General features: G+C 30.8%; 34 protein-coding genes and 1 riboswitch. Of the genes, 30 read left to right on the top strand and 4 right to left on the bottom strand.

Translation table 11 applies throughout. The features are described 5' to 3' along the window. Positions 1-348: 348 nt before the first annotated feature. The 5 genes from N4A55_RS02910 (at position 349) to N4A55_RS02890 (ending at position 5,255) form a co-directional block, all read left to right on the top strand. The gene (locus N4A55_RS02910) at positions 349-522 is read left to right on the top strand and encodes a DeoR family transcriptional regulator (RefSeq protein ID WP_293753991.1); all 174 of its coding nucleotides are present in this window, start codon (positions 349-351) and stop codon (positions 520-522) included. Between the two features lie 138 nt (positions 523-660). Then, positions 661-1,308 carry an L-fuculose-phosphate aldolase gene (locus N4A55_RS02905; RefSeq protein ID WP_293753989.1) on the top strand — a complete coding sequence of 216 codons (648 nt, stop codon included), beginning with the start codon at positions 661-663 and terminating at the stop codon, positions 1,306-1,308. Between the two features lie 65 nt (positions 1,309-1,373). Further along, the gene (locus N4A55_RS02900; protein ID WP_293753988.1) at positions 1,374-2,420 is read left to right on the top strand and encodes an S-methyl-5-thioribose-1-phosphate isomerase; all 1,047 of its coding nucleotides are present in this window, start codon (positions 1,374-1,376) and stop codon (positions 2,418-2,420) included. 19 nt (positions 2,421-2,439) lie between these two features. Further along, entirely contained in the window at positions 2,440-3,642 is a 1,203-nt protein-coding gene (gene mtnK / locus N4A55_RS02895; protein WP_293753986.1) for an S-methyl-5-thioribose kinase, read from the top strand. Between the two features lie 227 nt (positions 3,643-3,869). Then, positions 3,870-5,255 carry an MATE family efflux transporter gene (locus tag N4A55_RS02890; RefSeq protein ID WP_293753985.1) on the top strand — a complete coding sequence of 462 codons (1,386 nt, stop codon included), beginning with the start codon at positions 3,870-3,872 and terminating at the stop codon, positions 5,253-5,255. Positions 5,256-5,306: 51 nt separating this feature from the next. Here the strand turns inward: N4A55_RS02890 and N4A55_RS02885 are convergent, their stop codons facing one another. Next, positions 5,307-6,197, bottom strand: a complete 891-nt coding sequence (locus N4A55_RS02885; RefSeq protein ID WP_330666290.1) for an AraC family transcriptional regulator — start codon at positions 6,195-6,197, stop codon at positions 5,307-5,309. A 301-nt stretch (positions 6,198-6,498) separates the two neighbouring features. Between N4A55_RS02885 and N4A55_RS02880 the strand changes: the two genes are divergently transcribed. The 17 genes from N4A55_RS02880 (at position 6,499) to N4A55_RS02800 (ending at position 34,133) form a co-directional block, all read left to right on the top strand. After that, positions 6,499-7,110 (top strand): MptD family putative ECF transporter S component, encoded by a 612-nt coding sequence (locus N4A55_RS02880; RefSeq protein WP_293753984.1) that lies wholly within the window; start codon positions 6,499-6,501, stop codon positions 7,108-7,110. Beyond that, complete coding sequence (locus tag N4A55_RS02875) at positions 7,107-7,829, top strand: energy-coupling factor transporter transmembrane component T (RefSeq protein ID WP_293753982.1); 723 nt, start codon at positions 7,107-7,109, stop codon at positions 7,827-7,829. The genes N4A55_RS02880 and N4A55_RS02875 overlap by 4 nt, the downstream gene beginning before the upstream one ends. A gap of 12 nt (positions 7,830-7,841) precedes the next feature. Then, positions 7,842-9,296 carry an ABC transporter ATP-binding protein gene (locus tag N4A55_RS02870; protein ID WP_293753981.1) on the top strand — a complete coding sequence of 485 codons (1,455 nt, stop codon included), beginning with the start codon at positions 7,842-7,844 and terminating at the stop codon, positions 9,294-9,296. A 37-nt stretch (positions 9,297-9,333) separates the two neighbouring features. Continuing rightward, on the top strand, positions 9,334-10,305 hold the full coding sequence (locus tag N4A55_RS02865; RefSeq protein ID WP_293753979.1) for a helix-turn-helix domain-containing protein: 972 nt from the start codon (positions 9,334-9,336) through the stop codon (positions 10,303-10,305). Positions 10,306-10,417: 112 nt separating this feature from the next. After that, the gene (locus tag N4A55_RS02860) at positions 10,418-12,187 is read left to right on the top strand and encodes an ABC transporter ATP-binding protein (RefSeq protein WP_293753977.1); all 1,770 of its coding nucleotides are present in this window, start codon (positions 10,418-10,420) and stop codon (positions 12,185-12,187) included. Then, the gene (locus tag N4A55_RS02855) at positions 12,174-13,895 is read left to right on the top strand and encodes an ABC transporter ATP-binding protein (RefSeq protein ID WP_293753992.1); all 1,722 of its coding nucleotides are present in this window, start codon (positions 12,174-12,176) and stop codon (positions 13,893-13,895) included. Before N4A55_RS02860 ends, N4A55_RS02855 begins: the two co-directional genes overlap by 14 nt. 539 nt (positions 13,896-14,434) lie before the next feature. Further along, positions 14,435-15,796, top strand: coding sequence for a peptidoglycan DD-metalloendopeptidase family protein (locus tag N4A55_RS02850; protein WP_293753975.1), 1,362 nt, complete (start codon positions 14,435-14,437; stop codon positions 15,794-15,796). A gap of 244 nt (positions 15,797-16,040) precedes the next feature. Further along, complete coding sequence (locus tag N4A55_RS02845; protein WP_293753974.1) at positions 16,041-16,568, top strand: hypothetical protein; 528 nt, start codon at positions 16,041-16,043, stop codon at positions 16,566-16,568. 473 nt (positions 16,569-17,041) lie between these two features. Then, a riboswitch (cobalamin riboswitch) is annotated at positions 17,042-17,190 on the top strand. 240 nt (positions 17,191-17,430) lie between these two features. Beyond that, entirely contained in the window at positions 17,431-19,782 is a 2,352-nt protein-coding gene (locus N4A55_RS02840; protein ID WP_293753973.1) for a hypothetical protein, read from the top strand. 71 nt (positions 19,783-19,853) lie between these two features. Next, positions 19,854-25,334 carry an S-layer homology domain-containing protein gene (locus tag N4A55_RS02835; protein ID WP_293753971.1) on the top strand — a complete coding sequence of 1,827 codons (5,481 nt, stop codon included), beginning with the start codon at positions 19,854-19,856 and terminating at the stop codon, positions 25,332-25,334. Between the two features lie 94 nt (positions 25,335-25,428). After that, positions 25,429-27,084, top strand: a complete 1,656-nt coding sequence (locus tag N4A55_RS02830; protein ID WP_293753970.1) for an S-layer homology domain-containing protein — start codon at positions 25,429-25,431, stop codon at positions 27,082-27,084. Between the two features lie 14 nt (positions 27,085-27,098). Then, positions 27,099-27,884 (top strand): DUF4430 domain-containing protein, encoded by a 786-nt coding sequence (locus N4A55_RS02825; protein ID WP_293753969.1) that lies wholly within the window; start codon positions 27,099-27,101, stop codon positions 27,882-27,884. Next, positions 27,881-28,771 (top strand): energy-coupling factor transporter transmembrane component T, encoded by an 891-nt coding sequence (locus tag N4A55_RS02820; protein ID WP_293753967.1) that lies wholly within the window; start codon positions 27,881-27,883, stop codon positions 28,769-28,771. Before N4A55_RS02825 ends, N4A55_RS02820 begins: the two co-directional genes overlap by 4 nt. Next, a complete protein-coding gene (locus N4A55_RS02815) occupies positions 28,744-31,464 on the top strand; it encodes an energy-coupling factor transporter ATPase (protein ID WP_293753965.1) in 2,721 nt (906 codons plus the stop codon). Before N4A55_RS02820 ends, N4A55_RS02815 begins: the two co-directional genes overlap by 28 nt. Positions 31,465-31,682: 218 nt before the next feature. Continuing rightward, on the top strand, positions 31,683-32,837 hold the full coding sequence (locus N4A55_RS02810; protein WP_293753964.1) for a YibE/F family protein: 1,155 nt from the start codon (positions 31,683-31,685) through the stop codon (positions 32,835-32,837). Positions 32,838-32,840: 3 nt separating this feature from the next. Continuing rightward, complete coding sequence (locus tag N4A55_RS02805; RefSeq protein WP_293753961.1) at positions 32,841-33,593, top strand: YibE/F family protein; 753 nt, start codon at positions 32,841-32,843, stop codon at positions 33,591-33,593. A 132-nt stretch (positions 33,594-33,725) separates the two neighbouring features. Further along, complete coding sequence (locus tag N4A55_RS02800; RefSeq protein WP_293753960.1) at positions 33,726-34,133, top strand: arsenate reductase ArsC; 408 nt, start codon at positions 33,726-33,728, stop codon at positions 34,131-34,133. A gap of 64 nt (positions 34,134-34,197) precedes the next feature. On the opposite strand, the gene N4A55_RS02795 is transcribed toward N4A55_RS02800, so the two are convergent. After that, positions 34,198-34,539, bottom strand: coding sequence for a helix-turn-helix domain-containing protein (locus N4A55_RS02795; protein ID WP_293753957.1), 342 nt, complete (start codon positions 34,537-34,539; stop codon positions 34,198-34,200). Between the two features lie 345 nt (positions 34,540-34,884). On the opposite strand from N4A55_RS02795, the gene N4A55_RS02790 reads away from it, so the two are divergent. The 4 genes from N4A55_RS02790 (at position 34,885) to N4A55_RS02775 (ending at position 39,627) form a co-directional block, all read left to right on the top strand. Next, entirely contained in the window at positions 34,885-36,867 is a 1,983-nt protein-coding gene (locus tag N4A55_RS02790; RefSeq protein WP_293753956.1) for a methyl-accepting chemotaxis protein, read from the top strand. A gap of 299 nt (positions 36,868-37,166) precedes the next feature. Beyond that, positions 37,167-38,174: an ABC transporter substrate-binding protein gene (locus N4A55_RS02785; protein ID WP_293753955.1), complete on the top strand. Its 1,008-nt coding sequence runs from the start codon at positions 37,167-37,169 to the stop codon at positions 38,172-38,174. After that, positions 38,149-38,928: an ABC transporter permease gene (locus tag N4A55_RS02780; RefSeq protein ID WP_293753953.1), complete on the top strand. Its 780-nt coding sequence runs from the start codon at positions 38,149-38,151 to the stop codon at positions 38,926-38,928. Before N4A55_RS02785 ends, N4A55_RS02780 begins: the two co-directional genes overlap by 26 nt. Next, on the top strand, positions 38,929-39,627 hold the full coding sequence (locus N4A55_RS02775) for an ABC transporter ATP-binding protein (protein ID WP_293753951.1): 699 nt from the start codon (positions 38,929-38,931) through the stop codon (positions 39,625-39,627). A 92-nt stretch (positions 39,628-39,719) separates the two neighbouring features. Here the strand turns inward: N4A55_RS02775 and N4A55_RS02770 are convergent, their stop codons facing one another. After that, positions 39,720-40,400 carry a Crp/Fnr family transcriptional regulator gene (locus N4A55_RS02770; protein WP_293753950.1) on the bottom strand — a complete coding sequence of 227 codons (681 nt, stop codon included), beginning with the start codon at positions 40,398-40,400 and terminating at the stop codon, positions 39,720-39,722. A gap of 235 nt (positions 40,401-40,635) precedes the next feature. Between N4A55_RS02770 and N4A55_RS02765 the strand changes: the two genes are divergently transcribed. The 3 genes from N4A55_RS02765 to N4A55_RS02755 all read left to right on the top strand — a co-directional run bounded on the left by N4A55_RS02765 (position 40,636) and on the right by N4A55_RS02755 (position 44,371). Next, a complete protein-coding gene (locus tag N4A55_RS02765; protein WP_293753949.1) occupies positions 40,636-40,875 on the top strand; it encodes a hypothetical protein in 240 nt (79 codons plus the stop codon). A gap of 540 nt (positions 40,876-41,415) precedes the next feature. Then, positions 41,416-41,880, top strand: a complete 465-nt coding sequence (locus tag N4A55_RS02760; protein WP_193774364.1) for a helix-turn-helix domain-containing protein — start codon at positions 41,416-41,418, stop codon at positions 41,878-41,880. A 34-nt stretch (positions 41,881-41,914) separates the two neighbouring features. Next, positions 41,915-44,371 (top strand): heavy metal translocating P-type ATPase, encoded by a 2,457-nt coding sequence (locus N4A55_RS02755; RefSeq protein WP_293753946.1) that lies wholly within the window; start codon positions 41,915-41,917, stop codon positions 44,369-44,371. 124 nt (positions 44,372-44,495) lie between these two features. On the opposite strand, the gene N4A55_RS02750 is transcribed toward N4A55_RS02755, so the two are convergent. Further along, complete coding sequence (locus tag N4A55_RS02750; protein ID WP_293753945.1) at positions 44,496-45,686, bottom strand: cation:proton antiporter domain-containing protein; 1,191 nt, start codon at positions 45,684-45,686, stop codon at positions 44,496-44,498. 275 nt (positions 45,687-45,961) lie between these two features. On the opposite strand from N4A55_RS02750, the gene N4A55_RS02745 reads away from it, so the two are divergent. Then, positions 45,962-46,411, top strand: a complete 450-nt coding sequence (locus tag N4A55_RS02745) for a MarR family winged helix-turn-helix transcriptional regulator (RefSeq protein ID WP_293753944.1) — start codon at positions 45,962-45,964, stop codon at positions 46,409-46,411. Positions 46,412-46,606: the final 195 nt, after the last annotated feature.

Below are 46,606 nucleotides of genomic sequence, written 5' to 3'. Positions count from 1 at the left end.
GGAGGATTGAGTTTACTCAACATATTAATTAAGCTTCTAGCTTAGAACTTTAGTGGGCTTTAGCCCAGGACCAATTAGGACTTTCAGTCCTCGGCATTTATGCCATAAATCCACCTGCTTTAGCAGGTGGGTAGTTTAAGATGTGTAAATATAATATTTTTCAACATTATAGATGCTTTATTACTAAAATACTAAAGATATATATATGTTGATTTGATGTTGGATAATGTGATAAAATATATATAATAATTTAACAGATGTGGTTAAATGTGACTTGTATTTATTGCTAAAAGTATTGTTCTAATATGAAAAAGTTGTTTGTTATAACATATCAAGAGGAGATGCTAAATGTTAGCTATAGATAGATTAAAAAAAATTGAAGAACTACTAAAAGAAAATAGAAGTATTGTCATAAGTCAACTAAGTGATATGTTGGATGTATCAGAAGAAACCATAAGAAGAGATCTGAAAAAATTAAGTAAAACTATGAAATTCAAACGTGTTCGTGGAGGAGCCTATTGATATCCTTAAGAAACATAAAATAGAAGTTGTATGTTGTGAAGAATAGGAATAAATCACATGTAAAATTTCGAATGTAAACTAGGAACAAGAATCGTTTTTGGTAAAACTATATTAATATGTGAAAGGGGTTATTAAAAGATGAAGTTTGAAGAAGAAAGAAAATTATTAGTAGAATATGGAAAGAAAATGGTTGATAGAGATTTGACCAAAGGGTCAGGTGGAAATCTTAGTATTTTCATTAGAGAAGAAGGATTAATGGCAATTACTCCAAGTGGAATTGATTATTATGAAATGAAGCCTGAAGATATTGTCATAATGGATTTGGAAGATAATGTTGTTGATGGTGACAAAAGACCTTCATCAGAATACTCAATGCATAGAATTTTCTATAAAGAAAGAAAGGATATAGATTCAGTTGTTCATCTTCATTCAGTATATTCAACAATACTTGCTTGTCTTCGACAGGAACTGCCAGCAACTCACTATTTAATAGGAGTAGCAGGAGGTGAGAATGTAAGATGTGCTAAATATGCTACATATAGTACTGAAGAACTTGCAAGGAATGCATTTGAAGCCATGAAAGACAGAAATGCTGTGTTCTTAGCTAATCATGGATTATTGGTAGGTGGTAAAAGCTTATCTAGTGCATTTGGAAAAGCAGAAGAGATTGAGTTATGTGCAGAAGTTTATTATAGAGCAAAATCTATAGGTGAACCTGTAATACTCGATACGCAAGAAGTTAATAAAATGTTAAAAATGTTTCAAGGATATGGACAAAGAGCTTAAAAGATTATATTGGTACATTTATAAGAAATCTTTACAGGGTAAATGAACACAGGAGGTAAGAGGTAATGGAAAGAGTAGATAAAGGTCTTGCATTTATGCTAAGATATGAAAATGTTGCTTGGTATGAAGATGGAAAAGTAAAAATATTAGATCGTAGAATTTATCCAACAGAAGTTAAATATGTTACTTGCGAGTCCCATCAGGAAGTAGCCCAATCTATAGCTGATATGGTAACCCAGAGTGCAGGGCCTTATACAGCAGCAGGAATGGGTATGGCACTTGCAGCTTTTGAGTGTAAAGACTTAAAAGAAGAAGAACAGATGAATTATCTACAAGATGCCGCATATACATTATCACATGCAAGACCTACAACAGTTCCTAGAATGACTCTAGTTGTTAATGGATGTATGGAAGTAGTAAAAAAAGCTTTTGCAAATTCACAGAGAGTTGACGAAGAGATATTCAAACATACAGTTAATTCTATGAATAGAAGATATTCCAAGATAGGGGAAGTAGCTAATTATCTAGTAGATATGTTTCCGCAAAATGGTAACGTCATGACTCAATGTTTTGGAGAAACCATAATAGGTATGATGCTAAAAGAGGCTAAAAAACGAAACAAGGCTGTTAAGTTCTTCTGCCCAGAAACAAGACCTTTCCTTCAAGGGGCAAGACTTACAGCAAGTGTAATAAAAGATCAAGGATTTGAAGTAACTGTTATTACAGATAATATGCCAGCTATTACTATGCAGACTAAAAATATAGATTTGTTTACATCAGCTGCTGATTCCATATGTATAGACGGACATATCGTCAATAAAGTAGGAACAATGCAGATTGCAATTGTTGCAAAATATTTTGGTATTCCATATTTTGTTACAGGAATTCCAGATAGAGATATAATTGAAAAGGTTAAGATAGAAGAAAGAAATCAGCAAGAAGTATTAGAGTTCAGAGGTATTAAAAATACATTGGACGGTGTTAAGGCTTATTATCCAGCTTTTGATATAACACCACCTCATTTAGTAAGTGGAGTAGTAACAGATAAAGGAATATATAGTCCATATGACTTAAAAAGATATTTTGCAACTAAAGTAGATAATTACTGGTAGAATAATTGGAGATGATTAGATGTCTAGATTTGATAAACATTTTAAGATGAACGAGCAAGATGCTATTGATTATACATTTGAAAAACTTGATTATTTTGATGATAATGCTAGGGTAAGTGCAAAAGAGATAGGCGATGGTAATATTAATTATGTATTCAAAGTTTGGGATGAGAATACTAATAGATCAATTATCATTAAACATGCTGATACAGTACTTAGATCATCTGGAAGAGCATTGGATGTTAATAGAAACAAAATAGAAGCTATGGTACTGATGCAGCAAGGGAAATTAGCTCCTAACTTAGTTCCTAAAATATATAAATATGATCCTGTCATGTGTGTATTAGTAATGGAAGATGTATCAGCATATCACAATCTTAGAACGGAGTTATTACAAAGAAAAACTTTTCCAACATTAGCTGAAGACATTACAACTTTCTTAGTAAATACTCTATTACCTACTACAGATTTGGTTATGGATTCAGGAGAGAAAAAAGACCAAGTAAAAGCATATATAAATAAAGATTTATGTAAGATATCAGAAGACCTTGTTTTTACAGAACCTTATATTGACTATAAAGGTAGAAATATTATTATAGATGAAAATCTAAAATTTGTTGAAGAAGTATTATATAATGACAATGATTTAATTCTTGAAGTGGGTAAGTTGAAAAATAACTTTATGAATAATGCTCAAGCCCTAGTTCATGGAGATCTACACTCAGGTTCAATATTTGCTAATGAAAATGGAATCAAAGTATTAGATCCTGAATTCGCTTTCTATGGACCCATAGGTTATGATGTGGGAAATGTAATAGGTAATCTGTTTTTTGCTTGGATACATGCATATGTAAATAATACAGATGATAATGATTTCTTAGATTGGTTATCTAATATAATAGAGGAAATAGTAGATAAATTCATTGTTAAATTCAATAAACTATATAAAGAAATTGTAACTGATGAAATGGCTAAAAAAGATTACTATAAAAAATGGTATCTAGAATCAGTGTTAGCTGACTCGGCTGGTTGTGCAGGACTTGAAATAATAAGAAGAGTTGTTGGGGATTCAAAAGTTGCAGATATAACTACTATTAAAGACAACAATAAACGTGTTAGAGCAGAAAGATTATTAATTAATATTGGAAAAGAATTGATTATGAATCGTGAAAACATCAAAAATGGTAAATGTTTTATAGATATATTAAAAAATATACTTTAATACTTTAATTTTTCGATACTATATATTGACATTATATAGTAATAGAAATATAATATAATTGATAATAACTATCATTATCATTATGATATAATGTATTTTCAATATAATTTACTGAAAACAATATATTTTTGAGTATTTATGATAATGATACTATAGATGTAGACTGGAAGGAGACTTGTCTAAAATATATATTATTTAATAAAAAAATTATAGAAAGGAACTAAAAAATGAATAGTAGAAAAGAATTATTAGAAATGAGTATGGGTAAACTTTTTATAAAACTTGCTATACCAGCTATGGTTGGAATGTTAGCAGTTGGCTTGTATAATATGGTTGATGCTATTTTTGTTGGGCAATTTGTGTCAGGGGAAGGTGTTGGAGCAATAGTTCTAGCATATAATGTGGTGCTTTTGAATACTGCTGTAGCAATGCTGCTTGCTATGGGAGCAATGTCTGTTTTATCTAGGGCAATTGGTGAAAAGGATCAGAAAACTATAGATAAACTCTTTGGTAATGTTCTAATAGGAGTTTCAGTATTATCAATATTGTTGACTATAATAGTTTATAATTTTGCTAATCCTATGCTAAAATTTCTTGGAGCCACAGATGACATATTAGTTTTAGGAACCAGATATTTAAGGATTATATCTCTAGGATTTATATTTTCAGCCTTAGGACCAGCACTTAATTTCCTGATTCGTGGTGAAGGACAAATGAAGATTGCCATGAAGATTATTATTTCAGGTACGTTGATAAATATTATATTAGACCCTATTCTTATTAAATTCTTTGGTATGGGAATTGAGGGGGCTGCATTAGCAACTGTTATTGCACAGATTTGTGTAGCAATCGGAGATATCATATACTTCAAATCAGGCAAGAGCGTAATAAAAATAACTAAACAAAGTTTTAAGATGTCATTTGATATTATGCCTAAGATGTTGAATGTTGGAGTTTCAGGTATGGTAATGCAAATAATGCCTGCAATCCAGATGTCTGTTATGTTTAAAGTACTTTCTGATATAGGTGGTAATGATAGTATCATTATTATGGGTGCATCTTATAGAGTCATGATGTTTGCATTTATAACATTATGGGGCATTGCCCAAGGGGTACAGCCAATAATAGGTGCCAATTATGGAGCCGAGCAATATGGACGTGTAAAAGAAGCGATGTTGACATTTACCAAAATTTCTACTTGTCTTGCAGGTGCATTATGGCTTTGTTTCATGTTGTTCCCAAAAACTATATTAAGTTGGTTTATAACAGATGCATCTTTAGCTCAGATTGGTATTGACAGGTTCAGAATATTTTTAGGTATTTTCATCTTATATGGTATCATGTCAATGTCCATCATATTCTTTCAAGGAATTGGAAAAGGGAGCAAAGCAGCTATTTTGGTTATGGGAAGACAGATATTATTCTTCATACCTATTGTATTGATTTTACCTAGGATTATTGGTGAAACAGGAGCTTGGATAGCTATGCCTCTAGGAGATTTACTTACTGTTATATTGAGCATTTTTCTCATTATAAAAGAATTCTCAATCCTTAATCATAAGATTAAAGAGCATCCTGAGAATAACAAATTAAAAGAGCAATATAATTATTAAATAAACAGCCTCAGTCTGATACACTTCAGATTGAGGCTGCCTTATATTCAGCTATCTTACATTCTCTCCTAATGATAATTCTCGATATTTACTAGGAAGTAATCCTGTACTTTTTCTGAATAATTCTGAAAATCGGCTGGCACTTTGATATCCTACAATACCAGCGATCTGACCTATATTAAGGTCTGTATTTCCCAACAAATGTTCTGCTTGACTCATACGTCTATGTTGTATATATTCCGTAATAGTACATTTATAAATCTCTTTAAAATTAGATTTTAGTTTAGTAGTTCCCATACATGCTATTTGTGATAGCTTTTCCAGGTGAAGGTCATAGGCGTAATGGTCATTTATATAGGAAGTAACAGTTTCAAGATTTTCAAGGTCTTGTTTAGTAATCCTTTTAGGAGTTTTGGGTTTCATCCGTTTTGATCTCTCAATAAGAAGAGATATAGCCTCAGTTACTTTGCTTTCAAAGAATAATCTTGCTGCCATTCCTGTGCTTTTGTAATTTCTGATTTGATGTAATAACAAAACCATTTCAGGAAAGATTGTATCTTCATCTATACTTAGGACAGCTGAACGAGGACTTATATATTCTCCTGAGTATTTGGATTTTAGATAATCCTCATAATACTCTGGCGTAATTTCAATACCAATTGAGCGAATTGGAATATTCTTATGAAATAATGATTTATATATTTCACCGTTGCTCCAATATCCTTTTACGCAGCCTGCATTCAATCGTTTATATGGATTCAATTCTTCTCCTGAAAGAGAATCATAATAAGTGATACTTAGATATTCTGGTAATCTACATTCTAATAAATAATCTTCATAGAAGTAAAAGTCATGAATAGCAATAGCAAATAGATTGCTATGAGCGTATATCCAGTAATGACCTTTTCCAATCTTAGGATCGATCTTATAGCATTGACCCATTGTATTAAATTGTTTATTAGTATTATCTAATGTGAATCCCTTTTCTAATAAATAAGGTTCATGTATATCTTTAATTATACTTTTGATTTTTAATTCCTCCCCCTAATGCCATGATTAGACGATTTTTTACTAGGATTAGGCGAATGTATTTGAGAATCATTGTCATTTTCTCTAGAGCATTGTATACTTATTGACAGCAATATAGCAATAAATCAGTCTATTGCTATTTTAATTAATCATAATTGCTTTGTCAATAAGGTGATATGAAATAAAGAGATTACTAAAATAGGAGGATTAATATATGTCTAATTTATCAACTGTTTCAAAACAAAAACTTAGTATTAAAGATTTAGTGGTAACAGGAATTTTTTCAGCACTTTTTTTTGTAATGACGATGATTGGGGGAATATTCTTTGCACCTAATCCAGTGTTGACATTTCTATTACCACCTGCTGTAGCACTTCTTACAGGTCCTGTATACCTTCTACTAATAGCTAAAGTTCCTAAACATGGTCCAATACTTATACTTGGTATTTTAATGGGACTACTGATGTTTGTTACAGGAATGTATTGGTTATGGTCTGTTGCATATATAGTGCTTGCAATTGTAGCAGAACTGATTTCAGGAGCAGGGAAATTCAATAATATGAAACTTAATATTATGGGGTTTATGATTTTTTCTCTCAATCCAATAGGGTCTTATATGATGTTATGGATTAATCAAAACAAGTACATAGATTATCTAGTTGGAAAAGGGACAGAACAAAGTTATATGAATATCATGGTTGAAACAGCTAAAGATTGGATGTTGCCAGCAATGATTATTGGAACATTACTATTAGCATTCATTAGTGCGTTATTAGGAAAGAGATTATTAAAGAAACAATTTGAAAAAGCAGGAATAGTAGCATGAACATGATATTTGGAACAAGTACAAAAAAACAAGGACTTGTACATATAGATCCAAGAACAAAATTATTTATACTATTAGTTGGTAATTTATCCATTTTTTTTGCAGGTTCCATAAAATTGGAAGTAATCCTTGCATGTTTTATCATTTTGCTTGGATTAGTTAGTGGTGCTTACCGATTAACTTTTAAAATGTCAGCAATTTATTTTATGATATTGATAATACAAATGTTAGGTTCCATATATATTGGCGGAACCTTTAAGGTGATTATAGTTAGTTTTTGTATGTTCATAAGAAAGATATTTCCATGTGGTATGCTTGGAGGAATAATCATCTCAACAACCAGAGTCAACGAATTCATGGCAGCAATGAATCGTATACATATGCCCAAAACTGTAGTTATCCCCTTAACGGTTATGCTGAGATATTTTCCTATGGTAGGAGAGGATTGGAGTTTTATAAAAGATGCTATGAAAATGAGAAATGTCACACCATCATTTAGAGGATTGATAACTAGACCTCTTCAAACTATAGAATGTGCATATGTTCCACTTATGATGTCTGCATCCAAAGTTGCAGATGAACTTTCAGCTGCAGCGGTAACAAGAGGAATTGAGAATCCTAAAATCCGTACATGTGTACAGACAATCCGTTTCTCATATACAGATGTTATTTGTACTATTTGTTTTTCAGGGTTGTTGACAATAGCGATTATGACATAAGGAGGCAATAGTTTGATTGAAATAAAGAATACTTCTTTTACTTATCAAGGTAAAGAAGAGAATGGAATTAAAAATGTTAATATCACTATAAAAAACGGTGAGTGTATTCTTCTATGTGGGAAAAGCGGTTGTGGTAAAACTACAATAACAAGGTTGATCAATGGGTTAATTCCTCATTTTTATTCTGGAGAATTAAAAGGTAGTATAAAAATAGATAATAGAAATATTCTGGAAATGAATATGTATGAGATTGCAGAAAAAGTAGGATCAGTGTTTCAAAATCCCCGTACACAATTTTTTAATGTGGATACAGATAGTGAAATAGCCTTTGGTATAGAAAACCTTTCATATCCACATGAAAAATTGAAGAGATGTGTAAGGAAAACAGAAAAAGATTTAAAATTGACGGAATTAATGGGAAGAAGTATTTTTGAGTTATCTGGAGGAGAAAAACAAAAAATCGCATTTGCTTCCATATATGCCATGTCTCCAGATATATACGTTCTTGATGAACCTTCTTCCAATCTGGATGTAGATGCCATATCCCAGTTACGTGATATTCTTAAAATGTTAAAAGAACAAGGTAAAACAATCATCATAGCAGAACATAGATTGTATTACCTTAGGGATATCATTGACAGGGTTATTCATGTTGAAGAAGGTGAAATCAAAAAAATATATGATAAAGATAAATTTATAAATATTCCTTTCAATGAAAGAAGAAAATTAGGGTTTAGAACTACTGATTTATCAACCATTGTACCAATCAGTAAAACCAAAAAAGTTAATGAGGATGTTCTGGATATTAATGAGATGGCAGTAGCATACAAGAAAAAAGTGGTTATGAAAGATATTGCTATAAGTGCAAAACATGGAGAGATTATAGGAATCATTGGACATAATGGAGCAGGAAAATCTACTTTTCTAAGAAGTGTATGCGGTTTACACAAAGGGTGTAAAGGCAACTTTTGCTGGAAAGGTAAGAAAGTGAGTAATAAACAGCGATTAAAGCTATCCTATATGGTTATGCAAGATGTAAATTACCAGCTTTTCAGTGAAAATGTAGAGAATGAATGTCATTTTGGCATTAAAAATCCTGATACGGAACTTATACAACAGGTAATGAAAGATCTGAAAATTTATCAATACAAAGATAGGCATCCCAATACATTGTCAGGAGGTCAAAAACAAAGGACGGCTGTGGCAGTAAGTATGATATGTAAAAAAGACATTCTAGTATTTGATGAGCCAACAAGTGGTCTTGACTACGACAGCATGCTGCAAGTTGTAGCTTTAATTAAAAAATTGGCTTGCAAGGGCAAGATAATATTCATTGTAACCCATGATTATGAATTTATATCTTTAGCTTGCAATCGTATTATACATTTTGATGATGGTATGTTAAAAGATGATTTTACTCTTAATGAAAAAAACATAGAAAAACTTCAAGAGTTTTTTATAGTATAAGTGATTTATGAAGGTTATATAAAAGAAGGAGTTAAAGATGAGAAGAGTAGAGGAAAATCAATCATACTATAGATCCATTATTGATAAACAGATTTCTCAGAAAAACTCGGTATTATATAAGGTAGCTTCCTATGCGGGGAAAGGTACCATGCGTAGTTATAATGTTATGCCAGGAGTTGAAGTTATTTATAATGATATACAACTTTTCAAGCCATTGAATAAAACAATGAAGATTGATGTGGATTCCATAGAGATAAACTATTGTCTAAAAGGACATGTTGAAATTAAGTTCAAAAATCAAAGATATGCTTATATGTCAGATGGAGATATATCTTTATTTAACTGCCAAACAGATGCTCTGTACTGCGATTTTACTACAAAACCATATGTAGGAATAACTGTAATGCTTTATTTGCCTGATATTATTAAAAGTCTTAATAATATGTTAGGCACCAATGAATTTAGAGAAGAGACTTTTTTTCAAAAAGTATTTAAAACTGATTCGTGCATTATAAGTAATGCCAATGAAAGTGTTGAACATATTTTCAAAGAATTATGGGTTCTTCCTGATAAGTTTAAGACTCATCTTATGAAAATCAAGATAACTGAACTTTTATTATACTTGTTGTCCGATTCAGATTATAAAGATAACAGGGTGATTTATTTTTCAAAGACATCAGTTGATAAAATTAAAGAAGCTAGACGTATTATAGTTACTAGACTTGATGAATGGATTACTGTTCAGACACTTTCTGAGATGGTTGGAATGAATGCAACTGACCTAGAAAAAGGTTTTAAGAGCATATACGATTATCCTGTTTTTTCTTATAGTAGAATACGCAAGATGCAGAGAGCAAAAGAGCTTCTTATTGATTCAAATATGTCAATAATGGACATTTCACTTGCTTGTGGATATTCCAATGGAGGAAAATTCGCAAAAGCATTCAAAAATGAATTTAATTTGACGCCATCAAAATATAGAATAAGTGGTGTAATAAGTAAACCATAGGATTCGCTGAAGCGTATGCTGTGGTTTATTTTTAAGTGGGCTATTTACAATCAATTGGAGTAGATAAGAATTAATAAATTATTTATTATTAGTCATGAAAGGAGTGTTATACATGAAGAAAAGTAAAAAAGAATTAGTTTTACAATTATTGAAATGGGCTGGTAAGGATAGATATTATCTATATTTATCAGTTATATTATCATTAATCAGTGGGTTGAGTACAGCTGTTCCATATTATGCTGTATATAAGATTCTAGAAAATATTTATGCCCGTACATGTACAGAAAATGTTATTATTCACTATTGCTTAGTACTTTTTCTTGGGATTATTTTTAGATTTCTATTGTTTGGTACATCAGGTATATTGTCTCATAAAGGAGCCTATAATACTCTATTTAAAGTGCGTTGTATGGTCATAGACCATATGGCTAAAGCGCCTCTTGGGAATCTAAGCGAGCGTAACACTGGTGAAATAAAAACAGTTCTAAATGAGGAAATAGAAAAACTGGAATTATTTTTGGCTCATCATTTACCAGAGCTCATATTTTACATAAGTGGTCCTATAGCCATATTCATATATCTATGTACAGTGAATTGGAAATTGGCTCTTATTTCTATAATTCCCTTAGTGTTTGCTTTTATAGTTATGGGAATGATGTTTAGAGGAACAGACGAAATGATGGATAATGCTTCAAGATCAATTGCTGACCTTAATTCAACAATGATTGAGTACATTAGTGGGATGAAGCTGATTAAGGCTTATAATATGGGAAGCAGGTCATTTACAAAATATTCTAATGCAGTGGAAGACGAATGTTCGGTTTGGAAAAAGATATCTCGTAAAATGGGACCACCTTATGCCATGTATATAGTGATTGTAGAATGTGGGCTGTTACTTATTGTACCTATAGGTGGTTATTGGTTCATGAAAGGGACATTGACGGCTAGTGCTTTTATATTATTTGCTTTTGTAGGCTCGCTATATTTAACGGAATTACGACCATTACAAGAGCTGGGAACTAACTTTGCACAAGTATTGATAGGAATAAGAAAAGCAGAAGAAATTCTTAATATACCTGCTTATGTAGGTGGTAGTAAATTTCCTGATAGCCATTCAATTAAACTGAAAGATGTAAAATTCAGTTATGATGGTGACACTAATATATTAAAGGATTGTAATATCAATATAAAAGATGGAGAAAAAATAGCTTTAGTTGGACGTTCTGGTGCCGGTAAGAGTACAGTAGTCCAATTGATGGCTAGGTTTTACGATGTTAATCGTGGAAATGTAATGATTGGTGACAAGAATGTAAAAGACATAAATTATGAACAATTATTAGAAAATGTATCAATAGTTTTCCAAAAAACATTTTTGACCAGAGGTAGCGTTTTAGAGAACATTAGGATGGGAAGTAATGCTTCATTAAAACAGGTTAGAGAAGCTGCACGACAAGCACAAATTGATGATTTCATAATGACATTGCCTAATGGATATGATACTCTTGTTGGAAGTTATGGTTCTCGTTTTTCAGGAGGAGAAAAACAGCGTATTGCTATTGCTAGAGCGATTCTTAAGAATGCCCCAATACTAATACTGGATGAAGCTACTTCAGCGGCAGACCCAGAAAATCAACTAGAGATAGACAAAGGGATTCAGAATCTTTGTAAAGGGAAAACGGTTATTATAGTTGCCCATCGTCTAAGTGTAGTTCTACAGTGTGATAGAATAGCAGTAGTAGAAAATAATACAATATCATGTGTAGGTACTCATGAACAAGTAAAACAGAAAAACGAATATTACAGAAATGCTTGGCGTGATTATGAAGAAGCCAGAAAAACTTCTTATAGCTTGGGAGGAGGCAATAATGATGAGACAAAATAATATCATGAAAAAGAATAGACATTATTATTTATCTATGGTGTTAAATATCATTGAAGGTATGCTATCAGGTTGTAATTTTATAGTACTTCTAAATTGTATAAAGGCATTATGGAATAATAATATGACTTCAAATTTATTACTTACTTCAACTGGTGCACTTACACTTGTTTTCGTAGTGCGTATTATAATATACAGTATTGGTTATACACAAGGACAAATTGGTGGAGCTGATATAAGTAAACAAATTCGTTTGTTTTTAGGAGATAAGATCAAGAAAATCCCACTATTCAGGTTTACTAAAGGACAAACAGGTGAATATATCAATGTTGCAACAAATGATGTAAACAACTATGAAAAAATTCTTACACATAAAGCTGGTGATATTGCTAAAAATATCTCTCTTTCAACAATGTTGATTATTTTCATATTTACTATCTATGTTCCAGCTGGTTTGGCAATATTAATAGGATATCTGTTATTAATACCTACTTTATGGTTTTCATTTCGTTCGGTTAAGAGATATGGTAATGAGAAAAACAGGATAATGGCAGATAATGTGAGTAATATAGTTGAATATATAACAGGAATCCAAACCTTCCGTGCTTATGGTATTGGTGGTACTAAAAATAAGACTGTGACTGATTCTATGTATTCATATAGTAATATTAGTTATGTATATGAAAAAAATGTTATACCTATTGGTATGGTATTCAGTGTTTTATCATGGTGTACTTTACCTATAATGATATTGATTGCTTGGCATGGTCTTAATACTAATGCTTTTGATGCACCTACATTATTTATGTTAAGCATATTACCGATATTCTCGTCTAAGCTTGCAGGGGTTATCTTCGTAGATTTGACTTCTTATAAAAACTTAATGATATCTAAAAGGCATATTAATAATGTTGTCCATGAAAAAGAAGAGGTAGAAAGAGATATAGCTTTTAGTCCTAGATTTCATAATATTGAATTTGATAATGTAACTTTTTCTTATGATAAAGATAAACCTGTGTTAGCAGGAGTAGATTTCTTAGTTGAAAATCAAAAATTAACTGCTATTGTAGGTGATTCAGGTTCAGGTAAATCAACTATTCTTAATCTTATTTCCAAATATTATGAACCTGATTCAGGTGAAATAAAAATAGGAGGAATTTCAATTAAGGATATTGATGCAGCTAAAGTGCTTAGTCAGATTTCAATGGTTGATCAAGATGTCTTTTTGTTTAATGATACTATAAGGAATAATATAAGATATGCTCGTTCTTCTGCTACAGATGAAGAGATAGAAGAAGCTTGCAGACTTGCTAATTGTGAAGAATTTATTGAAAAGTTGGAATTGGGATATGATACACCAGTTGGGGAAAATGGTAATCAATTCTCTGGTGGAGAAAGACAAAGATTATCCATTGCACGTGCTATCCTTAAAAACAGTCCTATTCTTCTATTGGATGAAGCTACGGCATCATTAGATATTGAGAATGAATTAGCTGTAAAAAACGCTATTACTAACTTATTAAAAAATAAAAAGACTGTTATTATGATAGCGCATACACTTTCTATTATTAAAAATGCTGATCAGATACTTGTTGTGTCAGATGGTAAAATAAAAGAAAAGGGGAATCATGATATACTTCTCAAGAGAAAAGGAAAATATTATGATATGTGGAATGCAGAAGAAAAATTGAATATTAATATAACTGATTAAATTAAAATATTTGTAATGAGTCAGAAAAATTATTGTACTATAACGTTTATATAAAATGTATTGTTGAAGTATCTAAGCAATACATTTTTTCTTGTAACTAATTTTTGACATGAAAGTATAAAAATGTTACCACACATAAATAGATTAACGTTAAACTATCTCCTTCATAAATTATATAATTATTAGTATCATCATATCTTGCCCATCCATCTTCTCGTCAATAATATTTTTTAAAATATTACAATTAAATTACAAATAAATGTTACAAAAGTTTGACGTGCGGAATAATAAATGTTATAATTATGTAATATATGAACAGAGACTCATGCGAATGTAGAATTGGACAGATTATCGTAAAAATATGACGTTTTGAAGAGAAATAGAAAAGAGGTGTTGAAAGAGACATAGAAAATAATAAAACAAATATAAAAAAAGATAATAACTAATAATTAAAGATAATTTTAAAAAGATAATAATGAAATAAATTATAATAAATTACAAATTAATTTTACAAATGAATTACATACGGAGGATAAAACATGAGCCCCATAAATATGAAAACTGTTGGAAAAAATACGATTGTATTAATTGTTATGTTTTTTTCATTGATATTTGCTACAGTGTTCATACAAGCAAATATGAATGTTCAATCTGAAATAATATATAAAGTTACTTATAAAAATAGTGAAATAGGATTTGTACAAGATACAGAAAACATCGGTCAAATAATGAAAGATGTAACAACTCGTTTACAAAATGAATTAGAGACAGTGATATTAGTAGATGATTTAGTTAGTACTTTTCCAGTTAAGAAAGAAAAACAAGTTCTTATGACCGACGAAGAGTTAGCCAATGGGTTATTTAATACATTAATATATAATAAGAATGATTTTTTTGTAAAAGCTAATGTATTATCCATAGATAAACAAACCAAGATTGTTGTAAAAGATGAACAAACAGCTGAATCTGTTTTAGAAGATGTTAAAAGTGATTATTTATTACAAGGTAATCAAGGAAGTGTTGAAGCTGTTGCATTTGTAGAATCAGTACAGGAAGACACGCTTTATGTTAGCCAAGAGAGTATTATACAAAGAGACGAAGCAGTTAGTAAACTTAAATCAAGTAAAGAAGAGAAAGTTACATATACAATAAAATCTGGAGATACATTATCAGAGGTAGCTAATGATAATGGAATGGGATTATCAGAATTATTGAAGATAAATCCACAATTCAAACGAGATAGTGTAATACAGATTGGACAAGAAGTTAATTTAATGGTGCCAAAACCACTATTGTCTGTAAAAGTAAAAGAAAAACTTACATATGAAGAAAGTATAGCATGTCCTATTGAATATCAAAAAGACAGCAGTAAGTATAAGACATACAAGAAGACAATTCAACAAGGAGAGCCAGGTATAAGAGAATTAACAACCAATGTTACTTGCATTAATGGTTTAGAATCAGAAAGAGAAATTGTATCTGAGAAAGTTATTAAAGAACCGACTAAAACAATTATTGTTGTTGGAACAAGATCTTTACCAACTTTTTCAAGACCAGTTTACGGTAGAATTACATCTCCATTTGGTAGAAGATGGGGATCATTCCATACAGGAATTGATATAGGTGTTCCTAGAGGAACCAAAGTAAAAGCTGCAGAATCAGGAACAGTCATTTTTGCTGGATGGAGTGGAGGATATGGTTATTTAGTTAAGATAGATCATGGAGAAGGATATACAACTTATTATGCACATAATAGTAAGTTGTACGTTAAAAAGGGACAAAAGGTTACAAAAGGTCAATCTATCGCTGCTTCAGGTAGTACAGGAAATAGTACAGGACCACACGTACACTTTGAAGTTCGTAAAAATGGAACTCCACAAAATCCTTCTAATTATTTATAGTGAAGTAGATTATGTATATAATGAACCGAGTAAAGTTAATAATTTACTCGGTTTTTCATATTATTAGTAATTACTATTATATACAAAATTAGCTTAGTAACTTCAGTTAACCTAAGTCAGTAAATCTGACTTTACATTTAATACATAATAGAATATAATATTAATAATGATAATTATTATCAATATCTGTCAATACAATAAACAGCAGTTATTGGCGCTAACTATTTTGAAAGAGGTGCTTACTTTGAATGATAATCTCATTGTTAGTAATGCAAATGATTTTTACAAATTTTTTGTTGAGGAATGTAAATTCCAAAGTGAAAAAGCAGGTATGTACATAAGATATTATGTAAGTCCACAGTATGGAGAAGGTTATATAGAACAGATAAAATTTCCTAATGGACTAGAGTTATGTATAACTGATGTGTATCTAAAAAAATCTATAGGATTTGAATACAATTTGATAAATCCACCATATGAAATTAACTACATGATTGAAGGTAATCTCTTCCACAATGAAATGGAAGCTAAAGATATGAATATAAGCAGTGGTAATCTAAGTGTATATTTTAGAAAAAAAATGAGTGGATTATTTAAAATAATAAAAGATAGAAGAGTAAGATACATAACGATAATAGCTGATGAAAGATTCATTGAAGAGAGTCTGCTTAATGAAGAGTATCATAAAGGTCTTAGTAAATTTAAACGTTCAAATATGGCAATTGAACTTACTAAACCAAGATCAGAATTAAAAGCTATTCTCTATAAATGATAAAAAAGAGATTAAGGATTGTTATAATAATATTTTAAAACAATTACATGAAAGTGCAATATACATACCAATATCATATCAAAAACAAATAGCATTATATAACAAAGATGTTATATCAACTGTAGAATTTCCTAGTATACCTGGTCAATTAGATATGATGTTAATAAATTAATGTTAGCTGATAAGTAGAGAATATAAATAATGTGATATAAAATAAGATGCATTAAAAAATAAGTTTTTAATACATCTTATTTTGATTACAGACTAAGTATAGTTTATAAAAATATGTTAGAATTATATATAAATTAATATTTATTTGTTATTTTTAAATAATTAAAATATATTATAATAACTATTTACATTAAACAAACAAAATGTTACAATGTAGCTGTTAAGAAAGAGAAAATAATTTAATAAAGGCAGTTTGAGAGGAAGGTCACAATAATTAGTTGTGAGTGAATAGTTACATATTCTTCGGTGAAAATCCGACACTGTCTCAGCAACCGTAATGTCAACGAAAGGACAATATACCACTGAGAAATTCAATTTAGTTATGGAATAATCGGGAAGGTGTCTTGGTAGGAAAACCACAGTGTAAGTGGCAAATGGCTAAGTCGGGATATTCTCACTCTGTTTGTTAAAATGTAATGCAAATCCCTGAGGTTGGAAGGCATAAATAGGTGTAATCTTTATGTTCTAAACCAAGTATGTCAGGGCGCTCTTAGGAGTGTCCTTTTTAGTGCACGGAACATATGACTAATCTGTTTGTATATATCCTTAAAACATCGGATACTTTGCAAATAGAAGAGGAACTAATATTTTAGCTGATTATCAGGTAAGCAAAATTCAAGGAGGAAAGAAAATGATTTTATCAAGAAGCAAAAGAAAAAGTTATGCAATCTTACTTGCAGTGGCAATGATTCTTACAATGATGCCTCTTACTGCAAAAGCAGCAGCACCTACAAATGTAGAAGTTTATTTATCAGGTGGGGCAAATCCAAATCCTACAGTAATTACACAAGACGGGGACACAGTAGAAAGTATATATACTCGTATTACAAGTCAAAGCTATCCATGGACAGTTTTATATGAGATTAATGGAAAAATGGGAGCTGTAGCACCTGGTAGTTGTATCGTTCCAGACAATGCATATATACAGTATTACACTATTAACAACTATCAAACAGATGTACTAGCTACAATTAGTGATTATAGTTTGATAATAGCAGATGGTAAGATTAAGGTTCTAAATGGCAAAGAATATACTTGGAAAGGTCTAGAAAAAAGTATTAACATGTGTGTACCATTTGTTAGAGATGCAAATGTAACAGTTAATCCTAAAAATTCAAGTACTCCAGTAACAACTCCAGTGAAGCTATCAGATTATGCTGGTATTGAAATGAAAAGTACTGGTGGTATTAGTACATATATGCCTATAGAAGTTGTAGCTAATTATGATGCTTATACAACAGAGCTAAATGAAGGATTAGAAAAAATTATAGCTATAGCTGAATCCTTTGGTATCAATACAAGCAGTGCAGTAAATGCATTAAATGGTTCAGATAATGCTGTGAAAGCTACTGAAAAAATAGCTTTGGGAGAAGATATCATTAATTATTCTATCAATAATGATATACTTCTTAGCAAAGTAACTTTTAATGAAAATGTAGCAGTATCTGCTCCTTTTGATCCTTATGTATCAAGCTATAATTTGATATCTACTACAGGTAGTGACATTGTTCCAGCTACTTTCACTATAGAACCTGTTGCTATGGCAAGTGATGCAACAGTAACTTATAGTACTACTGATTCTAATATTTCATTTGCAGGTAATGTAATTTCTGCAAGTACAGCAGGAAATCACAATTTCTCACTCAAAGTTACCCAAAATGGTGCAGAGAGAACATATGATTTTGCCTTCAATTGTGATGCTCCTATAGTTGCAGGAGATCCATCTGTTTATGCATTTTTACCTGCTCCTGGTCAGTTTACTAATGAAGGGGTGACTGTTGGTGGATGGGGAGACATCTATCTTTCAGGTACAGATGGTATTAAATTAATGGCAGATAATGTTTCATCAACAGGTGTATCACTAGGATATTTTGGCGGATACACAGTATTTGATATGAAAAATATTGATAACGACCCTAATAATAAATATGGCGTGGATTTTATAGTATATGGTAATGCTTTCTGGAATAATTCCGAACCAGGTTGTGTTCAAGTAGCACAAGCTGATAGTCAAGGAAATCCTGATACTTGGTATGATATTGCAGGTTCTTTATATTATGAAAATACTACTAAAAAGAACTTTAGTTTGACTTATGAAAATCCTAATCCTAATGATAATACAAAATATACAGAAGCAGGAAATAATCTTGGAAAATTAGATTCTATTAATTATACTGGCAGTGCAAGTGGAACAATCACAAAAAATACTTTCCATAATCACAGCTGGTTCCCACTTAATTGTAACTACTTTACAGGAAGAAAAACAAATCCTGCTTTAGATAAGACAAACCAATTGTCATTTGCAGACTATAATGATTCACAAACCAAGTTGACATTATCAGGTACAATGCTTGGCAGTATTACATCTACTAACACAACTACTGGTTTTGGCTTCGGCTATTGTGATGTTCACCCTAATGGTAGTGGAGATAAATCAATAGCATATAATCCATATGGAGTAGCTGCTATTACTTCAACTTCTAATTATAATACTTATATTAGTGGTACAGGCGGTGGAGACCCTATTGATATTAGTTGGGCAGTAGATGAAAATGGAAATCCTGTTAATCTAGAAGGTATTCGTTTTGTACGTATTTATACAGGTACTGCAGCTATGAATGGTATATTCGGTGAAATCTCTACTGAGGTTTGTGGTATTAAGAAAGCTACCAGTACAAGTGGTAAAGAAGCGGTAACAGGTTTACCAACGGTCATTGATTATATGACTGATTTACCTGTTACTACAAGTAATATGAATACTAAGACTATTACACTAGAAGATGGTATAGTTGAATATGAACTCTATAGTATAGCTAATAATGTATATGTTAATGGAACAAAAGTAGCATGTGATGATACTACACCATATGAGTTATCATTAGCTTTATCTAAAGGAGATATTAAATATGTACAGATCATTACTCAAAATGGTATAGAATCTCCTTATATTACAGTGTTTAAATTCGTTTATCCTGAAGTATAAATAAAAATAATGTTTGAGGGGACTCATTAGAGTCCCTTACTGAATAATAAATTACTAGTAGGTGAATATTAATGAAATACTATAATAAAACGTCTTTCATCTCATTTTTAATTATATTTATTATATGCTTTAATATAGTAACTATGAATACCAATGCTTGTGAACTAAAACCAGTAGCAGTTACATTATCTCAGGAATCTTTATTAACATTGACAAAAATTACTGAAACTGGAGATGTACCATCTTCATTGGGGGCATATTTTATTACTGTACCAGAAGATACACAGTCTATTAATGTGAAGTTTAATAGTTTATCAACTGATTCACATTTTATTGCACCTCGTGGTGCAAGAAAACAGATTTTTGGTGATAGTGTCAAATTAAATGCAAGAATATCAAGTAGAAATTTTTTGAAATATAATAATGTAAGTAGCAGACAGTTAAAACGTTATATCACCAACTGTTTTAATGAGGAAGCATTAGAATATACAATTAGCTTATCATACAAACCTGGATTCCCTATTAATCAAGAGAAATTACAAAAAGAATATACAGATATATATTTTGATCCTAATTTAAAATATCAAGAGATATGCATTTACGAATATAAAGTACCTATAAAATTAAAGGCAGTAATTCTTGTTCAGAAAGGTGAGTCTTCAACTGAAAAAATTGATGATTCCATTTTAAGAGAATATATTAACAAAGCAAGATTAGTATCATCTGAAACATACTATACAATTGATGATAGATATAATGGCAATGATTCATGTACGATCAATTCTAGCGACAAATCAAAAGGCTTTTATAATAATTTACAGATTCAATTAGCTAATGCAAGTAAGCTTTTCATTGATAATAGTTCTGAAAATGATTTATTAGCGGGTATTACTCAAGAGAATATTGATACAGCAACTAATAATCTTAGGTCGGCAATTAGTAACCTGATTCCAATAACTAATGTTAACCCAACACTTCTATATGAGGCTATAAAAAATGCAGAAAATACATATAATGATTCATCCATATATACAGCCAAGTCATGGTTAGCATATCAAAACGCAATGAATAATGCTAAAACAGTACTTATTTCTCTTTACATTCAAGATGGTGAAGATAAAGGTAAACCAACTGACATTAATAAAAACAGTTATCAACCTGAAGTTGATGCACATACTGAAAAAATAAGTAAAGCAATTACAGGACTAAAAAAATTAATAAATGCTAATGACCCTTCGGGTAGTGATTTAATTGATGCGGGGGAAAAATATGAGAACTTAAAAGCTTTAATAAATAAATTTAATCAAGAGGAACTTATAGAATGTGATTATACTTCAGACAGCTTTGCAGTATTTATCCAACAAAGAAATATTGCAAAAAAATGGTTAGAGGTAAATAATAAACCTAATGGTACAACTGGAATACCTGTATATGAAAGACTAAAGGAAGTTTACAACAATTATTGGAAATCATGTTATGGTCTGACATCAACAAAAGAAAAGATAAATGTATCTCTTAAGGTAATAGATACATCTGCTGCTAGAAAAAAAGAAGCTTTTGATACAAAATCAGGTATATATAATTTAACACTCTCTAGTGGCGCATCTCTAGAAGATGTTTTCAATCAGATTAAAGGTATTAATATACATGGGGACTATGGAATTTTTATTAATGGAATTATGGTTGATACACCAAGTCATTATTTTACGGGTTTATTTCAGTATAATCTTGGTAGCGATATAGGAAAAACATCATATCCATTTAGTAGTATTAAATTGCAAGATAAAGATAAAATCGTTGTAGCATATCTTGAGATACCCAGAAGAAAAACAACCAGTAGTTATGATTATGAAGGATATGAAGCATACAAAGTACTTCCATATGTTAGACTGTCAAGAATCACTAATGAAAATATGAATAATAATGTAGTAGAGGCAAGAGCGGGACAAGCAATTTCATTTACTGCAAGTTCAGTTGCTGCTAACCTTAGTGATTATACAGGAAAAGATGAACCTTTTACAGGAGCTACGGTTTTTGTAAGTTCTGCTGTAGAAGAAAAGAATAAAGTAACTACTGCAAATGAAGAAACTACTACAGTTACAGATGATAGTGGTAACTGTAATTATACCTTTTACGAGGAAGGTTGGCATTCTTTAAGTGTTCATCATAAGGAAGCAAATAATTTTGACAGCAAAAAGGTTACAGGAGTTATAGCAGGAGATACTATACTTGTACATGTAAATCCGTCTACAGAAAATGAAACTAAGATAATAAAAGATAAAATGCTCACTGAACTAGAAGAAGCATATTATTCATATAGACAAGCTAACTATGACTCTAATAAATGGAAGGAACTTTCCGGATTTTATGAAGACGGTAACAATAAAATTACTAATTCAGTAACACCATACGAAGCAAAAACAGCATTTGATACAGCGGTTAATGGTATGAAAAGAATAGAATCTATAGACCATAAAACAGTTATAACACCTATACGAGAAGTATTAAAATATTTGCCATCTATAGATGAAATAGACCAAAACAGGCTTTGCCAATCAGATATACCTAAATTAGAAGAACTATTTTCTAAATACAATACTTTGACAGAATATCAGAAGAAGTTATTCACATTTTTAGAGGACAGACATATTAAATCTCTATTAAAGGCATACGCAGATTCTAATAATGGAGATAATTTACCAGAATCAGAAAAATATAAGCTTACTATCATTGATGAAACTAATAAGTTTAATCAATCCAATGAACATTTATATTGTATGGTAGATGGTAATATCATAAGTTCTGCTAGACCAACAAAAATTGTTGGAGAAGTTAAAGCTAATATTAAAGTAGGTTTACGATACAAGGGAAGAAATATTGTAGGAGATACATGTGTAATAGAAAGTTTTTCAGATGATATAAGCGTTTATAAAATACATAGTCCTTATAATAGCATCCTTGGCGAATTTTTAATGCCTCATCACGACGTAACTATAATTGTAAGGTCAATAGGTGGTGACGAACCTACAATTGATGATGAAACAAAGTTAAACAATGCCAAAGATGCTGCTAGAAATGCTGTAATAGCGACTTATTCAAATTATCACAGTGAGGACTATTTGGAAGATGATTTCATTAGACTTACTCAGGCTAAAGATAATGGGATAACAGCAATTAATAATGCTGTTAATGTAGTTGCTGTAGCAACTGCTCGTAGAGTAGCACTTGCGGCAATGGCGACTATTCCAACAAAAGATGATAATTATGGTGCCAAGTTACCTGACTATGGAAACGTAATTGGAAAGGTAAAGATAACTATAGAAAATGAAACTTTCCCCAGTGGTGATTTTAAAGGAACAATTATAAATGGTTGGTATGATCTATGTGAAAATGATACCATGATGACAGTTGTTCTGAAAGCATTAGTTGTGAATGGATATAGCTGGGAAGGAACAGGTGGTATTAATTATGGTATTACCTACATATCATCCATAAATAAAGGAGATAAAAGTATGGGTGAGTTTTCAGGCGATAGAGGTTCAGGTTGGATGGGTACACTTAATGACTGGTTTGTTAATGAAGGTTTTCAATCTTTTAGAGCAGGAGCTTCCAATAAAGATTATAGTCTGGAAAACGGGGATGAAATTAAAGTAATGTTCACCCAAAACCTTGGGAAAGATCTAGGAGGTACATGGGGAAATTCTGATACATCATTGAAAGCACTTACTATTAGTGGAGGAAAACTATCACCAACATTCAATAAAAATACTACAGAATATGGACTGCTGATTGATGGTGATTCCAAAAATATAATGATTACACCAACAGCCTATAATAAAAATTACTTGGTTAAGACTTTTTTGAATCAATATAATTCAAGTTCAGCATATTATAAACGTACCGAAACCGTATCTGTTAAAAATGGTGATATCATTTATATAGGTATAGGTGAGAATTCGTGGCCATCAATGAATAAGCAAGGCGAAGAGGCAAGAGAGTATGATGCAACAAAATATACTATAAGGGTATATAACAGTAAAGCAAATTATGTAAATAAGCTGATTGAAGGATTACCTACACAAAATAAAATAAAACTATCTAATTATAAGAATTATGAGGAAGTAGTTAAGGCAGCTAGAAGTACCTATAACAAATTGTCATCAAATGATAAGAAGAAAGTAACGAATCTAAGTAAATTAGTTGATGCAGAAAATCAGTTGTTATTCTATGGAGAAACCTATAATGTTAAAATACTCCTTAAAAAAATTCCTCTAGCAGGTAGAGTAACATTAAGGCATAAATCAGAAGTGATGGCAGCAGATTCTGCATACAAGAAACTGTCATCAGAACAAAAATTGTACATAACTGTTGCAGATGTAACCAACTATAATGCAGCTATTGAACGATTAAAAGAACTAGGTGCCTTCAACTCAGATAATACTTCACCTTCTGTAATAATGGGTAACACAGAAGAGCTAGAAAAAGAAAAGGAAGAATTTATCAAATTAAAACCTGAGGTTAGTATTTCAGGTAATACAGCAACATTAACTATAACTGGTAGTCAAGCAAAAAATGCAATTGATGATATTAAGAAGAATCAAGCTGAAGAATTGATTATTGAACCAGTAATTAAAAAAGATGTAGATAAAGTGGTTGTAAAACTGGCTAAATCCATAATTAATGATTTGGCTAAGAATACATATGCTGGATTAACTGCTAAGTCACATGTTGCTGAAATAAAGATCTCTAATAAAGCTTTAAGCTCAATAATAGAATCAAGTGGTTCTAATGTAAGTATAATTGTAGAGCAGACGGATAAAGAACAGTTATCTAATAAAAATAAAGAATTAGTTGGCGATAAGCCTATATATAACTTATACATAAAAGTAGGTAATAAGCTAATCACTAAGTTTGTAGGTGATGTCACAGTATCTTTGCCTTATATACCAAAGGAAGATGAAGATATTAATAAGCTTTCAGTTTACTATATTACTGATAATAATAAGGTGGCTAAAATGGCAGGGGCCTACTATGATGATGAAAGTGAAAGTATGATATTCAAAACAGATCATTTTTCTACATTTGCAATAGTTTATGATAGACCTAATGAAAATATGACTCGTGGTATGTTTGTAAATGTAATTTATAAAATGTCAGGTGATCTACAGATAACAGGGGATAACTTATTCAAGGATATAAAAATTGGTTCAACCTATTATAAATCTGTAGTATGGGCTACTTATAGTAAAATAGTAAATGGTTATTCGAATGATTCGTTTGGGACAAATGATAATATTACTCGTGAGCAAATAGCTACTATGATGTATCGTTATGCAAAATTAAAAGGTTATAGAACAACTTCAACTAGCGATATTTCAATTTATACTGATAATCATATGATATCAGAGTGGGCAGTCCATTCAATGAAGTGGGCGGTTAGTAATAAAATTATCAGTGGTTCAACTGAGAATATGCTTGTACCACAAGGCACAGCAACGAGAGGCGAGGTAGCTTCTATGCTTAAGAGATTCATGGAAAACATAGTAGAATAATCATAGTAATAGTCTTGGAATATGGGTGACAGCGTTAATTTATACGTTGTCCCTCTAGTTTACTTTGTAAATATGTTATGAGGAGGAAGAAATTATGAAGTTACTTAGAAAAGGTATAAGTTATTTACTGATTTTTACTATGTTATTAAGCGTTAATTCTTATGTTTTCGCCACAAATACAAGTGAACTTAATGCTGCCATTACAGATACGGGAAAATATATCTATAAAACAGTAAAATCACCACAAGTAGGCTCAATTGGTGGTGAATGGGCTGTATTAGGACTTGCAAGAAGTGGTTATGATATACCAGATAAATACTATAAAAATTATTATAAGACTGTAGAAAATTATGTGAAAGCTCGCAAAGGAGTTTTGCATAAGAAAAAATACACTGAATATTCAAGGCTCATTGTTGCCCTTACTTCCATAGGTAAAGATCCTTCAGATGTAGGAGGATATAATCTATTAACGGCTCTTGGTGATTATGATAAAACTATATGGCAAGGAATGAACGGACCTATATGGGCACTAATAGCTCTAGATAGTGGTAATTACCCAATGCCTAAAAATAAGAATGCCAAGGTGCAGGCAACAAGAAATATGTACATAAATAGAATTCTAGAATGTCAGTTAGCTGATGGTGGCTGGTCACTATTTGGTGGAACTACATCCCAAAGTATTGGTGACAGCGTTTCAGATCCAGATATAACAGGTATGGCACTTCAAGCACTAGCAAAATATCAGTACAAACCAGAGGTGAAAAAAGTATGTGAAGAGGCTCTTGTATGTATGTCAAAAATGCAAAATAGCCAAGGAGGTTTCTCAAGCTGGGGTACAGCTAATTCTGAAAGCTGTGTTCAAATGTTGGTTGCTCTATGTGAGTTAGGAATTTCTGTAGATGATAGACGATTTGTGAAGAACGGTAATACAATGCTTGATAACCTTATGACTTTCTATAAAAAGGGTAATGGATTCCTCCATACAAAAAATGGAAGTGGTTCTAACCAAATGGCAACTGAACAAGGGTTTTATGGACTTATAGCAGTACAAAGAGTATTAAAGGGTAAAGAAAGTCTTTATCGCATGAGAAATAAACTTGATATAGGAGAAACAAACAGTACAGCTAATAGTGTAGGACTTGAAAATAAACATAAAGATATAAAAAAACTTAGGATAACTAAGATGGGGAAGACTTTCATAGATATCAAAGGACATGAGAATCAATCAGCCATTGAAGCACTTGCATCAAGAGAAATTATTAATGGAAAGATTAAAGATTCATTTGAACCAGATGCAACTATGACACGAGGAGAATTTGCTTCTATCATTGTCAAAGCATTAGGTCTTAAACCAAAAGCAATAGATAACTTTATAGATGTAAAAAAAGATAAGTGGTATGCAGGTTACATAGGTACTGCTAATACATATGGCATAATTTCTGGAAAGTCAACTACAACCTATTCTCCAAATGCTATTATCACTAGAGAAGAAGCAGCAGTGGTAGTAACAAGAGCAGCAAAACTCTGCGGTATGAATACACAATATAATACTATGGCAGTTAGAGATATCTTGTCTCAGTTTATTGATTATGTAAAAGTTAACAAATGGGCGAGACAATCATTAGCTTTTTGCTATGACAAAGAAATATTGGATTCTTCTACCATGGAAATATTGCCTAAAGAACCAATCAAACGTTGTGAAATAGCTAGGATGATATATAACATGTTATATAATGCAAGGCTCCTATAGGGAGGGTATAAAAAATGAAGTTAAATAAAACTAAAGTAAGTGTATTTATTATAATTATTGCTGTACTTGCTGTCGCTTTTTGGTGGGGAGGGAATGCCCCTGGTTTACAAGGATGGAATGTATCTACTGATAATTCCAAAGAGTTGGAATCACGTCCTGGTGGTCTGAAAGGTTCGAGGACAGCAGAAGAAAAAATAATTCTTGCAAAAGAATTGACCAATTGTTCTTCACCAGGAGTTGAAAAAGGTGATACTGATTATTCTGTTTCCCTAGGTATGAAGATTGATGAGGATACAGGCAAAGATAGATATCTTACAGATCCTGTACCTGAAGGAAAACCTGTACCTATTGAACCTCAAAACATAGAAATAACTGATAAAGAGCTTACCTGCACATTGTCAGTACGTTGTGATACTATATTAGATAATATTAATTGGCTTGATAAAGAAAAAGTTGAGCTAGTACCAGAGGATGGAATAATTTTTCAACAGGAAAATGTCATTTTCTATGAAGGAGAAAGTGTTTTCAATGTATTAATCAGAGAGATGAAGAAGAACAAGATACACATGGAGTTCGTTAATACTCCTATGTATAATAGTGCATATGTTGAAGGAATAAACAACCTCTATGAATTTGATTGTGGTGAATTGTCAGGGTGGATGTATAAAGTCAATGATTGGTTTCCCAACTATGGCTGTAGTCGTTATCAGTTAAAAGAGGGGGATGTAATAGAATGGGTATATACTTGTAATCTAGGAGTAGATGTAGGTGGGTATTCAGCGTTGGGAGCAGATTCATGAGAAGTGCTTTTGAAGGATATCATCCTATTGTAAATTTCGTCTACTTTACCTTTGTATTCATCTACTCAATGATTTTCATGCATCCTCTTTGTTTAGCTATTTCATTGGTATGTGCATTTTCTTATTCAGTGACACTTAGGGGAAAAAAAGCTATACGTTTTAATCTACTATATCTTTTACCTATGATGATAATAGCTGCACTAGTTAATCCAGCATTTAACCATGAGGGTGTGACTATACTTACTTATCTAGACAGTGGGAACCCTCTTACACTAGAATCAATTACATTTGGTATCGCCGCAGCTGTTATGCTTGCATCTGTAGTCTGTTGGTTCAGTTGTTACAATGTAATCATGACCTCTGACAAGTTCATATATCTCTTTGGTAGAGTAATACCTGCATTGTCTCTTGTTTTATCCATGGTGCTTAGATTTGTACCTAGATTTAAAGCACAGCTTAAGATAATATCTAACGGACAAAAATGTATCGGAAGAGATGTATCACAAGGCAATATCATAAATAGAGCTAAATATGGAATAAGAATTTTATCAATCATGATTACTTGGGCATTGGAAAATGCTATTGAAACAGCAGATTCCATGAAAACTCGTGGTTATGGGCTTAATGGAAGGACAGCCTTTTCCATCTATTATTTTGATAGGAGAGATAAAAAAGCATTGATTATTATTGGTGGAACAGGGTTATATGTACTTGTAGGTTCTTTACTCGGTGGAGTCTGCTTTCGGTATTTTCCAAGTATGAAGAGTGTAGATATAACACCTTATTCTATAAGTATTTTTACAGCTTATCTAGTACTCTGCATTTCACCAATAGTAATAGAAAGTTGGGAGAATAGAAGATGGAAGTTATTACAGTCAAAAATTTAACTTTTACATATCCAAGGGTAAGTAATCCAGTATTAAAAAACATTGATTTATCAATAAAACAAGGTGAATTTATAACTATATGCGGTAAATCAGGATGTGGTAAGACTACTTTGCTTAGACATCTAAGATCTACCCTTATGCCATGTGGTACAAGAGAAGGTGTGGTTTATTACGAAAACACACCACTTGATAATCTTTCTCAAAGACAGCAGACAGAGAGAATAGGTTTCGTAAGGCAATCACCAGATAATCAGATTGTTACTGATAAGGTGTGGCATGAACTTGCTTTTGGATTAGAGAGTCTTGGTTATAGAACACCTGAAATAAGAGGAAGAGTATCAGAAATGGCATCTTTCTTTGGTATACAGACTTGGTTCCATAAGAAGGTGGCAGAGCTCTCAGGCGGACAGAAACAGTTACTTAACTTAGCCTCTGTCATGGTTATGCAGCCATCTGTAATTATACTAGATGAACCTACTAGCCAGCTTGACCCTATAGCTGCAACAGATTTCTTAGAAACCATAAAAAAGATTAACAGAGAATTAGGAACAACTATAATACTTACAGAACATCGTTTAGAAGATGCACTCCCAATCTCAGACCGTGTGATAGTCATGGATGATGGTAGTATAATTGTGGATGATACTCCAAGAATGGCAGGACAGAAACTAAAAGAGTTGAATCACCATATGTTTATTGCTATGCCTACACCTATGAGAATCTATGCAGGTATAAATAATGATTTGGAATGTCCTATTACCGTACGTGATGGACGAAACTGGATTAATGAATATGCTAAGAACAACACAATAGATAAAAACATAATAGATGAAAATATAATCGTCCAAGATAATCTCAATGATAATAAAAAATATATCATAAAAATGGATGAAGTTTGGTTTCGCTATGAAAAAGAACTACCAGATGTAATAAAAGGGTTATCCGTTAATATATGCGAAGGCGAACTTTTTGCAATTGTAGGTGGAAATGGCACAGGTAAAACTACTACGCTATCTATTATAAATGGAATATTAAAGCCTTATAGAGGAACTGTAAAAATATATAAGGATTCAATTATAAATAATAAAAAGGAATTACCTTCAATTAATTTTATTGGAGTCCTTCCTCAAAATCCTCAGTCATTATTTGTCAAGAAAACTGTAGAACTGGATTTATATGAAATGCTCTCAGGAAGAAAAATTCCAAAAGATGAACAAAAAAATATGGTAGATACAGTATCTAAGTTATGTGAATTGAAATTTCTTTTACATATGCATCCATATGATTTATCAGGGGGAGAACAACAAAGAGCAGCTCTAGCAAAAGTATTACTTTTGAGACCTAAGATTCTATTGCTTGATGAACCAACTAAGGGTCTTGATGGGCATTTTAAGAAAAAACTTGCAGATATACTTAAGAAATTACAAGGAGACGGTGTTACATTAGTTATGGTATCCCATGATATTGAATTTTGTGCAGGACATGCTAGTCGCTGTGCCATGTTTTTTGATGGACGAATTACAAGTATTGATACACCAAAAGCTTTTTTTTGCGGTAAAAATTTTTACACTACTGCCGCTAATCGTATGTCAAGAACGATTCTACCAAAAGCAATTCTTGCAGAGGATGTTATCCTAGCCTGTGGAGGTAAAACAAACACTAATGATTCATTAAGTATAGAAGATGAAATTATGTGTTCAAATATTAATGATGAAGTACCAAATAGGGGTCAAAAATCTAGGTTGAAAAAAATGTACAAAAAGAAAGATGTTTGTATATGTAGATTAACACCCACACGTATAACAATAGCCGTTGCAGGGTTAATAACATTCATCTTAACCACTATTTTCCTATGGAATAAATATAATAATTGGAAAAATTATTTAGTTCAATTCCTACTAGTTATTGAACTTGCAATAACCCTTACATCTATAATCCCAGGAAAAGACCTAGATGCTCCTGATTACTCTATACAGGATCCAAAAGGAAAACGAAAATTAACAAAAAGAACTCTTATAGCTATGGTTATGGTACTTATAGCAGTGCCTCTAACTATATATTGCGGTGTATTTTTCTTAGGAGACAGAAAATATTACTTTATAAGCCTAATGATATTATTAGAAACAATGCTACCATTTATATTCGTATTTGAGAGCAAAAAGCCTAAGGCAAGAGAAATCATTATTATTGCTGTTCTCTGTGCTATTGGTGTAGCTGGCAGAGCTGCATTTTTCATGCTTCCTCAGTTTAAACCAGTCATAGCTATAGTTATTATATCCGGTGTATGCTTTGGTGGCGAAACAGGTTTCCTAGTAGGAGCTGTTACAGCGTTTACCTCAAATATGATGTTTGGTCAAGGAACATGGACACCTTGGCAGATGTTCGCATTTGGTATAGCAGGATTCCTAGCAGGAATATTATTTAGTAAAGGACTAATAAGAAAAAAACGCAACTCACTATGTATATTTGGAGCACTAACTACATTTTTTGTCTGTGGCTTTATACTGGATACCGGCTCAGCACTAATGTGGCAAGCAAAACCCACTATAAAAAGCATGATAACTTATTATACAACAGGTATTCCCTTCAACATTATTCATGCCACAGCAACCTCTTTTTTCCTATGGTTTGTATCAGAACCCATGATTGAGAAACTAGACCGAATAAAAATAAAATATGGACTTATCAATTGAAAATTTTAAATACTGATCTTTATGATTTTACATAACGACCTCTTATAACCAATAGTTGGTGTACAACAGAACAAAACACTTTTTCTGACCTACTTGTTTTATTGATATATACTAACTTATATGATAATATGATACTTGTGGAAAAAATTATTGCTAATATTTACAAACTAATAATTTTTCCCACGTTTTTGTAGTTGAAGTAAAGGAGGTACTAAAATATGTTTAGTAAATTACATAGCAAAGATAATATTAAAAACCCAGCAATATCATATAAAAATCAAATTTTTAACAAAAAAAACAAGAATTTTTATATAAAAGCAATGATACTAATAATTGTTGGTTTGATAAGCTACTTTTTCATAGCTAATAATGAAAAATATTACAATAAAACAATAGGAAAAGTTATAGCTGTTAAGGAAACAGAAGGCAATACCGAATATATTAAAAATCAGCATATAAATACAATTATAATGAATGGCAAACATAAAGGTGAAGAACTAGAATTTGACAATTTGGCATCATATTCCAAAATATTCGATATAGACTACAAAATAGATGATAGAATATTTATATCAATCACTGAAAATGAAAAAGGAAATATAATTTCTTCGTACATATTAGGTTATAAACGTGATAAATATCTAGGATATATTGCAATAATATTTGTTGTACTGATACTATTAATAGGTGGGTCAAAAGGTTTTAAGTCATTGACAAGTGTCATTGTAAATATTCTGATTTTCTATAGCGTTATAAAACTATATTCACATGGCTACAACTTATGGGTTATTACTACTATAATGAGTATCATATTTGTAATTATATCCATATTGATTGTAAGCGGATTCAACAAAAAATCACTATGTGCCATAGTTGGAACAATGATAAGCATTATAATAACAATGGTAATTACAGCTATAGTCATGGCTGTAACTAATTCTAAGGGAGTTTACTATGAAGAAATGGAATTTCTAATGACTTCTCCAGAACAAATATTTTTTATCGGGCTTATGATAGGTACTATTGGAGGGATTATGGATATAGCCATAACCATGTCATCAGCAATTAACGAACTATATTATAAAAATCCTGATATAGAAAGAAAGATTCTAATAGAATCAAGTATGGAAATAGGAAAAGATGTAATGGCTACTATGGCTAATACTTTAGTTTTTGTATATATTAGTGGAAGTATACCAACTATACTTTTTTGGTTAAGAAATGGACTTTCACTTTCGTATATAATTGGTATTGGAATTAATCTTGAAATAATACGAGCTCTTATTGGAAGTATTGGTGTAGTAATTAGTATTCCTATTACTATGTACATTTCTGTTATACTTCTTAAAGAACGTAAGATAGGGGTGAATTAGATTATGAGTGTTATAGCAGTATTGTTGATAATATTATTTTTGTTGATGTATGTAGTTGGAAGAGATAGAGGAGTAAGATCATTTTTTACAGTATGTTTTAACTTCCTTATATTTTTTATAATGGTTATTTTGATAGCTAACAAGTTAAATCCTCTTATTGTGACTATAGTTATATGTATAGTTATTAGTTCCATAACTCTATTTTATATTAATGGTCTTAATAAGAAAACCGTAGCATCTTTAATATCTGTTACCATAGTTGTTCTATTTACAACACTTATAACCTATAAAATGGGAATGGGAGCAAAGATACAAGGGTTTGGAAAAGAACAATATGATTCCATTTCTTCACTATCCTTATATATTAAGCTTGATTTTTCAACTATAGTCATATGCGAAATATTAATAGGATTATTAGGTGCAGTAATTGATGTATCTATCTCAATATCATCATCTATGAATGAGCTATATAACACAAACTCATTAATTACTAAAAAAAGTTTATTTGATTCAGGTATGAATATAGGTAAAGATATCTTAGGAACAATGACTAACACATTATTTTTTGCATACATAAGTGGATTTATGGCATTAATAATATATTTCAGCTCTCTCCATTATTCCATAGCGGATATCTTTAATAACAAGGTATTCTGTGCAGAAGTTTTTCAGATTCTATGTAGTGGAGTAGGAATAATACTAATTATACCAGTGACAGCTTTGATAACTTCACAGATTTTATTTAATAATAAATAAGTAAAATAGATATATCAGCATTAATCTACTGTAGAAATGATATTTAAAAATATAGATGAAAAGAATACATTGATAATAAAATTATGATATTATATGAATATATATAAATATAGTGATATGGAGGTTGGTGAAATGAAGTATAAAGTTGCATTTGTCTGTGTTCATAATTCATGTAGAAGCCAGATGGCTGAAGGGTGGGCTAAAACATTAGCCAATGATGTATTCGATGTTTACTCAGCGGGAACAGAAGAGTATCCAGAGGTAAAACCAAAGGCTGTACAAGTAATGGAGGAAGTTGGAGTAGACATGAGTTCTCATAAACCCAAATTACTATCTGATATTCCAAGTGAAATAGATATTCTGATAAAAATGGGGTGTAATGTCACTTGTCCTTATTTGCCTAATAAACATACTGAAGATTGGGGACTTACTGACCCGTCAGGTGGAGAATTAGAGGACTTTAGAAAAACAAGAGATATGATAAAAATAAAAGTAGAAGATTTAGCAAAACGTGTCACTAATGGAAAATTATCTTTATAGATTGTGTTTATATTAATCCCCTAAATATGGGATTATAAGACTTATTTAGGGGATCAAATGATAATTAAATAAATTTACTTTGTTGGAGAAATTCAATATATCTAATAATGTGGCGTAGAAATTTAGGGGATTTATCTGATAGAGAATCTATAATTTGCTCTATTAATGCATTTGATGTAGGGCTAGATGATGTAATTAATAGTTGATTTGGTGTTATTTCTAGAACTAAGCAGATTTTCATAATTGTTTCCAAAGAAGTTGTTGTATTACCTCTTTCAATATTTCCAATATACTGTATAGATAGACCTGTCAATCTAGCTAGTTTTTCTTGTGTCAATTCTTTTTTTAGTCTATAGTGTTTAATATTTTTACCTAAAAGGTTTAAATCTACTATTTTATTTTGCATTTAATAAAATGCCTCCTTTCATAGTTATAGGATATGATAAATCACAGTTTTAATAAGCAACTATAAAGAGTAATTACTCTTTATAGTTTGCTTTTTTTATGGTATAATAAGTGAATAACCCTAAATAGTACATATATTAATCCATATAGTTGATGTTATATTTATATCTAAAAGAAATAACTAATGATATAAATATAAAGTAATGTATTGATTTGTTTATAATGCAATTATTATATTAATATATTGTAATTTTGAAATATAATCAATGGAATATAAAGTAATATTACATTCTAACTATATAGAAAGGTTAAAAAAACTTTTAATATACAACAAAGGAGAAGCGATATGTTTAAGAGTATTAAATTCAAATTAATGGCGTATTTTACTATAATTATAATAGTAATAAGTGGTGGTGTTGGGATTATAGCGTGTATGTCATCAATAAGTTCACTTCAAAAAACAGTAGATAATGAATTAATAGAGTTAGCTAAAGGGTATAGCAACTATATTGAATCAGAGATCGCCATAGCAAAAGTAACAATGAATGGAGTAGCTAATAGAAATGTAATCAAATCTTGGGATTGGAATCTACAGAAAAAAGCTATTTCTGCTGAGGTTGATAAAAATGAAATGTTTGCAGGAATGTTTATTGTAGATAAAAATGGGATGGCACATTTTACTAATGGTAAAACTGCAAATGTCAGTAATAGAACATATTTTAAAGAAGCAATGAAAGGAAAGACATATTTTAGTGATCTATTATTCAGCGATATAATGGGAGGTATTGAATTTTTTGTAGCATCTCCTATTAAGAATAATGGAATTGAAGGAGTCGTTGTTGGATTTGTTAAGCCACAATATCTTTGTAATTCAATAAAAAATATAATAGTTAGTGACAGTGGTGGAGCTTTTATTGTTGATGGGAAAGGTAATACTATAGCCCATAACAATTTGGATATAGTTTTAAAACAAGATAACGTATTAAATAATCAAGAAGAAGGTTCAGAACAGATAGCTAAGCTTGTTGAAACTATGATTAAAGGAGAAGCGGGAACGGATGAATATGTATATGAAGGAAATACATATTACTGTGGATATCATCCTATAGGCGATAGATGGAGTATAGCTGTTAAAGCATCAAAAAATGATATACTTGCTGATGTTATAAAACTTAAAAGAAATCTTATATGTATTACTATTATATCATTAATAATTACTATAGCACTAGTATATTTTATTGGTAACTTATTTACGAAACCCCTTATATTAGCAACTAAACATGCTGTAACCATGTCAAAGTTAGATTTGACAGAAAAATTACCCGATAAGTTTTTGAAGAGAACAGATGAAATTGGGGACTTGGCAAGGGCTATTGATGTTATAACTGAAAATGTAAAAAATATAATGAAAGATATTCAAGAACATGCTTTTAATCTGAAAGATTCTTCTATAAAATTATCAGATGCAATTAATGAAAACACAGCTATTTCAGAAGAAATTTCAAAAATTGTTGGAGTAATAGCAGATGGAGCAACTACACAGGCTAAGCAATCGGATAGCGTAGTTAGGGAATTATCTCAGCTTGGTGATCTTATAACTGAGTCTCAAGAATTAGCACAAGAAGTCAATACAGGTACAATTAATGTAAAAGATGTGAATCTTAAAGGTAGAAAAATAATTGATACACTAAAAAAAGAATTCGAGTTAAATGTAGATGTTGCTAAAAAAGTTAATAGTAATACCCATGAGTTGGCTCAACAATCAAAATTAATAGAAAATATATTAGTCGTCATATCAAGTATAGCTAATCAAACTAATCTACTTGCACTAAATGCCACTATAGAAGCTGCTAGAGCAGGAGAAGCAGGAAAAGGTTTTGGGGTTGTTGCAGAAGAGATAAGTAAGTTGGCAGAGGATACAAAAAAAGCTACAGAAGAAATTTCTGATATACTTAATAAGATGACAAATGAAATTGTTGTTACTAATAATAACATGGATGAAGCAGGAGAGATAGTAGGTAATGTAGATAGGTATTTGGATAAGACTGTTTCAACTTATGATATAATTGAAAATTCAACTGGGGATGTGATTGAGTTATTCAAGCAGTTGAACAAAGCACTAATTCGAATAAGTGAAAATAAGGACAAGACTTTTTCATTTGTTGAGGAAATCTCAGGGGTAACCCAAGAGGCAGCAGCATCTACAGAGGAAGTAAATGCTTCTGTTGAAGAACAGACGGCATCTATGGAAGAAATAACTAAGTCTAGCGAAAAGCTAGCTGATATTGCAATTACAATGGAAAAACTCTCTGAGAAATTTATCATATAGAATATATAGCAATAAATAAAGATATAGTTTTAACATAGTAATTTAACAAATTAAATTTTGTATTTCCCCTTAATTCTTAATATTAAGAATTAAGGGTCTTTTTTTAAAGGATAGGTGAATAATAAGAATCGAACATTTAATCTGATAAAATAGTAGTATTAAAATATCTAGGTTTATCATTTGCAACCTAAAAGTGTATCTGTGGATACACTTTTTATTATGTAGGTATGTTATAATATGAAAACGATAATGATAATTAATATCAATAACGTAAATTATTTAGAAGGAGAATTAATAAAATGAAGAGATGTATTATTTTTTTGTTAATGATAGCTATTAATCTAAGTATTATAACTGGATGCAGCACATCAAAGGTGACTGAAAAGGAGGTTGAAACTGATAATAGTATTAATGGACAAAAGGAGATTACTGTTAAGATAAGTGGACCCAAATCACCAGCTATTATACCATTACTTAGAATAATAGATACTAATGGACTAGGTGAAAATGTGAAAATAGAGCTTAATCTATACCATAGTATGGAAGAAATGGTTACTCTAGCAACTGACAAAGATAATGCTTTTATGGCACTACCTGCACATACAGCGTCTGTTTTATACAATAAGGATATTGATATAAAACTATTAAATGTAGGAATTTGGGGATGTATGTATTTAACCACAATAGATGCAGAGTGTAAAGGCTGGGAAGACCTAAAAGGTGGTAAATTATATATTCCAGGGAAAAATTCACCACCAGATATGATTACAAAATATTTCTTAAAAAAGAATAACTTAGAACCAGGAAAAGATTTAGAGATTGTATATTCTAACCATACAGAAATTGCTCAATTATTGGAGTTAGGGAATATAAAACATGCTATTGATGCAGAACCGTTTACTACACTGCATAAAGAAACAATAGATGGATTTAAAGTAATCAGTGATTATTCAGAGGAATGGAAAAAAACTGAAGGCGAAGAATATAAACTTCCAGCTTTTGGTATAGTTGTAAATGGGGAATTTGCAGCTACTAATAAAGAGATAGTTGATAACTTTAATAAAAGCTATGAACAAGCAGTTAAATGGACAAATGAAAATCCTGAACAAGCTGAATTATTAGCAATCAATCAGCTAAAGACAAAACCTGATTTGATTGAGAAAGCAATACCCAACATGTCATTTATATATGAGTCAGCTGAAACAGCAAAAAAGAGTCTGGAAAAATATTTTAATATATTAGTAGATTATAAAGCAGAGACTGTCGGAGGGAAAATTCCAGATGAGACTTTCTATTACAAACACTAATAAAAAACCTAAAATACAGTGGACGGATATTATTTTAATAATAAGTATCATTCTTATATTATGGCAGGGTTTATCTATGTTATATCCACCTCTGATTTTACCTAGTCCAGCATTGACTTTCAAGTCGTTTTTGGATATTTTGCATGGAGATAATTTATTGCTCAATATAGGGGTTACATTACATAGGTTGATTGTTGGATTAATGGGAGCTTTGTTAATAGGTAGTATCATAGGATTCTTTATTGGTATTAATAAAAGAATAAAACGTGTATTAGAACCTCTGATATATATACTACAATCAATACCACCTATATTATTTATGACACTTGCGATGATATGGTTTGGCTTAGATGGACAGGCAACAATTTTTATTGTATTTATTGTAAGTCTGCCTATTATGGCAATAAGTATAAAAGAAGGATTTGACAACATAGATATGAAGTTAATTGAAATGGGTAAGATCTTTCAGTTTTCCAGGTTTAAAATTGTAAAAGAGATTATAATCCCATCATTAAAAACATATTTCAAGTCTGGACTTATAATACTCATAGGATTAGGCTGGAAGTTAGTGATTATGGGTGAGGTTTTGAGTTCTGGAACAGGGCTAGGTTCACAAATTACTGAAGGTAGACTGAATTTGGAAACAAATAAAGTGTTTGCTTGGAGTATTATTGTTATTGTTTTATGTTATTTATCACAAAAAATTATAGATTATGGATATAAATTAATGGATTATAAAGGGAAGATGATATAGATGCTGAAATTTAATAAGATTGAAAAATGGTTTAATGATTTATGTGTTCTAAAAGATTTTTCTATGGATATTAATAGAGAAGAAATAGTTTGCATTATTGGACCATCAGGATGTGGTAAATCAACACTTTTGAATATCTGTTCTGGGATACTTGAGCCTTCAAAAGGAACAATAATAAATAATAGTTCTAACATTAGCTATGTATTTCAGGAGGATAGATTATTACCATGGAAGAATGTGTATGATAATATACATATAGTTAATAGCAGTTCTTCCAGAGAACAATGTATGGATTTACTTAAAAATGTTGGATTAGAAGGTTTTGAAAAGCACTATCCTTCTCAGTTAAGTGGAGGAATGAGGCAAAGATGCTCTATTGCCAGAGCTTTTAATTTTGAAGCTGACTTACTATTAATGGATGAACCTTTGAAATCATTGGACTATACATTGAGGCTTAATATGATAAAGTATATATTGAACTTATGGAATAATACCAAGAAAAACATAATTTATGTAACTCATGAGATTGATGAAGCTATTCTTCTAGGAGATAAAATATTAGTTTTATCAAAGAGACCATCAAAGGTAATAAAAGAGTTCAAAATCAATACACCAAAAGGTGCAAGAAAGTTAAATGATGCAGGTCTAGTAGAAGTACGAAGCCAAATCATTGAATTATTGCAAATGAATATGATATAACAATAAGTATATAATAGTAAAAGATAGACTTTGTTTATAGGTTATTGAATCAAGATTATGATTCAAATACTTTGAAACAGAGTCTTATAATTTTAAATATCATCTAGTATATGTTCCAATTGATCTTTTTTTAGTACTTGAATTTGTTTATTAGTTATTTTGATTATCCCTTTGTCTATTAAGTCTTTTAATTCTCTTGATAGTGAAGAACGAGATACGTTTAGATGTTCTGCCCAAGCTTTCTTGGAATAAGGTAAATTGATAATGTTCTCATCAGGTTTAAGGTTGCATAATAGAGAATAAGCTATCTTTTGTTTTATTGAAGAGTAAGAAAACAATTCAACTTTTTTATTCAGCTTCATTACGCTTTTGGCAAAGGTATTCATTATGTTATAAGCAATGATACTATCTTTAAATAATACATCTAAGACACTTTGTCTACTAATCAACATGATATCACATTTTGTTTTAGCAATAACATCAAATTTGGAAATAGGAATATCAGAAAAAGCTAAAGCACCGCCAAAAACTTCTCCTTTGTTTTTATATAAAACATTAAAATATTTACCAGATTTTAGGTTGTTCTGTACTTCAATACTCCCACTCAAAACAATGCCAATATAAATAGGACTTTCATCAGCTCTAAAAATAAAATCATTCTTATGATAAGTTATTATCTTATATTTAGTCTTTGACAATGTATCAATAATTTCATTTTTGCTTTTATTTTTAAATAGTGAACAAGATGATAGGATATTTATATATTTTTTCATGATACACCATATATAATAACAAATTTATTATATTTCCTTTCATAATATTTTTGCTATAATATTTAAGAACAATCATATTAATGTAATACATTATTATATCATAAACAATATTATATAGTAAAGTAATTTTTAAGTTATTGGATATATGTTTTTCTGTCATAATATGACATAAATATATCAATATAATAATAATCAATACTAAAAGCATTAGATTATAACACAAAGGGTGAAACATATGATTAAGAGATTGTTAGAATTAATTATTATATTAATTGGTGTAAGTGTTTTATCTTTCACTTTTTCCAATATATCTTCTATTGACCCGGCTGAGGCATTTACCAGAAGAAGCATAGTAAATCCTTCAGAAGAGCAGATTAATGAAATAAGGCATAAAATGGGTTATGACAAGCCAATGTATATGCAATATGTACATTGGTTTAAAAATTATAATATGGAAAATAACTTCAGTTATTAGATCAGATATAGAACTAGCCTGTGATACATATGTTCTTGATAGATTAGGCGAGGACAATGCAATATCATATGGGAATAATAATGATTAATAAGTTTAAAAAAAATACATATAAATTTACAGCATTATCTATAATGTCAGCATTATTGATTGGAGGCATAGTGCTAACTAATCTGACTTTCATCTTTGCTTGGATTATGATAAATTTGATTTTGTAATAAGGGTTGATAAAGTTGAAGTTGATATGTATAAAATGATATTAATCAACCAATAAATATTATTTAAAAGAATATACATAATTATAAGAGTTTTATTTCTCTAAGGAGAATAAAGCTCTTTTTTAGTGTTAATTACTATAAATAATGAATTAAATGTGTTGAATAAGATTCAAGGGAAATATATTGAACTTAATGAAATGTATATATAGATGCTCAAGTAATTTGTACAAAGTGAACAAAGTTGGACAATTTTGTACAAAAGTATTTGAAAATCATTTTCAATATGATATAATGTATTTATTAAAAGACTAGAAAGGTGATGCTCATGGAAGAAAAATATTACACTATTGATGAGGTTGCTAGCAAATTAGAAGTTCATACCAAGACCATAAGAAGATATATATATAGTGGTAAAATACAGGCTTTGAAGGTAGGTGGACAATGGAGAATATATGAAAGTGCATTGGACAAATACTACGAAGACTCAAAATGCGCATGTGGAAATGGTGATGTCAGCCAAGATGATTTCTGTGTATTTATGGATGGACAAAATAGGACAACAGAAGACAAGCTTCAAGTGTGTAGTATCATAGACTATTACGTTAATGAACAAGAAGAAGCCAAACCCATTGCCCATGAAATAACAGATGTAATAATGTCTATGGAAGGGCAAAACCAATACAAATTCAATTATATATATGATTCAGCAGAAAAACGAGCTAGATTTGTTTTATGGGGGAATGCTACTTTTCTAGAAGAAGTAGCCAACCGTCTTAAAAAATTTCAATAATAAATGTAAATTACGAGATTGGAGGTTTGATGTTATGAAAACAAAAAAAACGTATAAAGTAGAAGGAATGCATTGTGCAGCTTGTTCAGCAGCAGTAGAGCGTGTAACTAAAAAAATAGATGGTGTTTCTTCAGTTAGTGTTAATATAAACACTAAAAAAATGCAAATAGAGTATGACAAAGATGTAGTTGACAAAGGCAAAATCTTTGAAGCAGTTGAAAAAGCTGGATTTGTGCCTTTAGAAGATTCAGAAGAAAAAAAGGTTGTAATACCAATAGAAGGAATGCATTGTGCAGCTTGTGCCAAAACAATTGAAACAGGTGTTAATAAATTAGATGGTATTTTAGATGTATCAATAAATGTTCTAGCCAACAAAGCATATATAAAATATGATGTTAAGAAAGTAAGATTATCAGAAATTAAAAAAGCAATAATTAAAGCAGGATTTATCCCTAAGGAAATAGAACAGAATAATGATGCTGAAGAAGATAATTCTAATAATATAGAACAGAAGAAAATGTGGTTTAGATTAAAGATCGCCATAGGATTTGTTATTCCTCTTCTATATATATCCATGGGACATATGATAGGATTACCAATTCCTAAATTCATCAATCCTATGTATGAGCCACTTAATTTTGCACTTGCACAATTTATATTGCTTATACCTATAGTTGTAGTTGGTAGATATTTTTATAGTAGAGGGTTCAAAGCTCTATTTACCGGGCATCCCAATATGGATTCACTTATTGCAGTAGGTACATCTGCGGCGATAATATATGGTATAGTTGCAACATACCAAATAAGTATTGGACAAGTTCACTATGTAAAAGACTTATATATTGAATCAGCAGGTACTATTATAGCATTAATAATGCTTGGTAAATCCTTAGAGCATCGTTCTAAAGGAAAAGCATCTGAAGCCATCAAGAAATTAATAGGACTTAGACCAAAAGAAGCCTTAGTATTACATGGAACTGAAGAAATACGTATGCCTATAGATGAAGTAGAAGTAGGGGATATCGTTCTTGTTAAGCCAGGTGAAAAAATTCCTGTTGATGGACGTGTAATAGAGGGAAGTAGTTCTGTTGATGAGTCAATGATAAGTGGTGAGAGTATACCAGTAGAAAAAAATATTGGAAGTAATGTTATAGGAGCAAGTATTAATAAAAATGGTCTGTTGAAGATTGAAACTACCAAAGTAGGTGATGATACAGCACTTGCAAAGATAATCGATTTAGTTGAACAAGCCCAAGGGTCAAAAGCACCAATTGCAAAACTGGCAGATATCATAGCAGGATATTTTGTACCTATTGTAATTTCTATTGCCGTATTAGCTGGAATAGCATGGTATATAGGAACTGGTGATTTAGAACTTACTCTTAAGGTATTCATATCTGTTCTAGTTATAGCTTGTCCTTGTGCACTTGGCTTAGCTACACCAACGGCTATTATGGTTGGAACTGGTAAAGGCGCAGATGAAGGAGTTCTCATCAAAAGTGGAGTAGCACTTGAAACTGCGCATAAAATAGATGTTGTCGTTTTTGATAAGACTGGTACTATTACAGAAGGTAAGCCAGTAGTTACTGATCTGATAATTAAAGATTATGATGAAAAAGAGATATTGAGATTGATTGCTTCAGCAGAAAAAGGCTCAGAGCATCCTCTAGGTGAAGCCATAGTTCATAAAGCTGACTTAGATAATATAGAATTAGTAAATGATATTGTAGATTTTAAAACTATTTCTGGTCAAGGTATAAAAGCTGTAATAGAAGGTAAAGAGCTATTATTAGGTAATGAAAAGATGATGAAAGAGTTTAATATCAAAGAGTATGATATTAGCAAAGGTGAGGACTTGGCTTCTCAGGGTAAAACACCAATGTTTATCGCTATTAATGGAAAATATGTTGGTATAGTAGCTGTAGCAGATACAGTTAAGCCAGATAGTAAAAAAGCTATTGACCATTTACAAGATATGGGTATAAAAGTAGCTATGATAACTGGCGATCATAAAAAAACAGCTGAAGCAATAGCTAAAGAAGTTGGAATAAGCTTAACTATAGCAGAAGTTTTACCAGAAGATAAATCTAGAGAAGTTAAAGCTCTGCAAGATAAAGGATATAGAGTAGCAATGGTTGGTGATGGTATCAACGATGCCCCAGCATTAGCACAGGCAGATATAGGGATAGCTATAGGGTCAGGAACTGATGTAGCTATGGAATCAGCAGATATAGTATTAATGAAAGATAGTATTGTAGATGTTATAAAAGCAATAGAGCTTAGCAAAGGGACTATTAGAAACATCAAACAAAACTTATTCTGGGCATTTGGATATAATACATTGGGTATACCAATAGCAGCAGGATTACTTCATGTATTCGGCGGACCTTTACTTAATCCAATGATTGGAGCTGCCGCAATGTCATTTAGTTCTGTATCAGTGGTTACGAATGCTCTTAGATTAAGAAATATTAAGTTGTATGATATATAGATTATTAGAGTAGCATTTTAGTAGAGTTTTAATTAAATTTCTCTTTAATTAAGAATGAGGATTCACGATAATACACTTTTTTATTAATGTATTGAGTGAACCTCATTTTAATTACATATTTGTTTTAATTATTGGTTACTGTATGATTCAAGAATTTCTTATGGGTGTGATCAATACCGATAGCTCCAAGTGGAGCTGTTATTATAATGGCTAGAACAGCTACAGTGAGAATGGTATTCCCAGATTCAACACCTTTTTGTAAAGGTATAGCTCCAATAGCTGCTTGAACAGTTGCTTTAGGCAGATAAGCTATGGAACAAAATAGTCTTTCTTTTTTATTCAATCTGGATTTCAATAAACATATATTAACACCACAGATTCTGAATACTAGAGCACATAAAACAAGTAGTATAGAGATTAAACCAGCATCAGCTAGATATCTAATATCTACAGCGGCACCAACTAATACAAATAATAGTATCTCAGCTCCTACCCATATTTTTGAAAACTTAGTCATTAACCTTCTAGCCAGTACATTATAGGATTCAGATATAGTTCCACCTAGAGCCATAACAGCTAGCAAACCGGATATTGGTAATATAGGTTTTACAAAACCCTCAAGAGTTACAAATAAAAATGAAATACTAAGTATTATAAGTACTTTGACAGTATCTCTCATATGAAGTATCTTTACTATCCAGATAAGAACAATACCTGTTAGTATACCAAGTAATAATCCCAGTATTATTGACAGTGGTACAGATAATAAGTTTGAAGTGTCAAATCCTTTTCCGCTATACATTCCTAAAAAAGCAGTGAATAAAATAATAACATAAATATCATCAACAGATGAACTTGCCATTATCAACTGGGGTATGCTTTTATTATTTCCATAACCATGTTCCATTAGGCTAATCATCCTGGGTACTACTACTGCTGGTGAAACAGCTGCTAATACAGTACCCATGATAGCTGCTTCAATATAGCTTATATGAAAAAATATTGGAGCAATTACTATTACGGCTACTAGTTCCAGTGTTGCAGGGATAAAACACATTAGTATGGCTTGTTTACCAACTTTCTTCAAATCTCTTATATCAAGAGATAAACCAGCCCTAATGAGAATTACTATCAAGGCAATTTCTCTAAGATCACTAGAAATATTAAGTATTTTTGGTGAAATAAGGTTAAGTACAAATGGACCAAGAATTACGCCGGTTAATATCATACCTAATAGTCCTGGTAGATTTAACTTGTTAAGGATTCCACTTAATGCAAATCCTAATATTAAAATTAATGATAAACTAAATAACATCTAATAATCCTCCTTTGGCATATAAGTAAAATAATATATTCTATACATTAAAACATATTATATACTAATAAGCAATAGCTATAGCTAATTTGGAAATGACTAGATTTGCAGATATATTGGTAATAGGATGAAAATAATTGTTTGTTGTATATATGTGAAGGGATAATTGTGTATTATAATTAATTTAGTTATAATTGGGTTAACAGTAGTATATAATAAAAAATATTAGAAAGTAAAAGGTTGACAAAAACGTATATATAGTATACGATGATAGTATGAAAAAGAATATGGAAGAAGCAATTGAAAAATTTATGACTATGACAGAAAAAATATCTAATTGTGGTAAAAGTCCTCGTAATTATGGAACAGATGTAGACATATATAGAAGTGAAATCCATATAATTAAATTAATAGGAGATTATGCTAATCTACATGTTTCAGAAATAGCGAGAAAATTTGGAGTTACTAAGGGAGCAATCTCGCAGTCTCTAAAAAAACTAGAGAGAAAGGGGTTAGTTGAAAAATACCTTGATGAAACAAATAATACAAGGTTGTTAGTAAAGTTAACAGATAAAGGTGAAATAGCATATTTGAGCCATGAAGAACATCACAAAGTATCTGATAAAGACATATTACAATATCTATACGAATTAAGTGACCATGAATTAGAAGTAGTAGTAACATTTATTGAAAAAACAAGTGAAATGGCAGAACGGCATCTATAATATTTTTTTTACCTAAACGTATACATACTATACGTATGATTATTATAAATATAAGATAATCTCTCGGAATCTTGAGAGATCATGTCAGCAAAGCTGACAAAAGCACTTTGACAAGTAAATATTGTCTGAATTACAAATAAAAGTAGAAAAATGGGTAAAAGAAATAGACATAACTGCTGTTATGCTTTAAAATAG

The organism is Vallitalea sp. (assembly GCF_025211055.1).
GTDB lineage: Bacteria > Bacillota > Clostridia > Lachnospirales > Vallitaleaceae > Vallitalea.
This window is presented reverse-complemented; position numbering and strand designations above follow the sequence as displayed.

What these genes read in the sequence shown, in the direction of transcription:
- N4A55_RS02910 (WP_293753991.1), top strand. Translation starts at nt 349, where the DNA reads ATGTTAGCTATAGATAGATTAAAAAAAATTGAAGAACTACTAAAAGAA.
- N4A55_RS02905 (WP_293753989.1), top strand. Translation starts at nt 661, where the DNA reads ATGAAGTTTGAAGAAGAAAGAAAATTATTAGTAGAATATGGAAAGAAA.
- N4A55_RS02900 (WP_293753988.1), top strand. Translation starts at nt 1,374, where the DNA reads ATGGAAAGAGTAGATAAAGGTCTTGCATTTATGCTAAGATATGAAAAT.
- mtnK (WP_293753986.1), top strand. Translation starts at nt 2,440, where the DNA reads ATGTCTAGATTTGATAAACATTTTAAGATGAACGAGCAAGATGCTATT.
- N4A55_RS02890 (WP_293753985.1), top strand. Translation starts at nt 3,870, where the DNA reads ATGAATAGTAGAAAAGAATTATTAGAAATGAGTATGGGTAAACTTTTT.
- N4A55_RS02885 (WP_330666290.1), bottom strand. Translation starts at nt 6,197, where the DNA reads ATGGGTCAATGCTATAAGATCGATCCTAAGATTGGAAAAGGTCATTAC.
- N4A55_RS02880 (WP_293753984.1), top strand. Translation starts at nt 6,499, where the DNA reads ATGTCTAATTTATCAACTGTTTCAAAACAAAAACTTAGTATTAAAGAT.
- N4A55_RS02875 (WP_293753982.1), top strand. Translation starts at nt 7,107, where the DNA reads ATGAACATGATATTTGGAACAAGTACAAAAAAACAAGGACTTGTACAT.
- N4A55_RS02865 (WP_293753979.1), top strand. Translation starts at nt 9,334, where the DNA reads ATGAGAAGAGTAGAGGAAAATCAATCATACTATAGATCCATTATTGAT.
- N4A55_RS02860 (WP_293753977.1), top strand. Translation starts at nt 10,418, where the DNA reads ATGAAGAAAAGTAAAAAAGAATTAGTTTTACAATTATTGAAATGGGCT.
- N4A55_RS02855 (WP_293753992.1), top strand. Translation starts at nt 12,174, where the DNA reads ATGAGACAAAATAATATCATGAAAAAGAATAGACATTATTATTTATCT.
- N4A55_RS02850 (WP_293753975.1), top strand. Translation starts at nt 14,435, where the DNA reads ATGAGCCCCATAAATATGAAAACTGTTGGAAAAAATACGATTGTATTA.
- N4A55_RS02840 (WP_293753973.1), top strand. Translation starts at nt 17,431, where the DNA reads ATGATTTTATCAAGAAGCAAAAGAAAAAGTTATGCAATCTTACTTGCA.
- N4A55_RS02835 (WP_293753971.1), top strand. Translation starts at nt 19,854, where the DNA reads ATGAAATACTATAATAAAACGTCTTTCATCTCATTTTTAATTATATTT.
- N4A55_RS02830 (WP_293753970.1), top strand. Translation starts at nt 25,429, where the DNA reads ATGAAGTTACTTAGAAAAGGTATAAGTTATTTACTGATTTTTACTATG.
- N4A55_RS02825 (WP_293753969.1), top strand. Translation starts at nt 27,099, where the DNA reads ATGAAGTTAAATAAAACTAAAGTAAGTGTATTTATTATAATTATTGCT.
- N4A55_RS02820 (WP_293753967.1), top strand. Translation starts at nt 27,881, where the DNA reads ATGAGAAGTGCTTTTGAAGGATATCATCCTATTGTAAATTTCGTCTAC.
- N4A55_RS02815 (WP_293753965.1), top strand. Translation starts at nt 28,744, where the DNA reads ATGGAAGTTATTACAGTCAAAAATTTAACTTTTACATATCCAAGGGTA.
- N4A55_RS02810 (WP_293753964.1), top strand. Translation starts at nt 31,683, where the DNA reads ATGTTTAGTAAATTACATAGCAAAGATAATATTAAAAACCCAGCAATA.
- N4A55_RS02805 (WP_293753961.1), top strand. Translation starts at nt 32,841, where the DNA reads ATGAGTGTTATAGCAGTATTGTTGATAATATTATTTTTGTTGATGTAT.
- N4A55_RS02800 (WP_293753960.1), top strand. Translation starts at nt 33,726, where the DNA reads ATGAAGTATAAAGTTGCATTTGTCTGTGTTCATAATTCATGTAGAAGC.
- N4A55_RS02795 (WP_293753957.1), bottom strand. Translation starts at nt 34,539, where the DNA reads ATGCAAAATAAAATAGTAGATTTAAACCTTTTAGGTAAAAATATTAAA.
- N4A55_RS02790 (WP_293753956.1), top strand. Translation starts at nt 34,885, where the DNA reads ATGTTTAAGAGTATTAAATTCAAATTAATGGCGTATTTTACTATAATT.
- N4A55_RS02785 (WP_293753955.1), top strand. Translation starts at nt 37,167, where the DNA reads ATGAAGAGATGTATTATTTTTTTGTTAATGATAGCTATTAATCTAAGT.
- N4A55_RS02780 (WP_293753953.1), top strand. Translation starts at nt 38,149, where the DNA reads ATGAGACTTTCTATTACAAACACTAATAAAAAACCTAAAATACAGTGG.
- N4A55_RS02775 (WP_293753951.1), top strand. Translation starts at nt 38,929, where the DNA reads ATGCTGAAATTTAATAAGATTGAAAAATGGTTTAATGATTTATGTGTT.
- N4A55_RS02770 (WP_293753950.1), bottom strand. Translation starts at nt 40,400, where the DNA reads ATGAAAAAATATATAAATATCCTATCATCTTGTTCACTATTTAAAAAT.
- N4A55_RS02765 (WP_293753949.1), top strand. Translation starts at nt 40,636, where the DNA reads ATGATTAAGAGATTGTTAGAATTAATTATTATATTAATTGGTGTAAGT.
- N4A55_RS02760 (WP_193774364.1), top strand. Translation starts at nt 41,416, where the DNA reads ATGGAAGAAAAATATTACACTATTGATGAGGTTGCTAGCAAATTAGAA.
- N4A55_RS02755 (WP_293753946.1), top strand. Translation starts at nt 41,915, where the DNA reads ATGAAAACAAAAAAAACGTATAAAGTAGAAGGAATGCATTGTGCAGCT.
- N4A55_RS02750 (WP_293753945.1), bottom strand. Translation starts at nt 45,686, where the DNA reads ATGTTATTTAGTTTATCATTAATTTTAATATTAGGATTTGCATTAAGT.
- N4A55_RS02745 (WP_293753944.1), top strand. Translation starts at nt 45,962, where the DNA reads ATGAAAAAGAATATGGAAGAAGCAATTGAAAAATTTATGACTATGACA.